At 75.0% G+C, this 57,671-nt stretch carries 41 protein-coding genes and 2 pseudogenes (1 of these 43 running past the window's edge); 22 read left to right on the forward strand and 21 right to left on the reverse strand.

What is annotated here, in order from left to right:
• The 4 genes from BS73_RS33865 to BS73_RS33880 form a co-directional block, all read left to right on the forward strand.
• Positions 1–606, forward strand: partial view of an MMPL family transporter gene (locus tag BS73_RS33865; RefSeq protein WP_084704566.1) — the 3' end only. It extends 1,626 nt beyond the left edge of the window; 606 of the gene's 2,232 nt are visible here — the last part of the coding sequence; the start codon falls outside the window, past its left edge; the stop codon is at positions 604–606.
• Between the two features lie 68 nt (positions 607–674).
• Positions 675–1,199 carry a PadR family transcriptional regulator gene (locus tag BS73_RS33870; protein ID WP_037578146.1) on the forward strand — a complete coding sequence of 175 codons (525 nt, stop codon included), beginning with the start codon at positions 675–677 and terminating at the stop codon, positions 1,197–1,199.
• A complete protein-coding gene (locus BS73_RS33875) occupies positions 1,196–1,882 on the forward strand; it encodes an ABC transporter ATP-binding protein (RefSeq protein ID WP_037578148.1) in 687 nt (228 codons plus the stop codon). The genes BS73_RS33870 and BS73_RS33875 overlap by 4 nt, the downstream gene beginning before the upstream one ends.
• Positions 1,879–4,134 carry an ABC transporter permease gene (locus BS73_RS33880; RefSeq protein ID WP_200886759.1) on the forward strand — a complete coding sequence of 752 codons (2,256 nt, stop codon included), beginning with the start codon at positions 1,879–1,881 and terminating at the stop codon, positions 4,132–4,134. Before BS73_RS33875 ends, BS73_RS33880 begins: the two co-directional genes overlap by 4 nt.
• Before the next feature lie 20 nt (positions 4,135–4,154).
• Here BS73_RS33880 and BS73_RS33885 read toward each other — a convergent pair whose 3' ends face one another.
• Together BS73_RS33885 and BS73_RS33890 are read right to left on the reverse strand one after the other, a co-directional pair.
• Complete coding sequence (locus tag BS73_RS33885; RefSeq protein WP_037578149.1) at positions 4,155–4,676, reverse strand: DinB family protein; 522 nt, start codon at positions 4,674–4,676, stop codon at positions 4,155–4,157.
• 72 nt (positions 4,677–4,748) lie between these two features.
• Positions 4,749–6,398 carry an acyl-CoA synthetase gene (locus tag BS73_RS33890; protein ID WP_037578151.1) on the reverse strand — a complete coding sequence of 550 codons (1,650 nt, stop codon included), beginning with the start codon at positions 6,396–6,398 and terminating at the stop codon, positions 4,749–4,751.
• 93 nt (positions 6,399–6,491) lie between these two features.
• Between BS73_RS33890 and BS73_RS33895 the strand changes: the two genes are divergently transcribed.
• The 7 genes from BS73_RS33895 to BS73_RS33925 all read left to right on the forward strand — a co-directional run bounded on the left by BS73_RS33895 (position 6,492) and on the right by BS73_RS33925 (position 13,619).
• On the forward strand, positions 6,492–7,328 hold the full coding sequence (locus BS73_RS33895; RefSeq protein WP_051941315.1) for a crotonase/enoyl-CoA hydratase family protein: 837 nt from the start codon (positions 6,492–6,494) through the stop codon (positions 7,326–7,328).
• Between the two features lie 17 nt (positions 7,329–7,345).
• Positions 7,346–8,404 carry a Zn-ribbon domain-containing OB-fold protein gene (locus tag BS73_RS33900; RefSeq protein ID WP_051941316.1) on the forward strand — a complete coding sequence of 353 codons (1,059 nt, stop codon included), beginning with the start codon at positions 7,346–7,348 and terminating at the stop codon, positions 8,402–8,404.
• Positions 8,404–9,516, forward strand: a complete 1,113-nt coding sequence (locus BS73_RS33905) for a thiolase domain-containing protein (RefSeq protein ID WP_037578155.1) — start codon at positions 8,404–8,406, stop codon at positions 9,514–9,516. Before BS73_RS33900 ends, BS73_RS33905 begins: the two co-directional genes overlap by 1 nt.
• Positions 9,513–10,700 (forward strand): thiolase domain-containing protein, encoded by a 1,188-nt coding sequence (locus tag BS73_RS33910; protein WP_037578157.1) that lies wholly within the window; start codon positions 9,513–9,515, stop codon positions 10,698–10,700. The genes BS73_RS33905 and BS73_RS33910 overlap by 4 nt, the downstream gene beginning before the upstream one ends.
• Before the next feature lie 155 nt (positions 10,701–10,855).
• Positions 10,856–11,089 (forward strand): DUF397 domain-containing protein, encoded by a 234-nt coding sequence (locus tag BS73_RS33915; protein ID WP_051941317.1) that lies wholly within the window; start codon positions 10,856–10,858, stop codon positions 11,087–11,089.
• Between the two features lie 612 nt (positions 11,090–11,701).
• The gene (locus BS73_RS33920) at positions 11,702–12,199 is read left to right on the forward strand and encodes a hypothetical protein (protein ID WP_037578158.1); all 498 of its coding nucleotides are present in this window, start codon (positions 11,702–11,704) and stop codon (positions 12,197–12,199) included.
• A gap of 49 nt (positions 12,200–12,248) precedes the next feature.
• Complete coding sequence (locus BS73_RS33925; protein WP_037578160.1) at positions 12,249–13,619, forward strand: acyl-CoA dehydrogenase family protein; 1,371 nt, start codon at positions 12,249–12,251, stop codon at positions 13,617–13,619.
• A gap of 88 nt (positions 13,620–13,707) precedes the next feature.
• Here the strand turns inward: BS73_RS33925 and BS73_RS33930 are convergent, their stop codons facing one another.
• Entirely contained in the window at positions 13,708–14,541 is an 834-nt protein-coding gene (locus BS73_RS33930; protein WP_037578162.1) for an alpha/beta fold hydrolase, read from the reverse strand.
• 96 nt (positions 14,542–14,637) lie between these two features.
• Between BS73_RS33930 and BS73_RS33935 the strand changes: the two genes are divergently transcribed.
• On the forward strand, positions 14,638–15,564 hold the full coding sequence (locus BS73_RS33935; RefSeq protein ID WP_037578164.1) for an AraC family transcriptional regulator: 927 nt from the start codon (positions 14,638–14,640) through the stop codon (positions 15,562–15,564).
• 163 nt (positions 15,565–15,727) lie between these two features.
• Here the strand turns inward: BS73_RS33935 and BS73_RS41070 are convergent, their stop codons facing one another.
• On the reverse strand, positions 15,728–17,119 hold the full coding sequence (locus BS73_RS41070) for an aminoglycoside phosphotransferase family protein (protein WP_200886760.1): 1,392 nt from the start codon (positions 17,117–17,119) through the stop codon (positions 15,728–15,730).
• 603 nt (positions 17,120–17,722) lie between these two features.
• Between BS73_RS41070 and BS73_RS33945 the strand changes: the two genes are divergently transcribed.
• Complete coding sequence (locus BS73_RS33945; RefSeq protein ID WP_037578166.1) at positions 17,723–19,306, forward strand: hypothetical protein; 1,584 nt, start codon at positions 17,723–17,725, stop codon at positions 19,304–19,306.
• 24 nt (positions 19,307–19,330) lie between these two features.
• Here BS73_RS33945 and BS73_RS33950 read toward each other — a convergent pair whose 3' ends face one another.
• The 8 genes from BS73_RS33950 to aroA all read right to left on the reverse strand — a co-directional run bounded on the left by BS73_RS33950 (position 19,331) and on the right by aroA (position 31,489).
• Positions 19,331–21,001 (reverse strand): PP2C family protein-serine/threonine phosphatase, encoded by a 1,671-nt coding sequence (locus tag BS73_RS33950; protein ID WP_152617823.1) that lies wholly within the window; start codon positions 20,999–21,001, stop codon positions 19,331–19,333.
• 129 nt (positions 21,002–21,130) lie between these two features.
• A complete protein-coding gene (locus BS73_RS33955) occupies positions 21,131–22,804 on the reverse strand; it encodes a class I adenylate-forming enzyme family protein (RefSeq protein WP_037578167.1) in 1,674 nt (557 codons plus the stop codon).
• A 46-nt stretch (positions 22,805–22,850) separates the two neighbouring features.
• Entirely contained in the window at positions 22,851–24,077 is a 1,227-nt protein-coding gene (gene fabF, locus BS73_RS33960) for a beta-ketoacyl-ACP synthase II (RefSeq protein WP_037582465.1), read from the reverse strand.
• Positions 24,078–24,220: 143 nt separating this feature from the next.
• The gene (locus BS73_RS36900; RefSeq protein ID WP_037578168.1) at positions 24,221–25,054 is read right to left on the reverse strand and encodes an FAD-dependent oxidoreductase; all 834 of its coding nucleotides are present in this window, start codon (positions 25,052–25,054) and stop codon (positions 24,221–24,223) included.
• Between the two features lie 85 nt (positions 25,055–25,139).
• Positions 25,140–26,372, reverse strand: a complete 1,233-nt coding sequence (locus BS73_RS36905) for an oxidoreductase (RefSeq protein ID WP_084704570.1) — start codon at positions 26,370–26,372, stop codon at positions 25,140–25,142.
• Between the two features lie 41 nt (positions 26,373–26,413).
• Positions 26,414–27,244, reverse strand: a complete 831-nt coding sequence (gene chcA / locus BS73_RS33975; RefSeq protein ID WP_037578169.1) for a 1-cyclohexenylcarbonyl-CoA reductase — start codon at positions 27,242–27,244, stop codon at positions 26,414–26,416.
• The gene (locus BS73_RS33980; RefSeq protein ID WP_037578170.1) at positions 27,241–28,404 is read right to left on the reverse strand and encodes an acyl-CoA dehydrogenase family protein; all 1,164 of its coding nucleotides are present in this window, start codon (positions 28,402–28,404) and stop codon (positions 27,241–27,243) included. Before BS73_RS33980 ends, chcA begins: the two co-directional genes overlap by 4 nt.
• Before the next feature lie 52 nt (positions 28,405–28,456).
• On the reverse strand, positions 28,457–31,489 hold the full coding sequence (aroA, locus tag BS73_RS33985) for a 3-phosphoshikimate 1-carboxyvinyltransferase (RefSeq protein WP_037578171.1): 3,033 nt from the start codon (positions 31,487–31,489) through the stop codon (positions 28,457–28,459).
• Between the two features lie 772 nt (positions 31,490–32,261).
• Between aroA and BS73_RS33990 the strand changes: the two genes are divergently transcribed.
• From BS73_RS33990 to BS73_RS34030, 7 genes and pseudogenes are all read left to right on the forward strand, one after another.
• Positions 32,262–33,701, forward strand: coding sequence for a hypothetical protein (locus BS73_RS33990; RefSeq protein WP_037578172.1), 1,440 nt, complete (start codon positions 32,262–32,264; stop codon positions 33,699–33,701).
• Positions 33,702–33,939: 238 nt separating this feature from the next.
• Positions 33,940–35,078 (forward strand): annotated as a pseudogene (locus BS73_RS36910) (glycosyltransferase family 4 protein).
• A pseudogene (locus BS73_RS36915) lies at positions 35,075–36,265 on the forward strand (glycosyltransferase); the annotation flags it as partial. The pseudogenes BS73_RS36910 and BS73_RS36915, both read left to right, overlap by 4 nt.
• A 121-nt stretch (positions 36,266–36,386) precedes the next feature.
• Positions 36,387–37,904, forward strand: coding sequence for a GDSL-type esterase/lipase family protein (locus BS73_RS34015; RefSeq protein WP_235215622.1), 1,518 nt, complete (start codon positions 36,387–36,389; stop codon positions 37,902–37,904).
• Between the two features lie 212 nt (positions 37,905–38,116).
• A complete protein-coding gene (locus tag BS73_RS34020; protein ID WP_051941648.1) occupies positions 38,117–39,628 on the forward strand; it encodes an ATP synthase subunit B family protein in 1,512 nt (503 codons plus the stop codon).
• Positions 39,625–40,575 (forward strand): hypothetical protein, encoded by a 951-nt coding sequence (locus BS73_RS34025; protein ID WP_235215623.1) that lies wholly within the window; start codon positions 39,625–39,627, stop codon positions 40,573–40,575. Before BS73_RS34020 ends, BS73_RS34025 begins: the two co-directional genes overlap by 4 nt.
• A 273-nt stretch (positions 40,576–40,848) precedes the next feature.
• A complete protein-coding gene (locus tag BS73_RS34030) occupies positions 40,849–45,711 on the forward strand; it encodes a hypothetical protein (RefSeq protein ID WP_037578176.1) in 4,863 nt (1,620 codons plus the stop codon).
• Positions 45,712–45,878: 167 nt separating this feature from the next.
• On the opposite strand, the gene bioD is transcribed toward BS73_RS34030, so the two are convergent.
• The 3 genes from bioD to bioB are packed head-to-tail and all read right to left on the reverse strand — an operon-like array spanning position 45,879 to position 49,038.
• Positions 45,879–46,583: a dethiobiotin synthase gene (bioD, locus tag BS73_RS34035; RefSeq protein ID WP_037578177.1), complete on the reverse strand. Its 705-nt coding sequence runs from the start codon at positions 46,581–46,583 to the stop codon at positions 45,879–45,881.
• A gap of 51 nt (positions 46,584–46,634) precedes the next feature.
• Complete coding sequence (locus BS73_RS34040) at positions 46,635–47,969, reverse strand: adenosylmethionine--8-amino-7-oxononanoate transaminase (protein ID WP_037578178.1); 1,335 nt, start codon at positions 47,967–47,969, stop codon at positions 46,635–46,637.
• A complete protein-coding gene (gene bioB / locus BS73_RS34045) occupies positions 47,962–49,038 on the reverse strand; it encodes a biotin synthase BioB (RefSeq protein WP_235215624.1) in 1,077 nt (358 codons plus the stop codon). The genes BS73_RS34040 and bioB overlap by 8 nt, the downstream gene beginning before the upstream one ends.
• A 122-nt stretch (positions 49,039–49,160) precedes the next feature.
• On the opposite strand from bioB, the gene BS73_RS34050 reads away from it, so the two are divergent.
• The gene (locus BS73_RS34050; RefSeq protein ID WP_037578180.1) at positions 49,161–50,342 is read left to right on the forward strand and encodes an aminotransferase class I/II-fold pyridoxal phosphate-dependent enzyme; all 1,182 of its coding nucleotides are present in this window, start codon (positions 49,161–49,163) and stop codon (positions 50,340–50,342) included.
• A gap of 48 nt (positions 50,343–50,390) precedes the next feature.
• Here the strand turns inward: BS73_RS34050 and BS73_RS34055 are convergent, their stop codons facing one another.
• Complete coding sequence (locus BS73_RS34055; RefSeq protein ID WP_037578181.1) at positions 50,391–51,116, reverse strand: SDR family oxidoreductase; 726 nt, start codon at positions 51,114–51,116, stop codon at positions 50,391–50,393.
• A 108-nt stretch (positions 51,117–51,224) separates the two neighbouring features.
• On the opposite strand from BS73_RS34055, the gene BS73_RS34060 reads away from it, so the two are divergent.
• Positions 51,225–51,815 (forward strand): TetR/AcrR family transcriptional regulator, encoded by a 591-nt coding sequence (locus tag BS73_RS34060; protein ID WP_037578182.1) that lies wholly within the window; start codon positions 51,225–51,227, stop codon positions 51,813–51,815.
• A 68-nt stretch (positions 51,816–51,883) separates the two neighbouring features.
• Here BS73_RS34060 and BS73_RS34065 read toward each other — a convergent pair whose 3' ends face one another.
• From BS73_RS34065 to BS73_RS34085, 5 genes are all read right to left on the reverse strand, one after another.
• Positions 51,884–52,249: a hypothetical protein gene (locus BS73_RS34065; protein WP_051941320.1), complete on the reverse strand. Its 366-nt coding sequence runs from the start codon at positions 52,247–52,249 to the stop codon at positions 51,884–51,886.
• Positions 52,250–52,463: 214 nt separating this feature from the next.
• Positions 52,464–54,095 (reverse strand): glycerol-3-phosphate dehydrogenase/oxidase, encoded by a 1,632-nt coding sequence (locus BS73_RS34070; protein WP_037578183.1) that lies wholly within the window; start codon positions 54,093–54,095, stop codon positions 52,464–52,466.
• 140 nt (positions 54,096–54,235) lie between these two features.
• On the reverse strand, positions 54,236–55,768 hold the full coding sequence (gene glpK / locus BS73_RS34075; RefSeq protein WP_037578184.1) for a glycerol kinase GlpK: 1,533 nt from the start codon (positions 55,766–55,768) through the stop codon (positions 54,236–54,238).
• A 66-nt stretch (positions 55,769–55,834) separates the two neighbouring features.
• The gene (locus BS73_RS34080; protein WP_037582472.1) at positions 55,835–56,545 is read right to left on the reverse strand and encodes an MIP/aquaporin family protein; all 711 of its coding nucleotides are present in this window, start codon (positions 56,543–56,545) and stop codon (positions 55,835–55,837) included.
• A 313-nt stretch (positions 56,546–56,858) separates the two neighbouring features.
• A complete protein-coding gene (locus tag BS73_RS34085) occupies positions 56,859–57,629 on the reverse strand; it encodes an IclR family transcriptional regulator (protein WP_037578185.1) in 771 nt (256 codons plus the stop codon).
• Positions 57,630–57,671: the final 42 nt, after the last annotated feature.

The following is a 57,671-nucleotide window of genomic DNA, read 5'->3' on the forward strand; positions in this document are numbered from 1 at the left end:
ACGGGCGGCAACACCGCCATCCAGCTCGACCTCCAACGCGCCAACCGGCACGACGAGTTGCTGGTGCTGCCGCTCATCCTGGGGACGGTGCTGCTGATCCTCGCCGGACTGCTGCGGGCGGTGGTGGCGCCGCTGGTGCTCACCGCCACCGTGGTGCTCTCCTACTTCTCCGCGCTCGGCCTGAGCTCGCTCGCCTTCGACCACCTCTTCCACTGGCATGCGGAGGACGGCGGCTATCCGCTCTACGTCTTCGTCTTCCTGGTCGCCCTCGGGGTGGACTACAACATCTTCCTGATGACCCGGGTGCGCGAGGAGTCCCGCGGCCCCGGCGGCACCCGCGCCGGGGCGCGGGCCGGGCTCGCCGCCACGGGGGGCGTCATCACCTCCGCCGGCCTCATCCTGGCCGGCACCTTCGGCCTGCTGGGAACGCTGCCGCTGGTCGCCTTCGCCGAGGTGGGCTTCGCGGTCGCGGTCGGGGTGCTGATCGACTCGCTGGTCGTCCGCTCGGTCCTGGTGGTCGCCCTCACCACGGACCTCGGCCGGCGCATCTGGTGGCCCTCCCGGCTCTCCCGGCCACCCGCCCTGCCGCCCGGGCCCGGTGGGTGAGCTGGGCCGGGGAGAGAAAACCTCCTCGCGGGTATACACCGGGTGTATACCCGTGGTGTACTCATGCCATGAGCGTTCCCCTGACCCTTCTGGGACTGCTTGAGCGGGAGCCGCGGCACGGCTACGACCTCAAGCGCGACTACGACGCCTTCTTCGCCAGGGGCAAGCCCCTGCCGTACGGACAGGTCTATTCCACGCTGGGTCGGCTGGCCCGGGACGGGAAGATCGTGGCCGGGGAGGCCGAGCCCGGCGACGGGCCCGAGCGCAAGCGCTACGTCATCACCGAGACCGGCGCGACCGAGTTCGAGACCTGGCTTGGCGAACCGGTCGCCCCCGAGCCCAACCTCCAGACGGTGCTCTTCACCAAGGTGGTGCTGGCCCTGATGCTCGGCCGGGACGCCCAGCACTACCTGGACGCCCAGCGCCGCGCCCACCTCCAGCGGATGCGCGAGCTCACCGAACTCCGGCGCAGCGGACCACTGGTGGACGCGCTCCTCGCCGACCACGGCCTCTTCCACCTGGAGGCGGACCTGCGCTGGATCGAGCTGACCACCGGCCGTCTGGACTCCCTCGCCGCGGAGGTGAACGCATGACCGCACTGCTGTCCGCGCGGGACCTCGCCCTCTCCTTCGGCGAGACCCCGGCCCTCCGCGGAGCCACCGTCGAGGTCGAGGCCGGCGAGGTGCTCGCGGTGATGGGCCCGAGCGGGTCGGGCAAGTCCACCCTGCTGCACTGCCTGGCCGGCATCCTCACCCCGGACTCCGGCGAGGTGGTCTTCGACGGCCGGCGGCTGGACACCATGAACGAGAACGAGCGCAGCGCGCTGCGCCGGGACACCTTCGGCTTCGTCTTCCAGTTCGGCCAGCTGGTACCGGAGTTGACCGCGGAGGAGAACGTGGCACTGCCCCTGCTCCTCTCCGGCGCCCGCCGGGCCGCCGCCCTCGCCGAGGCCCGGCCGTGGTTCGGCCGGCTCGGCCTGGACGGCCTGGAGCGCCGCCGCTCCGGCGAGCTGTCCGGCGGCCAGGCCCAGCGGGTGGCGCTGGCCCGCGGCCTGGTGGCCCGGCCCAAGGTGCTCTTCGCCGACGAGCCGACCGGGGCGCTTGACTCGCTCACCGGCGAGCAGGTGATGGAGCTGCTGGTCGGCTCGGCGCGGGCGGAGGGCAGCACCGTCGTCCTGGTCACCCACGAGCCCCGGGTCGCCGCGTACGCGGACCGCGAGGTGCTGGTCCGGGACGGCAAGGCCAGCCCGCTGACGACGGGACGGCTGGCCTCATGACCGCGGTGATCGCCTTCGCCGCCCGGCTGGCCGTCACCGGCGGCCGGGTGGCCGTGGCCCGGCTGGTCATGATCGCCGCCGCGGTGGCGATAGGCACCGGAATGCTGCTGTCCACCTTCGCCGGGATGCACGCGGTGGACAGCTCCAACCAGCGCCGGACCTGGCTGGACAGCGGAGCCGCGGCCCGCGCCCACCAGGACTCCGGCCGGACGGGCCCGGCGGACCCGCTGTGGTGGTGGGCCCACGACGACTACTACGACGGCAAGAGCCTCACCGAGGTCGACGTCGCCGCCACCGGTGCCTCCTCGCCCGTGCCGCCCGGGCTCCGCCGGGTCCCCGGCCCCGGGGAGTACTACGCCTCGCCGGCCCTCGCCCGGCTGATCCGCGACACTCCGGCGGACCAGCTCGGCGACCGGTTCCCCGGCCGCCTCGCCGGCACCCTCGGGGAGGCCGGACTGCCCTCCCCGGACTCCCTGATCGCGGTCATCGGCCGAACCCCCGCGCAGATCAAGGGCGCCCCGGGGGCCCGCACGGTGACGTCGATCGCCACCGCGGTCCCCTCCGTCTGCGCGAACGACTGCTTCGACCGGGGCGTCCGCGGGGACGCCATGACCCTCATCCTCTCCGTGGTCGCCGGCGCGCTGATCTTCCCGGTGCTCATCTTCATCGGCACCGCGACCCGGCTCTCCACCGCCGCCCGCGAGCAGCGGTACGCGGCGATGCGACTGGTCGGCGCCACACCCCGGCAGGTCGCGGTGATCTCGGCGGTGGAGTCGGCGCTCGCGGCCGCCGCCGGGACGGCGCTCGGCTTCGCGGTGTACGCCGCGCTGCGCCCGCTGGTCGCCGGCATCCCGCTCACCGGGCAGCGGTTCTTCGCCGCCGACCTGGCGATCGGGCCGCTGCAGGCGGTGGGCGTCGCCCTCGGCGTGCCGCTGGCCGCGGCGGTGGCCGCCCGGCTCGCGCTGCGCCGGGTCTCGGTCTCCCCGCTGGGGGTGAGCCGGCGGGTGACGCCGCGCCCGCCGCGGATCTGGCGGCTGCTGCCGCTGGCGGCCGGCCTGGCGGAGCTGGTCTTCTTCCTGGGGCGCCGCCCGGCGACCGGCGAGGAGCAGGCCGCCGCCTATCTGCCCGGCTTCCTGCTGGTGATGCTCGGCCTGGTGCTGGCCGGCCCGTGGCTGACCATGGCGGCCGCCCGCGCGGTGGCCCTCCGCACCCGCCGTCCGGCCGCGCTGATCGGGGTGCGCCGGCTGGCCGACGACCCCAAGGCCGGGTTCCGCGCCATCAGCGGTCTGATCGTGGCGCTGTTCGTGACGACGGCGACGGTCGGCATCATCGGCACCATCGGTCAGTACCGCAGTTCGCTCAACGGGGACGCGCAGACCAGGACCGCCGTCGAGGCCGGAGACGTCGGACGGGGCGCGCCGCTCGGCAGCGTGCCGGCGCGGCTGCTGGCCGAGATGCGGGCGATCCCCGGCGTGCGCGGCATCGCCCAGGTCCGGGCCGATCCCAGGCGGACCGGCCTGCCGGCGCTCGGGGTGCCGGAGTTGGGGCCCGCCCCGACGGTGGTCTCCTGCGCGGACCTGGCGGAGATCCGCATGATCGGCCACTGCCCGGCCGGGGCGGACTACGCGGCCGTCGACGTGTTCGCCTTCGGCAGCCTGGTCTCGCATGCGGACCGGCAGTGGCACCCGGCCTCCATCAGCGCGACGGCCGCCGCGAGACTGCCCGTGCAGCTGCTGTACGTGACCACCGACGGGTCGAGGGCCGCCATGGAGCGGGTGCGGACGCTGTTCACCACGGCCTTTCCCTTCCAGCAGGCCCGGATGGTCAGCGACGAGGGCGAGGAGCTCCAGCAGGAGATGGTCGGCTGGCGGCAGTTGGCCGACGTGGTGCTGATGACCACGCTGCCGATCGCCGGGTGCAGCCTGGCGGTCAGCGTCGTCGTGGGCCTCTCCGAGCGCCGCCGCCCGTTCGCGATGCTCCGGCTGACCGGGGCGCCGCTGCGGCTGCTGCGTCGGGTGGTGGCCTTCGAGAGCGCGCTGCCGCTGCTGGTCGTCTCCGCCCTCGCGATCGGCACCGCCTTCGCCGCCTCGGAGTTGTTCCTGAGCTCCCAGATGCACTACGACCTGAGGTCGCCCGACCTCCTCTACTACGTCCTGGTCGCCCTGGGCCTGGTGGCGGCGCTGGGCATCATCGCCTCCACCCTCCCCCTGCTGAAGCGCCTCACCGGTCCGGAGTCCGCCCGCAACGGCTGACCCCGGCGGCAGGCTCGGGGTCACACTCCGGTGACCCCGTCCAGGAGTTCGCGGAGGATGTCGAGGTGGCCGTTGTGGCGGGCGGTCTCCTCGATGAGGTGGTGGAGGATCCAGCGGAGGTTGATCGGCTCACCGTCGTCCAGGGGCCGCTTGGCCGGGGTGTCCAGGTCGTGGCCGGCCAGCAGCCGCCGGTACCGGGCGCTCTGCTCCTGGTAGGCCGCGAGGAGTTCGGGAAGCGGCGTCTCGACCGCCAGCCGCATCTCGGGGTCGGGGTCCTCGGGGGTCATCAGGGCCAGCATCCCCGTCGGCTCCCCGCCCAGGAACATCACCTCCACCCAGTGGCAGTCCACCCAGCGCAGATGGCTGATCAGTCCGCAGACGGTCATCAGGGGTGAGGCCGGAAGCGGGGCCCGGCGGGCGTCGTCCGGCGACAGCCCCTCGCACTTGGCCACCGCGGTGGCCCGGGTGTAGTCGAGGAAGGTCTCCAGGTGCGCCCGCTCGCCCCAGGTGGGCGGGACGTCCGTGCGTTCGGTCGTGGTCATCGGGTCAGGATCCCGTGCCGTACGTGCGCTGTCGACGGATTTCGGCGCGCCGGCCCGGGGTCCGTCCCGGCGTCACCCCGGCGCCGCGCCGTCCTCGGTGGCCACCCGCTTCGCCCACAGCATGTCCGGCTTGCCGGAGGGGGTGCGCTGGACCTCCTCCACCACCCGGAGCCGGCGCGGGAGCTTGTAGCCGGCGATATGCGCCCGGCAGTGCTCCTGGACCGTGTCCAGCGTCAACTCCGCGGCGCCGTCCCGGGGTTGGATCACCGCCACGACCGTCTCGCCCCAGCGCTCGTCGGGGGCGCCGACCACGACGGTGTCGTAGACGGCGGGATGCGACTTGATCGCGGTCTCCACCTCCTCCGGGAAGATCTTCTCCCCGCCGGAGTTGATGCAGGCCGAGCCGCGGCCGAGGAGGGTGATCCGGCCGTCCGCCTCGCGCCGGGCCCAGTCGCCCGGAACGGACCAGCGCACCCCCGCCGCGTCGGTGCGGAAGACCTCCGCCGTCTTCTCCGGGTCGCCGAGGTAGCCGATCGGGATGTTGCCGCGCCGGGCCAGCCGGCCCGTGACCCCGGCCGGCAGCGGACGCAGGTCGTCGTCGACAACCTCGGCGTCGCCGATCGGCTTCGTGGTGACGCCCTCCGCCTTCTCCAGGCTCTCCAGGGTGATCCCCTGGTTGATGCCGTCGGCGCCGCCCTCGGAGGAGCCCACCGCGTCGCTCAGATAGAGCTGGGGGAAGCGCTCCAGGAAGGCCCGCTTGACCGGGGTGGAGAAGAGCGCGGAGGAGCTGGCGATGCCGAAGAGCGCGGAGGTGTCGTACGGCCGGCCGGCCTCGTCCGCCGTCCGCAGTGCGTCCACCAGCGGGCGGCCCATCGCGTCCCCGGCGATCAGCAGGACATTGATCTTCTCCTCGCCGATCAGCCGCCAGATGCGGTCCGGGTCGAAGCGGTCGATCAGCACTGCCCGGTTGCCCTTGAAGGCCTGCTGCATCAGCCCCCACTGGGTGAGGCCGTGCATCAGTGGGGCCACCGGGAAGAAGGTGATGGGATTGTCGTACGCCTGCTCGACAACGTCCTCGGGGCGGGCCACCCGGGAGCCGTTGGTGACGTCGATGCCGCCGCCCAGTGCGAAGAAGACGTCCTCCTGCCGCCACACCACGCCCTTCGGCAGGCCGGTCGTGCCGCCGGTGAAGAGGAGGTAGTGGTCGTCCGGGGAGCGCGGCGGGAAGTCCCGCTCCGGGGAGCCGGAGGCCAGCGCCAGCTCGTAGGGGACGGCGGCCGGCGAGGTGGTCGGCCGGCGGTCCGGGATGGAGATCAGATGCCGCAGGGTGGGCAGCGTGGGCGCGACCTCGGCGACCCGCTCGGCGTACCGCTCCTGGTAGATCAGCGCCCTGGGCTCGGCCTTGCCCAGCAGATACGCCAACTCCTCGGTCACATAGCGGTAGTTGACGTTGACGCAGACCGCGCGCACCTTGCAGACGGCGAGCAGCGACTCCACCCACTCCGCCGAGTTGAGGGCGTACACCCCCACCCGGTCGCCGGGCCGGATCCCGGCCTCCTCGACCAGGTGGTGCGCCAACCGGTTGGCCCGGGTGTCGAGTTCGGCGAAGGTCCGGCGCTGCACACCCGGCCGATCGGCGTCGGAGGAGGCGGTGGTCAGGCACTCACGCTCGGCGAACCGGTCGACCGCGTGCTCGAAAAGGTCGGCGAGGTTGAATTCCATGCGCCGGAGAGTATGAGCGGAGATCGGAGAACTCCATAGCTGCGACTTGAAAACCCGTCGGCAAGACTGCAACCTGTTCTACCAATCGGGCCGATGGTCCGAACCGGCGGTACTGCGGAGGGAGCTCGGGTGGTCGACACGGAACATCTGCGGGTGGAGCGACACGGCGGAACCATGGTCGTCACGCTGAACCGCCCCGAGTCGAAGAACGCGTTCTCACTCCCGATGCTGGTGGGGCTGTACGACGCCTGGCTGGCCGCCGATGCCGAGGACGACATCCGGTCCATCGTGCTGACCGGGGCCGGCGGGGCGTTCTGTGCCGGGATGGACCTCAAGGCGCTGGCCGGCGGCACCTTCGGCGACTCCGCACTGCGCGGGCGCCTGGAGGCCGATCCCGACCTCCACTGGAAGGCGATGCTCCGGCACCACCGCCCGCGCAAGCCGCTGATCGCCGCCGTGGAGGGGGTGTGCGTGGCCGGCGGCACCGAGATCATCCAGGGCACCGACATCCGGGTGGCGGGGGAGTCGGCAAGCTTCGGACTCTTCGAGGTGCGCCGCGGGCTCTTCCCGCTCGGCGGCTCCACCGTCCGGCTCAGCCGGCAGATCCCCTACACCCATGCGATGGAGATGCTGCTCACCGGCCGCCGCTACACCGCCGCGGAGGCGCTCGCCATCGGGCTGATCGGCAAGGTCGTCCCGGACGGCGAGGCCCTGAAGCACGCACTGGACCTGGCCCGCCAGATCAACGAGGCCGCACCGCTCTCCGTGGAGGCGGTCAAGCGGTCCGTGCTGGAGACCCTCGACATGGACGAGGAGGCGGGCCTGGCCCGGGAGTTGGCGATCGGCCAGGAGGTCTTCAAGAGCGAGGACGCCAAGGAGGGCCCGCGCGCCTTCGCGGAGAAGCGCACCCCCGTCTACCGCCGCCGGTGAGGAGGCAGTACACCGTCATGAACCCGCCCACTGCAACGAGTTCCAGTTCTGCCGAGCCCGAACTGCTCAGCGCCCCACTGGTGGTGGAGTTCCCCTTCACCCGCTCCACCGGCCCCGTCCTCGGCGCCTTCCTCACCGGCCTGCGCGAGGGCCTCGTCCTCGGCAGCCGGGGCAGCGACGGCCGGGTGCACGTCCCGCCGGCCGAGTACGACCCGGTCACCGCCGAGGCGCTGCGCGAGCTGGTCGCCCTGCCGCCCACCGGCACCGTCACCACCTGGGCGTGGAACCCGAAGCCCAGCCGCAACCATCCGCTGCGGCAGCCGTTCGCCTGGGTGCTGGTGCGGCTGGACGGCGCGGACACCGCCCTGCTGCACGCCCTGGACGCGCCGGAGGCCGCCGCCGTCAGCACCGGGATGCGGGTCCGCGCCCGCTTCCGCCCGGAGGGGGAGCGCACGGGGGCGATCACCGACATCGAGTGCTTCGAGCCGCTCACGGCCGAGCCGCCCGGCGCGGAGTCGCCCGGCGCGGAGTCGCCCGGCGCCGAGTCGCCCGGCGCCGAGTCGCGGCAGCCTGCCGCCGCACCGGAGTTCGAGGACCCCGTCACCCAGGCCACGATCCCGGCGCGGCTGGACTACGTCTACCACCCGGGCCGGGCCCAGACCCGCTACCTCCGCGGCTTCGCCGAGGGCAGGGTGCTCGCCGAGCGCTGCCCGGAGTGCACCAGGGTCTACATCCCCCCGCGCGGCGCCTGCCCCACCTGCGGCACCGCCACCTCCGAGCCGGTCGAGCTGCCCACCAGTGGCACCATCACCACCTTCTGCATCGTCAACATCGCGGCCAAGGGCCTCGACATCGAGGTGCCCTACTGCTACGCCTACGTGCTGCTGGACGGCGCCCACGTCGGCCTCCACGCCCGGATCGGCGGTGTCCCCTACGACGAGGTGCACATCGGCCAGCGGGTGGCGGCGGTCTGGGACGACCGGTACGCCGGGCAGACCACCTCCGCCGCGATCAGCCACTTCGTCCCCAGCGGCGAACCCGACGCCGACCCCGAGACCTACCGGAGGTGGATGTGATGAGCCTGCCCGAGGTGGCGGTGGTGGCCTTCGCCCAGAGCGACCACCTGCGCGACACCGATGAGCTCTCCGAGGTGGAGATGGTCATGCCGGTGGTGCAGGAGGTGCTCGGCCAGGTCGGCCGCAAGGCCCACGAGATCGACTTCACCTGCTCCGGCTCGGCCGACTACCTGGCCGGCCGGCCGTTCTCCTTCACCATGACGCTGGACGGGGTCGGCGCCTGGCCGCCGATCTCCGAGTCGCACGTGGAGATGGACGGTGCCTGGGCGCTCTACGAGGCCTGGGTCAAGCTCCGGATGGGCGAGGCCGAGACCGCGCTGGTCTACGGCTACGGCAAGTCGTCCCCCGGCGACCTCCGCGAGGTGCTGACCCGCCAGCTCGACCCCTACCTCCTCGCCCCGCTCTGGGCCGACCCGGTCTCGCTGGCCGCCCTCCAGGCCCAGGCGCTGATCGACGCCGGCCGGGCCGACGAGAAGGCCCTCGCCGAGGTGGCCGTCCGCAGCCGGCGCGCCGCCGAGGCCGCCAATCCGCACGCCCAGCTGCGCGGCAGCCCGGACGCCTCGGAACTGCTCGGCCGGGACTACCTGATGCAGCCGCTGCGGGCGCACGACTGCCCGCCGATCGGCGACGGCGCGGCCGCCGTCGTCCTCGCCGCCGGGGACACCGCCCGCCGGCTCTGCGGGGAGGGCAGGACCCCCGCCTGGATCCGCGGCATCGACCACCGGATCGAGTCCCATCAGCCGGGCTCCCGGGACCTCACCGACTCCCCGTCCACCCGGCTCGCGGCCGAGCGGGCCGGCGCCTTCGAGGAGTCCGCGGCCGGGCCCATCGACACCGCGGAACTGCACGCGCCTTTCACCGCACAGGAGTTGATCCTCCGTCAGGCACTTGGTCTGGACGGCGGACCGGGCGGCGGTGCCGGTGGCGTGGTGGTGAACCCGTCCGGCGGGGCGCTCGCGGCCAATCCGATGATGGCCGCGGGCCTGATCCGGATCGGGGAGGCCGCCGCCCGGATCCACCGGGGCGAGTCCCGGCGGGCCCTGGCCCACGCCACCTCCGGCCCCTGCCTTCAGCAGAACCTGGTCGCCGTCCTGGAAGGGGAGCCGTCATGAGTCCGGCAGCCGGCAGCACAACGAGCAGCAAGCGACCGGTGGCCGTCGTCGGCGTCGGCCAGACCAAGCACGTCGCCGCCCGGCGCGACGTCTCGATCGCCGGACTCCTCCGCGAGGCCGCCCAGCGCGCGCTCGACGACGCCGAGTTGACCTGGGCGGAGGTCGACGCGGTGGTGATCGGCAAGGCCCCGGACTTCTTCGAGGGCGTGATGATGCCCGAGCTGTACCTGGCGGACGCGCTGGGCGCGGTCGGCAAGCCGATGTTCCGGGTGCACACGGCGGGCTCGGTGGGCGGGTCCACCACGCTGGTCGCCACCAACCTGGTCGCGGCCGGGATCCACGGCACCGTGCTCACGGTGGCCTTCGAGAAGCAGTCGGAGTCCAACGCGATGTGGGGCCTCTCGCTGCCGGTCCCGTTCCAGGCCCCGCTGACCGCCGGGGCGGGCGGCTTCTTCGCCCCGCACGTCCGGGCGTACATGCGGCGCACCGGGGCGCCGGACCACATCGGCTCGCTGGTGGCCTTCAAGGACCGGCGGAACGCGCTGAAGAACCCCAAGGCCCATGTGCAGGACCACAAGCTGACCCTGGAGCAGGTGCGGACCTCCCCGATGCTCTGGGACCCGATCCGCTACTCGGAGACCTGCCCCTCCTCGGACGGCGCCTGCGCCCTGGTCCTCACCGGGGAGGAGGGCGCGCGCCGGGCCCCCCGCCCGCCGGCGTGGGTGCTGGCCGGGGCGATGCGCAGTGAGCCGACCATCTTCGCCGGCAAGGACTACGTCTCCCCGCAGGCCGGCCGGGACTGCGCGGCCGACCTCTACCGGCAGGCCGGGATCACCGACCCGCGCCGGCAGATCGACGCGGTGGAGATGTACGTCCCCTTCTCCTGGTACGAGCCGATGTGGCTGGAGAACCTGGGCTTCTGCGAACCGGGGGAGGGCTGGAAGCTGGTCGAGGCCGGGGTCACCGCGATGGACGGCGACCTGCCGGTCAACCCCTCCGGCGGGGTGCTCTCCAGCAACCCGATCGGCGCCTCGGGGATGATCCGCTTCGCCGAGGCGGCGCTCCAGGTCCGCGGCGAGGCCGGCGAGCACCAGATCGACGGGGCCCGCACCGCGATGGGCCACGCCTACGGCGGCGGGGCGCAGTTCTTCTCGATGTGGATCGTCGGATCGGAGAAGCCCTGACGATTCGCGAGCGAACTGGGCGTGACGGCGTGTCAAGCGTTTCGGCTGATCCGGTCGGGATCCGCGCACAGGTCTCCTCCCGGCCCCGGGCCGCCGTTACGCTGGCCCGGCAAGCGGTATTCGCTAGCAGTGCGCACGGACGGGAGGAGCGGGACGTGGACCGGGCATTCGCGGATCTGGACGAGGGCCGCAAGCCGCAGCTGGACCTCAGCCGAGCGGAGTGGCTGTCCAGCAGCCAGGGGATCGGCGATGTTCAGATCGCCTTTGTGGAGGGCTATATCGCGATGCGTGACGGCAAGAACCCGGAGGGCCCCTCGCTGGTCTTCACTCCGGCCGAATGGCGCGCCTTCGTCCTGGGCGCCCGCGACGGCGAATTCGACCTCACCTGACGCGCACGGCGCGCGACGCCCGCCGCGCGACGCCCGCCGCGCGACGCCCGCCGCGCGACGCCCGCCGCGTGACGCGTGGCCCGCCACGCGACGGCCGCCGCGTGAGGCAGGACGCAGGACGCGCGATCAATGACGCGCGCCGCGTGACGCGCGAGGCAGGACGCAGGACGCGCGATGAATGACGCGCGGCGGATGACGCGCACGGCGCGAAGCCCCCGCGCACGGCAGCGGAAGCCCCAGCGGCAGGCGAATGGCGCCGCGCCACCGCCCCCACGCGGCCGGCGCGGCGCCATCGCGTACCCTCCCGGCCCTGGCAGGACACCCGCTCCCGAGAGGGTCACTCGCGCCCCGCTCGCCCCCACGCGGCGAGGTCGCGAGCCGGTCCGCGGCGGCGGGTGTGCCGGGTCGCGCGGACCGTGAGTGCCGTGAGCGCTGAGCGCTCCCACATCTTTCACGCTTCGACAGGGGTTGCGACGGTAATCGTCGGGTGGATGAAGCGTCAACCGTCTTCGGCGAAGCGGTCCGGACCGTCCCGAAACCCCCCGCCACGCCGGGCGCGCCCGGGGTGACCTGCGTCGTCCGCCCCCCGGCCGGACCCGTACGATGTCCCGCATGGCCTTTCTCCGCCGCCGCTCCAGCACGCCCGCCGGACCCGACTTCGACGTCCTCGCCATGGACCCGGGCGACTGGCCTGGCCTCTTCGGTGCCGCGCTGCTCGCCGGCCCCGACGGTTCCTGCCAGGGCGTGTTCCTGCGCTACGACCTCTTCGGCAACCGCGGGCCCGCGATGCTGATCGGCAACCTCCCGGACGGCTCCCCGGCCCGGGACCCGGAGGACGGCGTCCCCTTCGAGGTGCGCCAGCTGCTGGAGGCGGTCGGGCTCGGCGAGGAGGAGATCGAGGTCAGCGGCACCGAGGACCTTCCGGTGATGCTCGGCGACGACCTGCTGATCGTCACCCGGATCAAGCTCTCCGAGGAGCGGATGGCCTGCGTCCGCTTCGACCGCAGCGACGGGGTCCAGGTCACCATCGCCTCCTGGGAGCGCCCCATCGCCGAGGACCTCTACCAGCTCCTCAAGCCGCTGCCCAAGGACATGTTCCAGAAGGGCTGAGCCGGCGCGCGCCCCCGCAGCCGCCCGCAGAGAGAGGGAGCACCGCCGTATGACGTCCCGTCAGCAGCCGTCCCCGCCACCGCATGCGGAGTCGTATGCGCAGCCGCATGCGGAGTCGGGTTCGGAGCCGCACGCGCCCTCGCGGCCGTCCGCCGGGCGGCGCCGGCGTGCCTCCGCGGCGGCGGCCGCGGCGGCGGCGGTCCCCGGCGGCGCGGTCCGCAACGGGTTCGGGACGCTGGGCGCCGGCGCGGTGGAGCCGGCCGCGGAGTCGCTGCTCGAGTCCGGCGCCTTCGGCGGCCTCGGCGGGCTCGCCCGGGTGGTGGACCTGCTGGCGGCCCGCGCCGGCGAGCAGGACGCCGAGGCGGCCTACCCCTACCAGGGCGTCGAGGTGGTCCACGAGAGCGGACTCGCCGGCGCGACGATCGGCCGCCGCTACGACGGTCCCGGGGCCGGCCTCGCCGACACCGTGCGGGTGCTGCGCGAACTCGGCTCCGGCGACCCCTCGGTGGCGCTGATCACCGCGGGCACCCTCCTCTTCCACGCCGAGCAGGCCCGCACCGACCGCTGGGGCGACCAGCTCTACCAGGCGGTGCTGGCCGACGCCGAGCACGGCTCCGCCCCGGTCGGCCTCCTCTGCGCCAGGCCGGGCGCCGAGCCCCAGGTGACCGCCGCCGCGGACCCGGACGGCGGGCGGATGCTCAACGGCCGGCGCTCCGGAGTGGTCGGCTCCGAGGCCCTCGGCTGGCTGCTGCTGCGCGCCCTGCCGGAACCGGCGGACGCGCCGCCCGCGGACCACACCGGCCCCGTGACGGCCCGCCAACCCGCCTCCCCCGAGCCGGATCTGTTCCTCGTCCCGGCCGATTCCCCCGGGCTCTCGGTCGATCCGACCGCCGACCCGGTGGGCCTGCGCGCGGCGGCCCCGCACGATGTGCTGGTGGACCGGGTGGCCGTCCCCCCGGACGCGGCCGCCGCCCGGCTGGAGCCCGGGCAGCAGGCGCTGAGCCGGGCCTGGCGCGCGCTGGCGCTGCCCGCGATCTTCCTGGGCGCGGCCCGCTCGGCCCGCGAGGCGCTGCTCTCCGCGGTCCGCCCCACCGGCCGCCGGGAACGTGAACTCCTGGTCGCGGTAGGGGAGTTGGACGCCCGACTGGGCGCGGCCGAGGATGCCCTGGACGCCCTGGCGGCGGCCGTCGACCGCGGCCGCCCGGACGCGATCGCCCGCTGCGGCGCGGCCGGCGCCCTCGCCCTGCGCAACGCGACCGCCATCGGCTCCCTCGCCGCCCGTACCGCGGGCCCGGACGGCGTCAGCCGCACCCATCCGCTGGAACGCCACCTCCGCGACCTGCTGGCCGCCCGCCTCTACCTCCCCGACGAGTCGGCCACCCTCGCCACGGCCGGGGCGAACGCCCTGAACCTCGGCTGACGCCCCCGTCCTGCTCCCGGCCGTTGTGCCGGCCGGAGCCGGCCCGGTCCGGCGGCCACGGTCAGCCGGCCACGGTCAGCCGGCCCGGTCAGCCGGCGTGGGCGCGGAGGAACCCCGTCAGCGCCTCGGTCACCTGCCCGGGGTGGGTGAGGTTGGGGGTGTGGCCGGCGCCGGGGAGGACGACCGGCGGCAGCGCGGCGGGAAGGGTCTCGGCCAGCATCACGCCCAGGGGGAGCGGCACCGGCCGGTCCTCCTGGCCGTGGACGACCAGGGCCGGAGCGGTGATCTCCGGCAGCCGGTCCGCTATGCCGTCCACCCCCATCAGCACCCGGACCGCCTCCGCCAGCCGCTCCCTGGGCTGCTCGCGCCACCTGGCGAGCCACTCCCCGGACAGTCCCGAGAGGCGGTCCGGGGGACTGCCGGCCCCGTCGGCGGGCCGCGCGGGCGGCTGCCCGAACAGCAGTCCCAGCAGCTCCGGAGCCACCGCCTCCGGGCCGGCCTGCCGGAAGCCGTCCGCGACCCCGCCCATCTGCTTCAGCGCCTCCGGCGGCCAGGCCACCGCCGCGCTGTCGATCAGGGCCAGCGCCCGCACCCGCTCGGGCGCGAGGAGCGCCGCGCGGAGCGACAGGAAGCCGCCCTGCGAGTGGCCGACCAGGGCGGCCCGCCGCACCCCCAGATGGTCGAGGAGGCCCAGCAGGTCCCGGGCGGAGTCCCAGTAGGTGTAGCGGGCGCCGTCGTCCTCGGTCCGGCCGTGCAGTCGCGCGTCCCAGCTGATGCAGCGGAACTCCTCGGCCAGGGCCTCGAGTTGGGGCTGCCACATCCGGCCGTCCATCAGGTTGCCGTGGCTGAAGGCCACCACCGGGCCGCTGCCGCCGGTGTCCTCGAAGTACAGCCGGGCGCCGTCGACGGTTGCGTAAGGCATGGTGATTCTCGTCTCCCTCAAGGCCCGGCACCCTGCCGGACCTCTTCCAGCATCCGCTGCCAGAAGGGAGGGGACGAGGTAGAGTCGGCCCTCGCTATGGTCATTCCTGGACACGAGGCCGAGGTCGTCGAGATCCCCTACCGGAATCCGGCCCGCCCCGGAGTCGGACTGGAGGTGCTCGGCTACGGCGAGCTGGCCCGGCGGCTCCGCCCGCGGGTGCTGGCCGCGCCCAGCCGCCCGGACTTCCACCAGTTCTTCCACGTCACCCGGGGTAGGGGCACGGCGCTGATCGACTTCGTCCGCCACCCCGTCGCCCCGGGCACCCTGCTGCATCTGCGGCCGGGACAGGTGCAGCGCTTCCCCCTCGGCCCCGACGGCCGGCCGGCCGACCTGGACGGCACGCTGCTCCTCTTCACCCCGGCCTTCGCACCGCGGCCGGCGGCCGTGCGGGTGGTGCTCGACGATGCCTTCGCCCCGGCGGCCTGGTCGCTGGAGCCGCCGCACCGCGAGGGGATCGCCCGCGCCATGGCGGAGATCGCGGCCGAGTACGCCCTTCTGACCGGCCCGGCCGACCCCGAGCCCCGGAACCCGGCGGAGCCCGCTCTCACCGTCGAGCTGCTGCGGCAGCTGCTGGCGGCGCTGCTGCTGCGGGTCGCCCGGCTGCCCCGGCCGCCGGGCAGCGATCCCGCGGCCGGCGGCGACGTCTTCCGATCCTTCCAGCGGGAGCTGGAGCGCGACTTCGCGGCCACCCGCAACGCCCATGAGTACGCCGCACGCCTCGGCTACTCGCAGAAGACCCTCACCCGGGCCTGCCGGGCCGCGACCGGGCGCGGCCCCAAGGAACTGATCGACGCCCGCGTCGAGCTGGAGGCGAAGCGCCTGCTGGCGCACACCGAGCTGCCGGTCGCCGTGATCGCCCGGGGACTGGGCTTCAGCGAGCCGACCAACTTCGGGAAGTTCTTCACCCGGCGGGCCGGGCTGACTCCGGGCGCCTTCCGCGAGCGGAACGCCGCCGCCGGCTGAAGGGCGGCACGCGGGCCACAGGGTCCGGGAGGGCGTCGGACCCCGTCTCGTGCGGACTAGGACGCGGATGCGGACCGGGATCGGGACCGGGATTCGGACCCGGACTCGGACTCGGACTCGGACTCGGACTCGGACCGGGCCGGCTCGTCGCCGACCGCCGGCGTCACCGCGTCCCGACGGCGGCGCGGATCGCCTTGCGGGCGAGTGCCGCGTCCTCCTGGAGCCGGCGGAGCAGGATCCGCTGCTCCTCGCCGGCGGCCGGATCGTCGTGCATCCGGATCTCGCGCATCAGCACCAGCAGCAGGTTGACCAGGAAGGCGTCCCGCTGCACCGTGCCGCTGGCCTGCGCCAGCTGGCTGATCTGCCGACGAGCGGCGGTGTCCCCCGCGAGCACCGCCCAGAGCACGGCCAGGTCGTAGCCCGGGAGGTACCAGCCGGCCCGCTCCCAGTCCATCAGCACCGGACCCGACGGGGCCAGCAGCGCGTTGCACAGCAGTGCGTCTCCGTGGCAGAACTGCGGCTGCGACTGGGCGACCCCGTGGAGGAGCTGGCGGAGGTCCCCGGCGTCCCGGTCGGTGAGGAGACCGAGCGCATGGAACCGGGCGATCTCCGCCGGGTAGTCCAGCATCATCTCGAACTGTCCGGACGGCGGCTGCCACAGATTGAGCGCCCGCACGCTGCCGAGCACGGCCCTGACCTCGCCCGGGGTGGGCGCGTTGGCCGGGTGCCGCTCCAGCGCGGCCGGCCGGCCCGGCACCCGCTCAAGCACCAGCACGCACCGCTCGGTGTCGGCCGCCACCAGCTTGGAGAGCCGCACCGGCGGCCGCCGCCGGACGAAGGCCCGGTAGGCCGCGATCTCGTGCCGGAAGCGCTCGGCGGCCCCGTCGTCCGCCAGCCGGGCCGGCTCGGCCAGGCACTTGGCGACCACCGGGGTACGGCCGGCGCTGCCGCCGATCAGAATGTGGGTGGCGTTCTCCCGCAGCAGCTGGCGCGGCACGAACGCGGGACATATCCGCCGCACGGCCTGGACCGCCTGGCGCACCGCGGGGGAGCGCTCGGCCGCGGCCTCGAGACGCGCGGCCTCCCGGCGGGCGACCTCGGGCCGGGTGGCGGCCGGGCCGAGCGGACGGGCCCGCGCCGTGGCCACCCCGACCACCTGGCCGATCGCCGCGGTCTGCCGCCCCCGCTGCTGGAGCTGCGGCTGACCGTGCTGCTGGCCGTGCGGCTGCCCGTGCGGACGGATCTGCGGCTGGAGCCGCTGCGGCGACAGCCGCGGGGCCCCGTAAGGGTGTTGGGCGGGCGGCGGGACGGGGACCTGGGGCCCCGCGGGCGACCGAAGACCGCCGGAGGGACGCGCCGCGGGGGCGCGCAGCAGACCCCCGTGGGCGGGGGCGACCCCCTCGGCGGAGGCGGAGGCCGCGGCGGAGGCCGCGGCGGAGGCCGCGGCGCTTGCGGCGCCGGGGGCGGTGCGCCCGGTGCCGGGGCCCTGCCGGTCGTTGCGCGGACCGGGGCGGGAGGGTGAGAGGGGAGGTGTCGCGGCGTTCTTCACATACATGGGGGATTCCGGGTCCCTTTCTGGCTGTTGACGGGCTGTCGGCTCGACGAGCCGCCGACAGGTCCGGCCATGAGCCCGGCCGGAGGGCCCCGCACGGGAGTGGATGTCCCGTACGGCGCCCGCCGTCCCGGCCGGGGCGGCGCGGTCCGCGCGCTCGGTCGCCGCCGGGGGCACCCGCCCCGTACGGCCGGCCCGGGGCGGCGGCCGCCGCACCCTGGGGAATGCGGCGGACCGTCCCGAACGGCCCTACGGGGAGGGGCCCCTGACGGTTCCCCGGATGCCGCCCGGCGGGGGCCGCATCCGTAGCGCGAGTACCGCGCCACCCCTCACGCCACCCCCGTTCCGCCGGCCGCCGGAGCCCCTCGCGGAGCTCCTGCCACCGGCGGCCAGTCCCGAGCTGCCGGCCTTGAACCCGCTGGTTGTTGCCGTTCTCCAACGGTTTCTCGGCCGAAGTCCGGTGATGACCGGGAAGGCGCACTTCTACACCACACCGGACCGGCCATGGCACAACAGCTGGCGGACCCTGGCGAAGCCTGGCGAATGCTCGCTTGGCACATGACAGCCCGTTAGTCTCTAAGGTGCCGAGGAACCTGGGGGCTTGACGTGACCAAGGGACCCAACACCCGACTCGCGGACCTGTTCGCCCTGACCGGATGGTCGAAGGGCGAGCTGGCCCGGATGGTCAACCGACGCGGTGCCGCGATCGGGCAGCAGCAGCTGTCCACCGACACCTCGCGGGTAAGGCGCTGGATGGAGCGCGGGGAGATCCCGCGCGATCCCGTGCCGAGGGTGCTGGCTGCCCTGTTCACCGAGCGGCTCGGCCGTGTCGTGACCATCGAGGACCTCGGGTTCCAGCGTCGAACACGGCTGTCGGGTTCAGCAGCGCAGGCGCGAAGCGCACGCAACGCAGGAGCAGCAGCCGCTGCCGGAGACGCGACGGGCGCGGAGCCCGGCGCCGAGGGGGAGCAGGAAGGCGACCCCGAGGCGACCGAGCTGCCGCCCGAGCTGATCTGGCAGCCCGAACCGCGGCGCACCGCCGAGGTCCTCACCGAATTCACGGGAATGGACCTCATGCTCAACCGACGTGGACTGATGGGGGCGAGCGCCGGACTCGTCGCCGGCACCTCTATCGCCGCCCCCCTGCACGACTGGATGGCCGGCCGCGCCTCGGCGCGCGGCAGCGTCCCCACCGCCCGCCGGGCCGGCCGGGACGTCCAGGCCATCGCCGCCGACGACCTGTACGCCGCGGGGCCGGTCGGCTCCGACGAGGTGGACGCGCTGGAGCGCTCGGTGCTGGTCTTCCGGGCCTGGGACGCCGCCCGTGGCGGCGGCCTCCAGCGGAAGGCCGTGATCGGCCAACTCAACGAGGTCAGCGGGATGCTGACGTACAGTCACCCGCCGCACCTGGCCCGCCGGCTGTGGACGGTGGCGGCCAACCTCTCGGTGCTGGCCGGCTGGATGTCGCACGACGTCGGCATGGAACCGACCGCGCAGCACTACTTCGTGATGGCGGTGCACGCGGCCCGCCAGGCCGACGACCGCCCCCGGGCCGGCGAGGCGCTCTCCCGCGCCGCCCGCCAGATGGTCCACCTGGGCCGGGCCGACGACGCGCTGGACATCATGCGGGTCGCCGAGGCCCGCAGCGGGGACGACACCCTGCCCCGCACCCGCGCCATGCTGCGCACGGTGGAGGCCTGGGCGCACGCCTCGCTCGGCCACTCCCAGGCCACCCGCCGGACCCTCGGCGAGGCCGAGGACCTGTTCGCCGCGGACCGCGGCGAGCCCGGCCCGGACTGGCTCCAGTTCTTCAACGAGGCGGACCTCCACGGGATGGAGGCGCTGACCTACCGCACCCTCGCCGAGCACGACCCGTCGGCCGCCGCGCTCGCCCGCTTCCACGGCGAGCAGGCCATCGGGCTGCGCGAGAACAGCGAGTACGAGCGGTCCAAGCTCTTCGACTACCTGTCGGTGGCCTCCGCCTACTACCTCTCCGACGAGCCCGAGCAGGCCGGCAACTACGCCAAGCTGGCGCTCAACGCCACCCGTGAGATGTCCTCGCACCGCACCAGGGACCGGCTGCGCCAGATGTACCGGCTGACCGGCCGCTTCCAGCAGGATCCGGAGGTCCGCGAGCTCCGCGAGCAGATCCGCACGGCGATCCCGGCCGGCCGTCCGCAGGTGATCTGACGGCGGCCGGGGCGCCGGCCGGCGCTAGCGAACCCGCACCGCCAGCAGGCACAGGTCGTCGTCGGAGCCCGAGGCAGGGTGCTCCGTCGCGGCCGCTTCACCGGTCGGCGTCAGCAGCGCCGCCCGGGCCAGTTCGAGGCAGTGCCTCGCGCCGGGATCCCGGCCGAGCGCCGGCGCCAGGGCGAGCAGCCGCTCCAACCGCCAGTCGGGGTGCCGGGACCGGCCGCGCAGCAGGCCGTCGGGGTGGCAGAGCAGGAGGTCGCCCGGGCGCAGCCGGACGCGCAGCGGCGGATAGCCGCCGCCGTGCGGGAGCGCCGTGCCGAGCAGCGGCCCGTTGCTGTCCTCCTGGGCACTCCGGGCGCCCCCGGCGCGACCGCCGAGGCGGTCCAGCGGCACGGCCCGCAGGACGCCGCGCGCGCCGGGGCGGAACAGCAGCGGCGCCGGATGGCCGGCGCGAGACCAGCTCAGCATCCGGGTGCGGGGCCGGTACCGCAGGCACAGCGCCGAGGCCAGCCGGGCGTCCGGTTCCTGGGCGGTGCAGGAGTCCTGAGCGGTGGAGGTCGCGAGGAGCAGGTCCACGGCGGAGAGGACCGCGGAGGGGCGGGCCCCGCCCGCCGCCACCGCGCGCAGCGAGGCGCGTACCCCGGCCATCGCGGCGGCGGCCTCCGGGCCGTGGCCGCCGACTCCGCCGAAGGTGAGGAGGACGTCCCCGTCCGGCAGGGTGAGGGCGTCGTACCAGTCTCCGCCGACCCGGTCGAGGGCGCTGGAGGGGAGGTAGTCGCCGGCCAGTTCGAGGCCGGCCATCCGGCGGTGGGGGCGCGGCCAGGAGGGCAGCACCGCCTGCTGGAGCTCGACGGTGCGCCGGAGTTCGGCGCGGGCGCTGCGGCGCTCACGGACCAGCGCCTCCCGGGTCTCGCGCAGCGAGCGCTGGTCGCGGCGGAGTTCGGAGACGTCCCGGAGCAGCATCCAGAGCGAGCGGAAGGTGCCGTCCTCGGCGGGCACCGGCTCGCCCACGCAGTGGAGGGTGCGGACGGTGCCGTCGAGCCGAGTGACCCGCAGCTCGCCGTCCAGCGCGCGGCCGTCCACCAGCGAGGCGGTGACCATCGTGGCGAAGCGCTGCTGGTCCTCGGGGAAGAGGTGGGCCGGCAGCTGGTCGAGCGTCAGCGGGCCGTCCTCCTCCTCGCGGCCGAGCAGCCGGTAGGTCTCGGGGGACCAGACCACCCGGTCCTGGACGAGGTCCCACTCGGCGCTGCCGAGCCGGCCGAGCCGGCGCACCTCGGCGGGCGAGGGGGCGGCGGCCAGCTCCGCGGCGGTCAGCCGGGCGCGCCCGGCAGGCGCCGACGGCCCCTGCGGGAGGCGGGAGGCCTGGTGGCCGTCCCCGGCGGCCGCCTCGGCGGGCTCGGCCGGCTCGGCGTGCTCAGCCGCATCCTCATCGGACGGCCCGGAGGCCTCGGGCTCGTCCTGGGCCTCCTCCGACAGCTCGCCCAAGTAGCCGGAGAGGTCCCGTAGTTGACGGTCCGCCAGGTCGTAGACCGCGCGTCGCCAGCGGTCCAGATCGCTCCCGCCGGGAGCGGTCACCCGCCGGGCGTCGCCGAGTTCGGTGCGCAGTCGGCGCGTCTGCCGAAGCAGCGCGCGAACCGTGCCGGAGCGGTCGGGACGACCGTCTCTCGACGGCTCGCAGGTCGGCTGCTGCATACCCAGAACAATGGCACAGTCGACCCCGGGCCGTAACCGATTCCGTCCAATTCGGGCCCGACATTCCTCCGGCATATGCCAATGAGTGGCCGCCGCCGCACCCCGGCTCACTCCCGCCGCACCCCCGCCTCACCCCCGCCCGCTCGGCACCCGCTCCAGCAGCCCCTCCCGCGCCTCCCGCGCGGCGCGCTCGCGCAGCTGGTAGTGGATCTTCTTGCCGGTGGAGGTGGTCGGCAGCGCGTCCACGAACCGGTACGCCCGCGGCCGCTTGTACGCGGCCAGCATCGGGTGCGCCCGGCAGTGCTTCTCGCAGTCGGCCGCCGTCAACTCCGGGTCCCGGCGGACCACATAGGCCGTCACCAGCTGGCCCCACTCCGGGTCCGGTGCGCCCACCACCGCCGAGTCCGCCACCCCGGGCAGCTCGTTGAGCACCTCCTCGACCTGCACGGGATGGACGTTCTCGCCGCCGGAGAGGATCATGTCGTCCCGCCGCCCGACCACGGTGACGTACTCGTCCTCGTCCCAGGTGGCCAGGTCGCCGATGTACAGCCAGCCGTCCCGGAAGTTCTCCGCCTCCTCCTCCGGCCGGCCGGCGTACCCGTAACCGGACTTGGGGGAGCGGACGATCACCTCGCCGACCTCCTGCCCGTCCTTGGCCGCCAGGTCGTCGGCCGCCGCCCGCCGGCCCTCGTACACCCGGACCACCCGCACGTCGTCGTCCGTGCAGGCCCGTCCCGCGCTGCCGGCGTGCTCCGGCAGGTCGGCCGGCCGCAGGAAGGTGTTCCAGAACGCCTCGGTGGTGCCGTAGCCGTTGAAGATCCGGGGCGTCAGCAGCTCCTGGTAGCGCAGGCAGGCCGCTCGCTCCAGCGGCGCGCCCATGGTCACCACCCCGCGCAGCGAGGACAGGTCGCGCGGCCGGGCCTGCTGCGCGTCCGCCAGCCGCTCCAGGTTGGTCGGCGCGCCGATCAGGAAGGTCAGCCGGCGCTCCTCCACCAGATCCAGCACCCGGTCGGGGTCGAAGTGCCGCAGCGGCACCACCTCGCCGCCCACGTAGAAGACCGGGTTCGGCCCGCCCGAGTAGAGCCCGCCGCGGTGGAACCACGGCGTCATGTTGAGGGTGCGGTCCTCCGGCGAGAGCGGGAAGTGCATGATGACGTCGTGCGCCGAGAGCACCTCGGTGGCGTTGTTCAGCGGCACGCCCTTCGGCATCCCGGTCGTCCCCGAGGTGTACAGCCGCGTGGTCTCGGCGTAGATCCCGCCGCTCGGCTCCGCCGGCGCGGGCAGCCCGTCGCCCCGCCCCAGCAGCTCCCAGAAGTCCACCGAGCCGTCCAGCACCCGGCCGTCCGCCGGCCCGGCGTGCACCAGCAGCGCGGGCCGGCCGGCGTCCCCGGCCAGCGCCAGTGCCCGGCCCGCCTCCTCGCCGACCGAGGTGTCGTAGACGAAGACCCGGGGTTCCCCGGTGGTCAGCACATGCGCCGTCTCGCCCGGCGCCAGGCGGAAGTTGACCGGCGAGGCCACCGCGCCCATCCGCTGCGCGGCCAGCCACAGCAGCGCGAACTCGGGCCCGTTCAGCAGCTGGAAGGCGAGGAGGTCGCCCTCCCGGACCCCGGCCCCGGCCAGCGCCGCCGCCAACCGGTCGACGTCCGCGCCGAGTTCGGCGTAGGTCCAGCTGCGGCCGGTCTCCGGGTCGGACATCGCGGTCGACCGCGGGTACCGGTGGGTGTTGCGCCGGAAGCCGGCCGCGTAGGTGAAGTTCTGCTCGAACACCGACCGGAAGCCGGCCGGGTCGTAGGTGGTAGCCATCTCGTCGATCCTTCTTCGTACATCCAAGGGTGAGCGCGCCGGGCGCTCAGACTGCCCGCAGCACGGCCACGCAGTTCTGGCCGCCGAAGCCGAACGCGTTCACCGCCGCGGTCCGCACCTCGCTCTTCCGCGCCTCGTTGGGCACGTAGTCGAGGTCGCACTCCTCGCCGGGGGTCTCCAGGTTGATCGTCGGCGGGACCACGCCGTCCCGGATGGCCAGCGCGCTGACCATGGCGCTCAACGCGCCCGCGGCGCCGATCAGATGACCCACCATCGACTTCGGCGAGCTGACCAGCAGGTCGTAGGCGTCGGCGCCGTAGGCGGCGCGGATCGCCTTGGTCTCGGCGAGGTCGTTGATCCGGGTCGAGGTGCCGTGGGCGCAGATGTAGTCCACGTCCCCCGGCGCGGTGCCGGTGTTCCGCAGCGCCAGCCGCATCGCCCGGGTGGCGTGCTCGCCGGACGGGTCCGGGGCGCTGACGTGGAAGGCGTCCGAGGTCAGCGCGCCGCCGACGACCTCGGCGTAGGCCCGGGCCCCGCGCGCCCTGGCATGCTCGGCCGACTCCAGCACGGTGATCACCGCGCCCTCGCCGAAGACGAACCCGTCCCGGTCGGCGTCGAACGGCCGGGAGGCCCGGGTCGGGTCGTCGTTCCGCCGGGACAGCGCGCCCATGTTGGAGAGCCCGGTGAACATCACCGGGGTGATCGCCGAGTCCGTCCCGCCCGCGATCACCACGTCCGCCTCGCCGGACTGGATCAGCCGCTTGCCCTCAAGCAGCGCGTGGATCCCGCTGGCGCAGGCCAGCGCCGAGGCGTTGACGGGCCCGTGGGCGCCGACGTCGATCGCCACCTCGCAGGCGGGCATGTTCGGGATCACCGAGGAGACGAAGTACGGGGAGACCTGCCGCGGGTCGGCGTGCATGGTGTCCACGGCCTGCTCGACGCCGTCCATCCCGGCCACCGCGTTGTTCACGATGACGCCCAGCCGGGTGCCGTCCACGGTGCCGCCCGCCTCGACCCCGGCGTCCGCGACGGCCTCCCGGGCCGCGGCGACCGCCAGCTGGGAGAACCTGGCCGAGCGGCGCTGCCGCTTGCGGTCCAGGAACCCGGCCGGATCGAAGTCCTTGACCTCGGCGGCGATGGTGGTCGGCAGGCCGAGCCCGGCCGCGTCGAAGCGGGTGATCGGGCCGACGCCGGACCGCCCGGCGAGCAGCGCCTGCCAGGTGCTCTCCCGGTCGTTGCCCACCGGGGTGACGGCGCCGATGCCCGTCACCACCACCTGGACCTGGTTATTGCTCGACACGGGTCTGTCCTCCTGAGTCTCCGTTGGCGTTCTTCGTTCTTCGTTCTTCGCACTGGGCCGGCTCTCCGCTGTCGCCGGACGGCCGCCCGCCCGTGGGTGCGGCGGGCCGGGGCACCTCAGCCGCCGCCGGCCGTCAGGGCGTACGCCGCCTCGATCCCCTCGGTGGTGGCCCGGACCGCGTTCAGCCGCTCGGTCGAGGCCGCACCGCCGGCCACCCGGAACGGGATCCCGGCCGCCTCCAGCACCTCCGTCGCCGCGAGCTGCGGTTCCTGCCCGGCGGCGACCACCACGCTGTCCGCGGGCAGCAGCCGCTCCGTTCCGCTCGCGGCGTCCACGACCACCACCCCCTCGGCGGTGATCTCCCGGTACCCGACCCCGGTCACCGTCTCCACCCCCCGCGCCCGCAGCGCGGCCAGCTGCACCCACTTGGTACTCGCCCCGATCCCGGCGCCGACCCGCCCGGAGCGGCGCACCACCGTCACCCTGCGCGCGGCCCGGGCCGGCCGCACCGGGCCGGCCGGGGCGCCGAGCCCGGCCTCCCCGATCCCGTACTCCGCGAAGAACCGCTCGACGCCGCCCTTCTCCTGAGGGCTCGTCAGCAGATGGGCGACGTCGACCGCGATCCCGCCGCCGCCGATCACCACCACCCGCTCGCCGAGCGCGGCCGGATCCGCGAGCGCCTGCTGGTAGTCCACGACGTGGTCGAGCGCGGTGCCGGGAATCGCCGGCCGCCGCGGCAGCACCCCGCTGGCCAGCACGGCCCCGTCGAACCCCCGCAACTCGGCGAGGTCCCCCCACCCGATCCGCCGGCCGAGTCGCAGCTCGACCCCGAGCTCCGCCAACTCCCGCACCCGATGCGCCACCGCGTCCCCGTACGCCTCCTTGCCGGGCACCCGCCCGGCCATCAGGAACTGCCCGCCGGCCTCCGACCGAGCTTCGAAGACGGTCACCGCACACCCAAGCCGCGCAAACCCCCGAGCCGCCTCCAGCCCGGCGGGCCCGGCCCGATCACGGCAAACCGCCGCCGCTGGGTCCCTAGACCGGCTCGCTGGGTCCCCCGACCGGCCCCCGGGTTCCCCGACCGCCTCCCGGGCTCCCGCTCGCCGGCGGGAGGGAGCCGGCGCGGTCCGCCGGCAGCCGCCACTCCAGGGAGGGGAACTCCAACTCCCGGCCCGCGCGCGGGTTCACCAGGCAGGAGACCGGGGTCTCGCCGAAGGAGCGGTCGATGCAGGCCTGGTTGCAGGCGATGCACAGCTCCACTGAGGACTCCCGGCCCGCCCGCGTCTTGGCGACGATCGCCGGATCGGCGAGGAACGGCCGGGCCAGCGCGACGAAGTCGACCCCGCCGCCGGACAGCGCCTCCTCCACCTCGGAGAGGCGGGTGAAGCGGTTGGAGGCGACGACCGGCAGCTCCCCGTGCCCCGCCCCGCGCAGCGCGCGCTTCACCGCCTCGGCATACCGCAGCCAGGCGCCCCCCGGCACCACCGCCTGCACCGTAGGCACCGGCGACTCGTGCCAGCCGACCCCCACCGCCAGCGCGTCCGCCCCCGCACCGGCCAGCGCCACCGCGAGCGCGGCGACCTCCGCCGCCGGCGTGCCGTCCTCCACCAGGTCCGCCCCCGACATCCGGAACAGCACCGGGAAGTCCGGCCCCACCGCCGCCCGGACCGCGCGCAGCACCTCCACCGGGAAGCGCCGCCGCCGCTCGGGATCCCCGCCCCAGTCGTCCTCCCGCCGGTTGGTGGCCGGCGCGGTGAACTGGTTGATCAGGTACCCCTCGGAGCCCATCACCTCGACGCCGTCGAAGCCGAGCTCCCGGGCCAGCTCCGCGCCCCGCGCGAAGTCGCCTATCACGGCCCGGATCTGATGGTCCGTCAATTCAGTGGCGGTGTCCCGGGTGAACCGCGAGTACACCGCCGACGGCGCCACCGCGGGCCCGCCCAGCCGGTACCGCCCGGCGTGGAACAGCTGAAGGGCGACCGTTCCGCCGGCCGCGTGGACGGCCTCCACCACGGCGCGCAGCACCGGCCGCGCCCCCGCGTCGGTGAGCACCGCGTACCCCGGTCCGCCCGCCCCCTCCGGGGCGACCGCCGCCCCGCCGGTGACGATCAGCCCGGCGCCGCCGCGCACCCGCTCGGCGTAGAAGGCCGCGAGCGCCGCGCCGCCGTCGCCTGCGGCCTCCAGATTGAGGTGCATGGCGCTCATCAGCACGCGATGCGGCAGTCGCAGCGCGCCGATCGCGCCCGGTCGGAACACCTGGTCGAGCATGCGGGGGCCTCCTCCTCGTCTCGGGGTCGCTCGTCGCGCCGCTACGCGTCCCGCCGCGGCCGCGGCGGCAGCGCCAGCTCCGGCCCGGCGTCGGCGAAGTACGGCGGCGCGACCACGCTCAGCCCGCCGTCCACCACCAGCGTCTGCCCGGTGATGTACCCGGCGCCCTCGCCGAGGAGGAACGCCACCGTGTCCGCGACCTCCTGCACGCTGCCCGGCCGTCCCGCCGGGATCTTCTCCAGCACGGACTCCATCTCCGGCATCCCCGGCACGCCGTAGAAGAACTCCAGCGAGTCGGAGTCGATCAGCCCGCCGTTCACCGCGTTCACGTTGATCCGGTACGGCGCGAACTCCACCGCCATGTACCGCACCCAGGCCTCGATCGCGGCCTTCATCGCGCCCAGCGCCGCATACGTCGGATACGCCCGGATGGATCCGTAGGAGGACAGCGCGACGATCCGCCCGCCGCGGTCCATCAGCTTCACGGCCTCCTGCGCGCCCAGCACGAACGGCCGCAGGTTCATCGCGTAGGACCGGTCCAGGTGGTGCGGCTTGACGTCGACGATGTTCTTGAAGGCCGCGGCCGCCGCGTTGGAGACGAAGGCGTCCAGCCGCCCGGCCTTCTCCGCGACGGCGTCGAAGAGCGACCGCACGCCCTCCACCGTCTCCACGTCCGCCCGCACGGCGAAGCCGCGCCCGCCGAGCTCCTCGATCTCGCCGACCACCTTCTCGGCCAGCTCGGCGTTCTTCTTGTAGTTGACGACGACCGTGCCGCCGTCCCGGGCCAGGGTCAGCGCCAGTGCCCGGCCGATGCCCCGGGAGGCACCGGTGATCAGCGAGACCTTCCCGCCCTGCTGCTGACGCCCCGTCACCTGCCCGCCCCCTTCAGGCCACCGGCCGCCCGCAGCAGCTCACGGAAGACCACCGTCTTCTGGATCTCGTTGGTGCCCTCCTCGAAACGCTGGGCGCGCGCGTCCCGGTAGACCCGCTCGATCTTCTCGGACTTCCAGTAGCCGAGACCGCCGTGCACCTGCAGCGCCTTGTCGGTCACCGCGGTCAGCATGGTCACCGCGTGCATCTTGGCCATCGAGGACTGCAGCGAGGCGTCCGCCGCCCCCTCCTCGTACCGCCGGGCCGCGTGGAGCACCAGCTGCCGCGCGGCCTCGATGTCGGCCTGGTTCTCGGCCAGCATGAACTGGATCGCCTGCCGCTGCGCCAGCGCCTTCCCGAAGGTCACCCGCTCCCGCGCGTAGCCGACCGCCAGCTCCTGCGCCCGGGCGGCCAGGCCGACGCAGCTCATCGCCACCGAGATCCGGGACGGGGTGAGGAAGCCGCCGAGGAAGACCTCGAGACCCTCGCCCTCCCTCCCGAGCCGGTTGCCCACCGGCACCGGCGTCCGGTCGAAGGTCAGCCGGGCGTGGTCGGTGCCGGTGACGCCCATGGTGTTGGAGGTGTCCTCGACGGTCACCCCGGCCGCGTCCCGCGGCACCATCAGCGCGACCGTGCCCTCGCCGCCGGCGCTGCCCTCGAGCCGGGCCAGCAGCAGCCAGTAGTCGCAGCGCACCCCGAAGGTGATCAGGTGCTTGCGGCCGGAGAGGTAGTAGGTGTCGCCCTCCCGCTCGACCGAGGTGGTGATGTCCGCGCCGGTGCCGTTGCCCGGCTCGGTCAGGGTGAAGGCCACCTTGATCTCGCCGGTGATCGCCGGGATGACGAACCGCTTGCGCTGCTCCTCGTCGGCGTGGCCGTCCATGGCCCGCCAGATCCCGTTCACCACGTGGACGATCATGCGGACCGAGCCGTGCGAGCGGGAGAAGACGTCCATCAGCTCCATCCACTGGACGAAGCCGAGCCCGCGCCCGCCGTACTCGACCGGGGCGGCCATCCGCAGATAGCCGCGGTCGTTCAGCTCGGTCCACAGCTCCTCGGGGACCTCACCGGTCTCCTCGATGCGCTCGGCCCAGTCCTCGCCGGGGCCGCGCACCCACTCCTCGACCTCGGCGCGCAGCCGGGCGAACTCCTGAGGGTCGATCACGTGTCGTGTGCCTTCCGTGTGTTGGGTTCCTCGCGGTCGCCGGCCGCCTCCGTCAGGAGGCGTCCTGCGGTCGCAGATCCTTCGCCAGCTCCCGCAGAGCGAACTTCTGCACCTTCCCGATCGGGTTCCGCGGCAGCCGCTCGATCGTCTCCAGCCGCTCCGGCCAGTACTGCTTGGCCACCTGGTTGGCGTCCAGGTACTCCCGCATGGCGCCGAAGGAGAGCCGGGCGTCGGGCCGCAGGACGACGAAGGCGCAGGCCCGCTCGCCCAGCCGGGGGTCCGGCATGGCGACCACGGCCGCCTCGTCCACCGCCGGGTGGTCGTGGAGCAGCTGCTCGATCTCGGAGACCGGGATCTTCTCGCCGCCGCGGTTGATGACGTCCTTGACCCGCCCGGTGATCCGCAGGAACCCGGAGGAGTCGATGGTCGCCAGGTCCCCCGTGCGGTACCAGCCGTCCTCGGTCAAGGCCTCGCCGGTGAGGTCCGGCCGGTCCAGGTAGCCCTCGAAGACGGTGGGGGAGAGCAGTTCGAAGTTGCCCTCCTCGCCGGGCGGGAGGACCCGCCCCTGGTCGTCCGTGATCCGCAGCCGGACGCCCTCCAGCGCCCGCCCGTCGGTGCCCCAGCGCTGGGCCGGCTCGTCGCCCGGCGCGGCCAGCGCGGCCAGGCAGGTCTCGGTGGTGCCGAAGGCGCCGAGCACGGTCGCCCCCAGCACCCGGGTGGCCCGCTCGGCCAGCCCGCGCGGTACGGCGGCACCGGTGGCCACGAAGATCCGCAGGTGGCGCGGCTTGTCCACGCCATTGGTGTCCTCCACGGCCTTCACCAGGTCGGACAGGAACGGGGTGGCGGCCTGCACAAAGGTTCCGCCGTGGTCGTTGAGCGACTGCAGTGCCCGCTTGGCGTTCCACTCGCCCTGCACGATCTGCGGCACCCCGAGTACCAGGGCCAGCACCATCCCGTAGAGGAAGCCGGTCTGGTGGGCCAGCGGCGAGGGCACCCAGATCGCGTCCTGCGCGCCGAGCCCGAGGTGCCGGATCTCCATCGAGACCGCCCGCACCAGGTTCTCCGACGGCTGCCGCACGCCCTTCGGCTCGCCGGTCGTCCCGGAGGTGAAGAGCAGCTGGGCGATGGCGTCCGGGGTCGGCCGCACCGCGTCCAGCGCGGCCCGGTCCACCTCGACGGCCGCCAGCGCGGCCTGCCAGTCCTGCCAGCTCGGCCGGCCGGAGGCGGTCTCGCGCACGGCGGGCAGCTCGGCCGGGCCGCCGTCCTCGGAGAGCACCAGCACATGGTCCAGCGCGGCGGTGTCCGCCCCGCCGGCCGCGACCAACTCGGCCAGCTCCTCCGCGGGCCGGCGCGCGCGGTAGCGGTCCGCCACCACCAGCACCCTGGCCCGCGAGCGCCGCAGCACGAAGCCGACCTCGCGCTCCCGGAAGAACGGGATGATCGGCGTGCACACCGCGCCGACCCGCAGCGCGGCCAGCGACAGCGCCACGAACTCGGCCCGGTTGGGCAGCTGGTAGGCGACCCGGTCGCCCGGCCTGACGCCGAGGGCCAGCAGCAGCGAGGCGATCCGGTCGACCTCCTCGGCCAGCCCGCGCCAGGTCAGCACCTCGTCCCGGTCCGGCCGGACGTCCACCACGGCGGTGTCGTCGGGACGCGCGGCGGCCCGCCGGGCCAGCCACTCGGGCAGGGTGATCCGGGCCGCCTGGTCCGGCTTGTCGATCTCCTTGTCCGGGCGGCGGGAGGCGCCGGACCTGGCGCGGTTGTTCTCCACCGACATCGGGATGCTGAGGCTGTTCATCGCGTCCAGGAAGGTCGGATACGAGATCCGGTAGGCGTTCGGATAGGTCAGGGTGGAGTGCCCGCGTGCCCGCGACGCCGCCACTGCCAGCGACATCAGCACCCGGTGGTCGTTGAACGAGGAGAGCCGGGTGCCCACCAGCGAACCGACCCCGCGCACCCGCAGTGCGTCCCCGGTCAGCTCCAGATCGCCGCCCATGGCGTTGAGCTGCAACATCGCCGCCGCCCTGTCGGATTCCTTGAGCCGGGTGTGCGCCACATGCTCGAAGACCGTCTCGCCGTGGGCGAAGGTCGCCATCGTGGACAGGATCGGCAGCATGTCCGGGACGTCGGTGCAGTCCACCGTGACGCCCTTGAGGTCCACACCGTCGTGGGCGATCCGGATCCCGAGCGGCTCGCCGTCCGGGTCCGCGGGGTTCCGCTCCAGCTCCATCGGCACGCCCATGGCCCGCGCGATGTCCAGGAAGTGCACCTCGGGGTGGTCCGCGGGACCGCCGCTCAGCCGCCGCATCCCGCGCAGCAGCACGTTCGACGGGTGGATGGCCGCGGCGGCGACGCCGAAGGCGGCCGAGCCGATGTCCGGCGGCAGCGCCAGATCGGTGGCCCGGGCCTGCTGGCCGGGCTGCACCTCGAACCGCCGCCAGTCCTCCGACACGCTTATCCGCAGCCCGAACTGACGCATCATCGACACTGTGAGCTCAAGGTAGGTGCGCTCGTTGAGCTCGCCCTCCACCTCGATCACGGTCGGCCCGGTGGCGAACGGGGCGAGGAGGATCAGACCGGAGATCCACTGCGAAAGCGTTCCGGCGATGGTGACATGACCACCCGTCGGACGCCTCGGCCGGACCTGGACCGGCGGGCAGTCGTCGGCCGACTCCAGCTCGACGCCCATCTGGCGCAGGGCGTCGAGCAGCGGGCCGACCGGCCGCCGCCGGAAGTACTTCTGCCCCGTCACGGCGACCGGACGGTCGGAGAGCGAGGCCAGACCGATCATGAAGTAGAGGGTGGTGCCGGACGAGCCCGCGGACACGGCGGCGCGCCGGGGCCGGTAACCACCACCCAGACCGCGTACCACGAAGGTGTCGCCGTCAGTACTGATGTCCACACCGAGCCCGCGCAGCAGCTGCACGGTGTACTGCACATGCCGCGCGTCGGAGAGGCCGGTGATCCGGCTGGTGCCGTCGGCCAGCGAGGCCAGGATCAGCGCGCGGTGGGCGTGGTACTTGGAGTTGGGGACGAGGACCTCGCCGGTCAGCGGGTGCTGGATGCCTTTGACGAGAAGATGCATACGGGCGTGCTTCTCCCTGACGTGTCGTCGAACGGGCCGTCCGCGGGCATGCCGGAGCGCACGGGGAACACCGGATCCACCGGGTACGCCGGGCGCACCGGTCCGCCGCGGGCATGCGGGAACGAACGGGGGGCGAAGAAGAGTGAAGTGGAGGAGGGGTGCCGGGGGACAGGGGCGAAACGGGGGACGGCGGCGCGCCGGGGGCGCGCGGCGCCCTCCCCTCGGGCGCTCCGGTCGGGCGCTCCGGCCTATCCCGCCGGGGGGCTCAGATCCAGGAGGCAGCGGTCCGCGGGTCGGGCCATCCACTGACGCCGGTAGGAGGACGGACGGCTGTCATGGCGCAGGGGCCGCGCGGGGCGGCGGCCCTTTCGTCGTGGCAGGAGCCGAGCTGCGCTCGCGTCCGCGACGGCGCTGCCGTCGGGCGCGGGAGTGAGGTGCGTCCGGATGACGAGCCCGCGCACGGTGCTGTGAGTACACCTGTGCGTCGGATGGTGCTCGATCATGACGGTATTTATATCACTTGGCTATGCATCTACATCCCCGGCCCCCTGGTCCGCGCACCCGGCCGGCCGCCCCCGTCACCTCCGCCGCCTGCGCGGACGGGCTTTCGAGGGGCCTGAGGGAAGAACTCTGAGAACTCCACGGGAACCGCGTCCCACCCGCTCCCGAAGCTTGGCATACCGGGCCGCCCTGGCGATACGCTGCCCGGCGACCGAAGCCCGCGACGGAAATCCCGTTGCTGACCAGAACCACCGCAACGGATGCTGACGACATGTTCGAGCCGGAGATAGCGCCCAGCGCCACCCTCCTCGGCCTGCTGCAGCGCGGGCGCGGGGACGGGACCCTGCACGCCCTGGCGGCAGAGCGCTCCGTCGCCCTCGCCGCCCTGGACGTCTGCGTCACCCAGGACCCCCGCCGGGACTGGCAGGTCGAGAACCGGTCGCTCTACTACGCCCGGCTCTACATGGAGCTCGAAGGACCGCTGGCCGGCATCGAGGCCCACCTCGGCCACCCCGACGACGTACTGGACACCCACGAGTGCCGCACCGGCCTCGCCCTGTCCGTCCTCGGCCGGCTGGCCCAGTACGGCCGCCGGGACGCCCTGCTGCTGCTCCGCCGGTACGCCGCCACCGGCGCCAACTGGGCCTGGGCCCTGGACGAGCTCGCCGTCTGCGACGACGACGCCGGCCTCCTCGCCCTCGCCGAACCCGTGCTGGCCCGCTTCGAAGCCGGTCCCGCAGGCGACGCCGAACTCCGCGCCGCCGTCCGCGAGGCCTACGACCCGCGTCCCTGGCACCTGTGGGCGGCCCACCACCGGCGCGTCGCCGCCGCCACCGAGCAGGCCCCCTTCGAACTCTGGCAGCGCCAGCTGTCGGGCCCCCGTGGGGAGACCCCGGACTGGTCCACCGAGGCCGTACTGGCCTGGGCCGACGAGCCCACCGCCCTGAGCGGCGCCCCGTCGCCGGCCGACGCCGCCGGTCCGCGCGAGCGCCGCGCCGCGGCGGCGGCCCGGTGCCTCACCGCGGTCGCCGGCCCGGGGGACCGCCCGCTGCTGCTCGGTGCCGCCGCCTCCGGGCCGGTCGGCGCCCGGATCGCCGCGCTCCGCTACCTCTCCGGCCGGGACGACCCGGCCGTCCCCGACCTCCTGGAGCTGGCCGCGACCGATCCGGAGGAGGAGATCGTCACGGCCGCGCTCTCCACCCTCTGCCGGATGCGCAGCGAACGGATCATGGAACGCGCCCGCCGCTGGGCCGCCGCGCCCTTCGACGGCGCCCTCGCCGACGCCTCCGTCCGCCTGCTCGCCTGCGCGGGCGACAAGCGGGACGCCGGGCTGGTCGCGGCGGCGCTGCAACGCAGGGTCGGCCACGACGGGGTCGACGCCCCCGACCTCGACGACCTGGTCGAGGGCGCGGCCCGGCTGTCCGCGACCGCGGCGGTCCCCGTCCTCCGCCGGCTCTACGCCGACACCGCCTCCTCCACCCTCCGCGGCAAGGCCGCCCGCGCCCTGGCCGGCACCGACCCCTGCTTCGCCGCAGGCGCCGCCGTCGAGTGCCTCTGGGACTGCGAGGAGACCACCCGCGAGCTCGCCGCCCGCCACGTGGCCACCAAGGGCGACGCCCGAGTCCTGGACCGCCTCCGCCGCCTGGCGGCCGACCCGGCCGAGGAGGCCGAGGTGCACGAGGCGGTCAAGGGCCGCCTCACCGACGCCTGACCCGCGGCGCCGGACGCGGGGGCGGCCCGAGCGGCGTCCAGGGGCGCCCAGCGGTGTCCAGGGGCGTCCAGTGGCGTCCGAGGGCGCCGCCGCAGGCGCGGGCGCAGGGGCAAGCGGCGGCCCGGGGCCCGGACGGCAGCGGCTCCACCGCGGGAACGCGCGCGGGATTGGGGAAACCTTCGCCCGCGGGCCAGATCCACGTCGCCGGGTATCCGACCGCCCTCGGAACCAACCCCGTATGCGTATCGCTCTGGTGACCGAGTCCTTCCCCCCAGACATCAACGGCGTGGCCCACTCCGCCCTGCGGACCGCCGAGCACCTCATCGCCCGGGGACACCGGCCCCTGGTGGTCACCCCCCAGCCGGCGGCCCCGCCCATCGCCTCCGACGACCCCTGCGAGGTCCTCCGCCTCCCCTCCGTCCCCCTCCCCGGCTACCCCCAGGTCCGCCTCGCCGCGGGCCGCGCCCTCGCCCGGCTCCTCGCCGACCGGGCGCCCCGGCTGGTCCACCTCGCCAGCCCCTTCGTCCTCGGCGCCCGCGGCGCCACCGCGGCCCGCCGCCTCGGCCTCCCCACCGTGGCCGTCTACCAGACGGACATCGCCGGCTACGCCCGCGTCTACCGCGCCGGCGGCCTCGGCGAGGCGGCCGCCTGGCGCCGGATCCGCGCCATCCACTCCGCCGCCGACCGCACCCTCGCCCCCAGCCGCCCCGCCGCCCAGGACCTCGTCGCCCACGGGGTCCCCCGGGTGCACGTCTGGCCGCGCGGCGTCGACCCGTCCCGCTTCCACCCCGCCCGCCGCGACGCCGGGCTCCGCGCCCGCCTCGCCCCGAACGGCGAACTCCTCGTCGGCTACGTGGGGCGGCTCGCCCCCGAGAAGCGGGTGGACCTCCTCTCCGCCGCCTGCCGGCTGCCCGCCACCCGCACCGTCGTCGTCGGGGACGGCCCCAGCGCCCCCGCGCTCCGCCGGAGGCTCCCGGACGCGGTCTTCCTCGGCCGCCGCACCGGCGACGAACTCGCCGCCCTCTACGCCTCCCTCGACGTCTTCGTCCACACCGGCCCGATGGAGACCTTCTGCCAGACCATCCAGGAGGCCATGGCCAGCGGCGTACCGGTGGTCGCACCGGCCGTCGGCGGGCCGCTCGACCTGGTCGCCCACCGCCGTACCGGGCTGCTCGTCCAGCCGCGCGACGCGGACGCCGTCGCCCGCGCGGTCGCCGAACTCGCCGGAGCCCGGCCCTCCGCGCCCGCTACGGCGCGGCCGCCCGCGCCGAGGTCGCCGACCGCACCTGGGAGGCCGTCGGGGACCTCCTCCTGGACCACTACGCCCAGGTCCTCGGCAGCCACGCCGCCGCGCGGGAGACGGCGGTGGCGGCATGAGCGGCGAGGGGCGCGGGCCCGGCAGCCCCCGCCGCCGCCACCGCCACCGGATCGTCCGGCTCGCCAACTTCGTCACCGAGCGGTCCGGCGGCCTCCGCACCGCCCTTCGGGAGCTGGGCGCCGGCTACCGGGCCGCCGGCCACGACCCGGTGCTGGTGGTGCCCGGCCCCGCCCGCTCCACCGCCGAGACCGACCAGGGCCTGGTGATCACCCTTCCGGGCACCCCGATCCCCGGCAGCGGCGGCTACCGCCTCCTCTGGCGGCGCCGCGAACTCGCCGCACTGCTGGAGGAGTTGGCCCCCGACCGACTGGAGGTCTCGGACCGCGCCACCCTCCGCTGGACCGGCCGCTGGGCGGCGGACGCCGGCGTCCCCGCGCTGATGGTCTCGCACGAGAGCCTGGACGGCGTCCTGCGGCAGTGGGGCCTCCGCCCCGCGCCCGCCCGCGCGCTGGCCGACAGCCACAACTCCCGTACCGCGCGCGACTTCCGCACCGTCGTCTGCACCACCGCCTGGGCGGCCGAGGAGTTCCACCGCATCGGCGCGGAGAACATCCGCCGCGCCCCGCTCGGTGTCGACCTCGCCCGCTGGCATCCGGGCCGGCACGATCCCGAACTGCGCGCCCGTTACGCCCGCCCCCGGGAACCCCTGCTGGTGCTCTGCTCCCGGCTCCACCGCGAGAAGCGGCCCGACCTCGCGCTCTCGGCGCTGGCCGAACTCCGCGCCGGGGGAGTGCCGGCCAGGCTCCTGGTGGTGGGCGACGGCCCGCTGCGCCCGCGGCTGGAGCGGCAGGCCGCGCGGCTCGTCCCCGGCGCCGTCACCTTCACCGGCCACCTCGGCGGCGGCCTCCTTCCGGCGCTGCTCGCCAGCGCCGACGCGGTGCTGGCCCCGGGGCCGGTGGAGACCTTCGGCCTGGCCGCGCTGGAGGCGCTCGCCAGCGGCACGCCGGTGGCCGTCAACCCGCTCAGCGCCCTCCCCGAGGTGGTCGGCGCCGCGGGCGTCATCGCACCCACCCCCGACGCCGCCGGCTTCGCCGCCGCCGTCGCCGCGCTCCTCGCCACCGCCCCGGCCGCCCGCCGCCGAACCTCCCGCCGGCAGGCCGAACGCTACCCCTGGCGGGCCGCCACCACCGCCTTCCTCACCGCCCACGACCTCCCACTCCGCCCCACCCCGCACACCCCCACCCCGCACACCCCCACCCAGCCCACACCGGCCCCGACCCGGCGCCGGCCCACCCATACCTCCACCCCCGCAAGGCGCCCCCGCCCCGCCCCGCCCCGCCCCTCGGAGCCACCCCACCACCGCAGCCGTGACCTCGCCCTCCGCGCCCGGGCTCGTCGGCGGTGGCTCGGGTCTGGGGGTGTCCGTGCCCGGGCTGGCCGGCGGTGGCTCGGGTTCGGTGGCGTCCGCGCCCGCGATGGCCAATGGTGGCCCCGGCCAGGCGGTGTCCGCGCCCGGGCGGACCGGCGGTGGCCCGGGCTCGGCGGTGCCGGTGCTCGCGCACGGCGACGGTGGCTCGGGTTCGGCGGAGTCCGTGCCCGGGCTGGCCAGCGGCGGCTCGGGTTCAGCGGTGTCCGCGCCTGCGCAGCGCGGCGGTGGCCCCGGCCCGGCGGTGTCCGCGCCTGCGCTGGTCGGCGGTGGCTCGGGTGCGGGGGTGTCCGCGCCCGGGCTGGTCGGCGGTGGCTCGGGTGCGGCGGTGTCCGCCCCCGCGCAGGGCGGCGGTGGCTCGGGTGCGGCGGCGTCAGCGGCCGTGATGGCCAAAACTGGTCCTGGCTCGGCGGTGTCCGTGCCCGCGCAGGGCGGCGCCGAGTTCGGCCCGGCGGCGGCCCGTGGCTCAGGCGTCCGGGGCGCGGGCCCCCGCGGGGGCGGGGCCGGCCCCGGACGCTCGGCCGCCGGGGCGTGCGGGCTCGCGGAGGTCGCGCCTGGCGGGTACGCCGAGAGCGTCCTCCGATCCGGGGCGCTCCTCGTACCCGCTCCCCGCTTCGTCGCGCTGGGGGACTCCGTGACCGAGGGGCTCGGGGATCCGGCCCCGGGCGGCCGCGGCTGGCGCGGGTGGGCGGCGCTGCTCGCGGAGAGCCTGGGCGCGGGCGACTACCGCAACCTCGCCCTCGCCGGTGCGGTCTCCCGGGACCTGGTGGAGCGTCAGCTCCCCTCCGCCGCCGCGTTCCGCCCCCACCTCGCCGCCCTCGTCATCGGCGGCAACGACACCCTCCGGGCCGGGTTCGACATCCACCTGCTCGCCGTCCGCCTGGACCGGGCCCTCGGCGAGCTCACCGCCCTCGGCGCCGTCCCGCTCACCGCCTGCCTGCCGGACCCCGGCCGCCTGCTGCGGCTGCCGCCGGACCTCGCCTGTCCGCTCGCCCGCCGCATGGAGGCGCTCAACACCGTGGTGCACGCCCTCTCCGAGCGCTATGGCGCCGTCCACACCCACGCCGCCTGCCGCGCCGCCGCCGTCGACGACCCCGCGCTGTGGTCGGTCGACCGCCTCCACCCCTCCGAACGCGGGCACCGTATGCTGGCCCGGGCCTTCCACGCCGAGCTCGCCGCCCGCGGACTCGCGCCCGGCTTCCCGCCCGCCGCCGAGCCCACCGGCGCGGCACCCGGCCGGTCCGCCCGGGCTTGGTGGATGGCCACCCGCGGCAGCAGATGGGTCCTGGCCAGGTCCACCGACCTGCTCCCTGACCTCCTCCGGCTGGCCGCCCGCGAGCGCGCCCACCGCAGGCGCGGAGCGACGGCCGGCCTGGACGCCTGGGCGCGGGCCCGCACCGCCGCCGCCCTCGCCGCGCTCCACCCGCTGCCCGCCACGGCGGACGGCCCGGCGGCCTGAGCCGGCCCGGCCCGCGCCTGCCCATACCCCCGCAAAACCGGTCCACCTGTGGCGAATTGGGTCGCTGTCGGTGGTTGCCCTTAGTCTGGACCACCGTGACGACCGCGACCGGGAGGGACGACCTGACCAGCGCCCCGCACAGCAGCACCGAGAGCACACCGCCCGGCCCCGGCGCGCCCCGCCCCAGCGCCCCCCGCGCCGGCTTCGGCGGCGTGGCCCGGGCCCCGGGCCTGGGCCTGCCCGCCTTCGGCGCGCTCCCCGGCGCCCGCACCGCGCCGGGCCCGGCCGGCGACGAGGGCCTCGCCCGCCGCCTCCGCGCCCTCGCCTGCACCGCCCCGCTGCACGACCTGGACACCCGCAAGGCCAACCTGGCCGGCGAGTACGCGGTCTACGGCATGGCGGAGATCGGCCTGGCCGCGATCGACCTGGTCACCCTCAACATGGACTTCGACGCCGGCGCCGACCGGGACCAGATACTGTCCCGCCTGCTGCCCCGCGTCGCTGCCCAGGCCCCCCGGCGCCCGGCAGCGGAACACGAGCGGGTCGCCCGCTGGGTGCTGGAGTCGCTGATCAACGTCGGCAGCGTGGACCGCGGCTTCCGCGCCGTCTACGGCACCTTCGGCCCGGAGGGCGAGTACGTCCGCCGGGACTACGACTTCAAGCTGGTCGAGGAGGTCCCCGGCCCGGACGGCGGGGTCTACCTCCGCACCACGGACGAGGCGGTCAACGTCCTGGTCGGCGCCCTGGACACGGATGTGACCTCGGCTCAGATCGCCGCCGAGGTCAAGCTGGAGGTGCTGATCAGGCGCGGCCGGCTGGCCGACGCCCAACTCGCCGCCGAGCAGGCCAGATACCGCACCGTCCAGTACGCCGAGACGCTGCGCCGGGCCCTGGACGCCACCCGCCGCAACGTCCGCGCCGTGGACTGGCTGAACGCCGTCCCCGACATGATCGCCGAAGCGCTGGACCACGTCGCCGACCGCTACCGCCACGAGACCGCGATCCTCACCAACATCCGCCGCGCCCGCGACGAGGCCGAGGACGCCGAGCACAAGCGGCGGGCGGCCGAGCTGGTGGACATCGTCAAGGACTGCATCCGCCGGCACACCCAGCTGCAGACCCGCCTGCTGGAGGCCGGCCCGCTGTTCCGCGCCGAGCAGGACCGCCAGGCCTTCGCTGCCCCCGCCGCCCACGCCGGGGTGGACCTCTACGGCCAACTGCTCTGCTCCGTACTGCCCCTCCCGCTGGAGCGGGCGGTCCTGGTCACCGACGCCTTCTTCGGCCGCGGCACCGGCTTCCGCACGCCCGGTTCGGTCCGGCTCACCGATCTGGTCGACGGCCTGCTCACGCCGCCGGTCGAGCGCGAGCACCTCGGCGCCGAGCTCCCCGAACCCGACCTGGTGGCCACCCCGGACGACAGCCGCTTCTCCGAGGAGCAGCTGGAGGCGGCCCTCCAACTGCTGGACATCCCGGCCGAGGCCCCCCGCCGGCTCTCCGGCCTGCTCGCCGAGGCCCGCCGTCAGGACCCCGAACTCCCGTACCTGGTGGCCCTGTTGTCCATTCACGCGGCCAGCCCGCCGGTGGGCGTCGCGCATCGGCAGGGCGAGCCCGGTGTCCTCTTCGCCGTGGACGACGGCACCCCGCTGGACGACCCCGACTTCGGCGGCGCCGACTTCATCCTCGGCACCGCGACCCTCACCCCGGACCCGGAGGCCGCCCGATGACCCCCGCCGAGCAGACCCACGCCACCATCGACGAGGACGCCGCCGACGCCCCGCACGCCGCCGCCGAGGCCCCGCACGCCGCCGCCCCCGTTCCGGAGGCCGGCGCCCACGCGGCCGCCGCCGCGATCACCCCCGCCGACACCACCGAGGCCGCCCGCCTGGTCGCCCACGGCCTCCAGCCCAAGCAGCTCCCGGCCCGGGACGCCGACTACGCGGCCCTGGTCCGCCGCTACCGCGAGGACCCGCCCTTCGCCCGGCTCGCCGACGCCGTGGCCACAGGACTGGGGCTGATCGTCCTCGAGGTCTCCCCGCGCACCGGGATGGCCCTCTCCGCCTACGAGGACTCGGTCTTCTCGGTGCGCCTCGGCGAGTACTCCCGGCGCGCGGTCTCCGACACCGGCGACCGCTTCCTCCACGGACTGGCCCACCTGTCGGTGGCCGCCCTCGCCTTCCCCCGTCCCGAGGACGTGGTCGACGACGGCTACATCGGCCGGATCACCGTGAACGGCGTGGACGCCTTCGTCCGCCAGGCCTGCCGCCGCCTCGCCGAACGCGCCGACGAGGAGGGCGCGAACACCGACCCCACCACCGACGCCCCCGAACTGGAGGCCGCCTGGCGGGTGTACGCCCGGCGCAGCGCGACCGGCGCCACCAAGGACGCCCGCCGCCTGGCCGGCTCCACCACCGGCATCATCAGCAAGGCGGTCGGCTTCCTGGTGGACTCCGGCTTCCTGCAGAAGACCTCGGACGACGCCGGCGGCACCTACCGCACCACCGCGCGGTACCAGCTCCAGGTCCGCGAACTCGCGGCCACCGCCGCGATGTCCGAGCTCCTCGACCTCGGCATCACCCCCATCAGCGACGGCACCGCCACGCTGGCCCCGGCGGCCGACCCGGAGACCGAGGAACTGGCCGCCGACGCGGGCCTCCCGTTCCACGCGCTCTGACCCGCCGCCCCGAGAAGTCGCGCGGCGACTTCAGGGGCGCGGGGAACCGCGCGGCCGGCCCTCTACGGCGCCGCACCCGGCAACGGCCACCGGGCCGCAACCCCAACTCCGTCGCCGAGCGCGCCAGGGCCCGGGGCCCGGGGTCCGGGGCAGCAGCCCCCCGCGGAAACCCGCCGCGCGCAGCGCCGTTTGCCCAGGTCCGCACGGTTCTGTCAGCGTCGTCCGGTAGCGTTGGCCCCCGCTGAGCAGAGATCCAAGCCCCCTCGGAGAGACATGTACGAGCTGAACCGCGTGCGGTTGTACTCGATCGGCCCGGCCGGCGCCCGCTACGCCGACACCGTGCTCGATCTGCGCGGTGTCGGCGACCCCGTCCCCGAGCCCGGCCCCCAGCAGCCCGGACTCTTCGGCGAGGAGCCGGCCGGCCCGCCCCGCCGCCCGGCCCCCGCCGGCGTCCTCTTCCTGGAGAACGGCGGCGGCAAGTCCGTCCTCCTCAAGCTGATCTTCTCGGTGATGCTGCCGGGCCACCGCAACACCCTCGGCGGCGCCAGCTCCGGCGTGCTGCGGAAGTTCCTCCTCGCCGACGACTGCGGCCACGTCGCCCTGGAGTGGCAGCACACGGTGACCGGCGAGCTGGTCGTGGTGGGCAAGGTCAGCGAGTGGCGGGGCCGTCAGGTCTCCTCCGACCCGCGGAAGTTCGCCGAGGCCTGGTACTCGTTCCGCCCCGGCCCCGGGATGACCCTGGAGTCGCTGCCGGTCGCCGAGCGCGTCGTCCTCCCCCCGCATCCGGCCGTCCCCTCGCCCGCCCAGGCGCCCGACGACTCCCCGGCCGGCTCCGACGGGCAGCCCGGGGCCGACGCGGCCGCCCCGGCCGCCGCGCTCGCCCCCGCCCGCCCCACCGCGACCGGCCGCCGCCGCACCATGAAGGGCTTCCGGGATGCCCTCACCGAGGCCGGCAAGGCCTACCCGGACATCGAGGCGGTCTGGGAGGAGACCCACGAGCGCTGGCTCGAGCACCTCGGCGAGCTCGGCCTGGATCCCGAACTCTTCCGCTACCAGCGGGAGATGAACGCCGACGAGGGCGAGGCCGCCGGCCTCTTCGCGGTCCGCAACGACACCGACTTCTCCGACCTCCTCCTCCGCGCGGTCACCGACACCCGGGACACCGACGGCCTCGCCGACCTGGTGCACGGCTTCGCGGCCAAGCTCGGCCGGCGTGCCGAGCTCACCGCCGAGCGGGACTTCACCGCCGGCTCGCTCGACCTGCTGCGCCGGATCGCCGAGGCCTCCGAGGCCCGCGAGTCCGTCCGGGAGCACCACCGCCAGGCCGACCGCCGCACCCGCCGCCTGGTCCGCTCGCTCGCCGCCCGCGCGGAGGAGGAGCGGGCCCGCGCCGGCGAGCTGGCCACCGGCGTGGCGGACGCCGCCTCCGCCGTCCGCGAGGCCGAGGCGACCCGTACCGGGCACTCCCTCACCACCGCAGAACTCGCCCACCGCCACGCCTCGTTGAGCCTGGCCGCGGCCACCTCCGAGGCCGGCGCGCTGCGCCGCGAGCTGCTGGACGCCCGTACCCTCCACTCGGCCTGGCAGGCCACCGAGACGGTGCTCCGGCGGCGGGCCGCCGCGGACCGCTCGGCCCGGGTGACCGCCGCGATCCGGGAGGCCGAGCGGGACGCCGCCCCGGCGCTCGCCGCCCGCGCCCGCGCCGCGGCCGCGCTGGTCCGCGCACTGGAGCGGGCGGCCGGCGAGGCCGAGACCCAGGCCGAGGAGCTGGAGCAGCGCGCCTCCGCCCTCCAGGAGGACGGCGAGGCCGCGCACCGCGACGCCACCGCGGCGGCCACCGCCGCGCAGAAGGCCCGCAGCGAGGCCGACCACCTCCGCCAGCGGCTCGCCGAGGTCGAGCGGGAGACCCAGGCCGCCGTCGAGGCCGGCTGGATCGAGGCCGCCGCCCCCGCCGGCGGCGGTACCGGCGGCGAGGGCGCCGGGTCGGGCTCCGCCCCCGCCCCGGCCGTCGACCCGGCCCGCGCCGCGCTGGACGCCTCCGGCGCCGAGCAGTCCGCGGCCAGGGCCTGGGAGCAGGCCCGGGCCCACTCCGACCAGGCGGCCGCCCGCGCCCGCGAGGCCGCGGCCGCCGAGAACCGCGCCGAGCTCGCCGCCGCCCGCGCGGACGACGCCCTCCGGGCCGCCCAGCGCGCGATGGCCGCCGACCGCGGCGCCGCGGTCCAACTCGCCGCCGAGCCCCGCCTCGCCGAACTCCTCGGCCTGAGCCCGTACGACGCGGACCGCGCGGCCTACCCGACCGCGGACGCGGACCAGGCGGCCGGCGGCCGGCCCGACCCGTCCGATCCGCCGGGCCCGTCCGGCCTCCCGGCGATGCTCACCCCCGAGGCCCTGGACGGCCAGGCGGACGCCCTCCGCGAGCTGCTGGAGGAGTCCGTCGCCGGCGCCGAGCGCTCGCTCTTCGACCTGCGGACGGCCGCCGCCGACGACGCCCGGATCCTCGGCGCCCTCGGGGACGGCGGGCTGCTGCCGCCCGGCCCCGACGTCCTGGCCACCGTCGAGCACCTCGGCGAGCACGGGGTGCCGGCCCTCCCCGGCTGGCGCTACCTCGCCCAGTCCGTGGACCCGGCCGACCACGACCGCATCCTGGCCGCCCGCCCCGAGCTGGTGGACGGCGTCGTCGTCACCGACCCCCAGTCGCTGGAGCGCGCCCGCGAGGCGCTCTCCGCGGCCGCCCTGCTGCCCCGCTCGACGGTGGCCGTCGGCACGGCCGCGGCGCTGATCGCCCCCATCACCGACGCCGCCGACGGACCCTCGGCCCAGGGCTCCTACTTCGTCGTCCCGCCCAACCCGGCGATGCACGACGAGCACGCCGCCGACGACGAACGCCGCAGGCTCCGCGAACGCGCCGGCGAGCGGGACGAGCGGATCCGCGACCTCGCCGCCCGCCTCGGCCACGACCGCGGTCTCCTCTCCCGCCTGGAGTCCTGGCGGGAGACCTGCCCCGAGGGCTCCCTCGCCGAGCTCGCCGAGGCGGTCGACGCCGCCCGCGAGGCCGCCACCGAGGCCGGCGCCGAGCTGGTCGCCGCCCGCGCCGCCCACGGCGAGGCCGAGGCCGAACGCTCCACCGCGGCAAGCCTCCTGGAGGAGCGGCTGGAGGCGTACCAGACGGCCCGCCGGCGCGCCGACGCGCTGGCCGGCCTGGCCTCCCGGCTGCGCGAGGTGCCCGCCTGGCAGCGCCGGCTGCGCGAACTGGCCGAGGAGGTCGCCGAGGCCGAGCAGCGCCAGGAGCTCTGCGCGGAACGCGCCCGCCTCGGCGACCAGGACCGCCGCGGTGTCCAGCGCGCCGCCGACGACGCCCGCCGCACCGCCCGCACGCTGCGCGCCGAACGCGCCGAGGTGGCCGGCAACGACACCAGCTGGCTGGACGAGACGGACCCGGGCGCCGAGGACGACACCCCGCTGGCCACCCTCCGCGACGCCTACCGGGTCGCCTCCCAGCTCTACGAGAAGGTCGGCGTCGGCGCCGACCTCCGCGCCGAGCAGGCCCGCGCGGAGAGCGACGAGGCCGCGGCCGGCGCCGAGCTGGAACGCCTCACCAACAAGGTCCGCACCCGCGCGGAATCCCTGCTGAGCTCCACCGACGCCGCCGACGGCCCGGGCCGGCTGGCCGCCGTCGCCCGCGCCGAGGAGCTGGTGCAGAACATCGAGGCCCGCTCGGCCGCCGCCAGCGAGCAGCTGGGCCGGCTCCGTGCCGAGGTCGAGCGCAGCGCCCCCGCCGAGGGCGAGCACCACACCGAGCTCCCGGACGACCTGGTCCCGCAGGACCCCGAGCACGCCCAGACCCTGCTGCGGGCCGCCACCGCCCGGCTGGCCGAGGCCGGCGACGCCCTGGACGCCGCCCGGGCCGCCCACGCGGACCTGGTCCGCGGCTACGAGTCCACCCGCGCGGCCGCCGCCGAGTTCGAGGAGCTGGCCGGCCAGCTCCGGGACAACCTCCGCGATCCGCGCGGCGACCACGGGCGTGACGCGGAGGGCGAGGAGGCCGCCGAGTCCGCCCCCGCCGAGCCGGCCCCCTACGAGGGCAGCACGGCGGAGGCCCGCACGGCCGCGGCCGAGTCCCGCCGCGCCCTCCGGGCCGCCGCGGGCGAGCTCTCCGCCGCCGAGATGGCCGTCCGCGACGCCTCCGACGTCCTGGTCCGGCACGCCAACGCGGCCCGCTACGAGGCCGTTCGGACGCCGGCCCGCCAGCAGATCCGGGAGCTCCCGGCGGCGGCGCTGCCCGAGCACGCGTCCCGCTGGGCGGACGCCTTCGAGCCCCGGCTCCGCGTCCTCACCGACGAGTTGACCCAGCTCGAACGGAACCGCGACAGCATCGTCGACCGCCTCCGCGGCCTGGTCGAGTCCTCCCTCGCGACCCTCCGCTCGGCGCAGCGCCTCTCCCGCCTCCCCGACGGCCTGGGGGAGTGGTCCGGGCAGGAGTTCCTCCGGATCCGCTTCACCGACCCCGACCACTCGCTCCTCACCGAGCGCCTGGGCGAGGTGATCGACGAGGCGACGCGGGCGGCCGTCCGCAAGAACTCCGACCTCCGCCGGGACGGGATGACCCTCCTCCTCCGCGGTGTCCACGCGGCCCTGGAGCCCAACGGCATCACCGTCGAGATCCTCAAGCCGGACGCCGTCCTCCGGGCCGAACGGGTCCCGGTGAGCCAGATGGCCGACGTCTTCTCCGGCGGCCAGCTGCTCACCGCCGCCATCGCCCTCTACTGCACGATGGCCGCCCTCCGCTCCAACGACCGGGGCCAGGCCAAGCTCCGCCACGCCGGGACGCTCTTCCTGGACAACCCCATCGGCCGGGCGAACGCCACCTACCTCCTCGAACTCCAGCGGGCGGTGGCCCGCGCCCTCGGGGTCCAGCTCATCTACACCACGGGCCTCTTCGACACCACCGCCCTCGCGGAGTTCCCCCTCGTCATCCGCCTCCGCAACGACGCCGACCTCCGAGCCGGCCTCAAGTACATCTCGGTGGAGGAGCACCTCCGCCCCGGTCTCCCCGACCACGACCCCCAGGGCCCCGCCATCCACGGCGAGGTCACCGCCACACGGCTCTACCGCCGCCCAGCCGAATCCGAGACATAACCCGCGCGCCTTTCCCGCACGCCTTTCCCGCGCGGCTTTCCCGCGTTCCTTTCCCGCCCCTTGCCGCGCGCCTTCGCCGCGCCCCGAAGCCCGTGCCGAAGGCGCGCACAAGGGGCGCGGGGATCTGCACGCCCAGCCGTCAGCGCCGCCCCACCCGGTCGACGGTGTTAACCGAACGCGCCCGCCGCCCCGCCCAGCCCCCGTACGAACCACCCCGGCGCGGCGCGCCGAAACGCCCCGGACGCCAGTCCGCCGACCCCGCTCGGCACCACCCCGCCCAGCGGCGCGCCCGCCACCACCCCCAGCTCGGCGACATTGCAGCGCTCCGCCAACCCCGGCTCCGACGGCCAGCATCCGATCACCACCCCCGCACAGGCCAGCCCCCGCCCGCGCAGCGCCTCCGCCGTCAGCGCGGTGGCATTCAGCGTCCCCAGCCCCGCCTCGGCGACCACCACCACCGGCGCCGCCAGCATCCCCGCCGCGTCGGCCAGCGTCCCCCCGTCCCCGTCGAACCGCACCAGCAGCCCGCCGGCCCCCTCCACCAGCACGAGATCGTGCCCGGCCGCCAACTTCCCGGCGGCCTCGGCCACCTGACGCGGGGTCACATACGGCAGCCCGGCCCGCCGCGCCGCCGTCGCCGGCGCCAGCGGATCCGGGAACCGCCCCAGCTCGACCCCCGTCACCTCCGAACCCGCCAGCCGCCGCACCTCCGCGACGTCCCCCGGCTCGCCCTCCCGCACCCCCGTCTGCGCCGGCTTCAGCACGGCCACCCGCAGCCCCGCCCGCAGGGCGCAGGCCGCCAGTCCCGCGGTGACGACGGTCTTCCCGACTTCCGTCCCCGTCCCGCTCACCACGACGACCCCACGCACCATCGCACCCGCCTCTCCCTCAGCCCTCGCCCCACAGCCCTCAGCCCTTAGCCCTCAGCCCTTGGCCGCCGCCGCGCACATCCCCGCGCAGATCCGCTCCAGCTCCTCCCCGCTCACCACATACGGCGGCATCGCATACACCAGATTCCGGAACGGCCGCAGCCACACCCCCTGCTCCACCGCCGCCCGGGTCGCCGCCGCCATGTCCACCTCGTGGTCCAGCTGCACGACCCCGACCGCCCCTAGCACCCGCACGTCGACCACCCCCGGCAGCCCGCGCGCCTCCGCCAGCCCCTCCCGGAGCCCGCGCTCGAGCCCGTGGACCTCGCCCCGCCAGTCCCGCGAGAGGAGCAGCTCCACCGAGGCCCGCGCGACCGCCGCCGCCAGCGGATTCCCCATGAAGGTCGGCCCGTGGGCCAGCACCGGCACCTCCCCCCGGGAGATCCCCTCCGCGACCCGGGGCCCGCACAGCGTGGCCGCCATCGTGAGGTAACCGCCCGTCAGCGCCTTGCCCAGGCACAGCACATCAGGCAGGACCCCCTCCTCGCCCGCCCCCGCGTGCCGATGCGCGAACAACTCCCCGGTCCGCCCGAACCCGGTGGCGATCTCGTCGAAGACCAGCAGCACACCGGACTCGTCGCAGGCCTCCCGCAGCACCCGCAGCAGCCCGGGGGAGTGGAACCGCATCCCGCCCGCCCCCTGCACCACCGGCTCCACGATCACCGCCGCCAGCTCGTCGGCGTGCCGCCGGACCGCCTCCCGCAGCGAGGCCGCGTACGCCGGGTCGACCTCGCTCTCCAGCCCGCCCGCCGGCGGCTCCGGCACGAAGACCTGCTCCGGCAGCACCCCCTCCCACAGCCGGTGCATCCCCCCGTCCGGATCGCACACCGACATCGGCTGCCAGGTGTCCCCGTGGTATCCGCCGCGCCAGGTCAGCAGCCGCCGCTTGGCGGGCCGCCCCAGCGAACGCCAGTACTGGAGGCACATCTTGACCGCGACCTCCACCGCCACCGAGCCGGAGTCGGCCAGGAAGACGTGCTCCAGGCCGGTCAGCCCGGCCAACAGCCGGGCCAGCCGAACCGCCGGCTCATGCGTCAGCCCGCCGAACATGACATGGCTCATCCGCCCCAGCTGCCGCTCCGCGGCGGCGTTGAGCACCGGATGGTTGTAGCCGTGGACGGCGGCCCACCAGGAGGCCATCCCGTCCACCAACTCCCGCCGCCCGTAAGCCGGTCGGGCCAGCCGCAGGCGCGCGCCGGAGGCCGACTCGACGATCAGCGGCTGCTGCCGCCCCGGCATCGGCCCGTACGGATGCCACACATGCCGGCGGTCCCAGGCCAACAGCTCCGCCGGCTCCAGCGGCGCGGGCCCGGGCACGGACTCAGGCATTCGGCGGCAACTCCGTCCCGACCCCGCGCCGCCGCACCGCGACCCGCTCCTCCGACTCCGTGTCCCCTTCGGTGGAGAGCGCCTCCGCGCCCACCACCTCGAACCCCGCGTCCGCGATCATCGCCAGGTCGGCCTTCCCCGCCTGCCCCTCGCTGGTCAGGTAGTCGCCCAGGAAGATCGAGTCGGCCACATGCAGCGCCAGCGGCTGCAACGTCCGCAGATGGATCTCCCGCCCGCCGGCGATCCGCACCTCCGCCGCCGGGCAGACGAACCGCACCATCGCCAGGATCCGCAGGCAGCGCTGTGGGGTGAGCTCCCACCGCCCCTCCAGCGGCGTCCCGTCGAACGGGATCAGGAAGTTCACCGGCACCGAGTCCGGATCCGACTCCCGCAGGGCGAAGGCGACCTCGACCAGGTCCTCGTCGCTCTCGCCCATCCCGGCGATCAGCCCGGAGCATGGCGAGAGCCCGGCCGCCCGGGCCCTCTCCACCGTCTCCCGCCGGTCCTGGTAGGTGTGGGTGGAGCAGATCTCCCCGTACATCCCCTCCGAGGTGTTGAGGTTGTGGTTGTAGGCGAAGGCCCCGGCCTCGCGGAGCCGCTCCGCCTGACCGTCCTTCAGCAGCCCCAGGCAGACGCAGACCTCCACCTCCGGATGCTCGGCGTGCACCGCCTCGACGGTGGACGCCACCCGCTCCACGTCCCGGTCGGTCGGCCCCCGCCCGCTGGCCACCAGGCAGACCCGGCGCGCCCCGCCGGCGATCCCTGCCCCGGCCGCCGCGGCCGCCTGCTCGGCGCGCAGCCAGCTGTACGTCAGCACGCCGGCCTCCGAGCCCAGCCGCTGGGAGCAGTAGGAGCAGTCCTCCGGGCACAGCCCGGACTTGAGGTTCACCAGGTAGTTGAGCTTCACCCGCCGCCCGCGGTGGTGCCGCCGCACGCGCCCGGCCGCGGCCACGACGTCGAGCAGTTCGTCCTCCCGCGAGCGCAGCACCGCCAGTGCCTGCGCGCGCGTCGGCGCCTCGCCCTTGAGGGCCCTGTCCACCAGCTCATCGAGCTCATCGCGAAGATCCACGACCAGCATCCTGGTGCCCGGGGACGAACGGCCGATAGGGCGAATCCCCACAAAGCCGACCCCTGGCACTCTGTGCAGGTCGACCCTATGGGATGGCACTGGGTGCCACTAGGGTCCCCGCCATGATCGCCCCCACCCCACCCGGCGCCTTCGACTGGCTGCACGCCTCCCACGCCCGCCGCCGCGCGGCCGGCCTGGAACGCACCCTCCGCCCCCGCGCGGCCGACGTGCAGCTGATCGACCTGGCCGGCAACGACTACCTCGGCCTGGCCCGGCATCCCGAGGTCACCTCGGCCGCGGCCGAGGCCGCCGCCCGCTGGGGGGCCGGCGCCACCGGCTCCCGCCTGGTCACCGGCAGTACCGGCCTCCATGCCCGCCTGGAGGTCGAACTCGCGGAGTTCTGCGGCTTCCAGAGCGCCCTGGTGTTCTCCTCCGGCTACACCGCCAACCTGGCCGCGGTGACCGCGCTGACGGCCGCGCCCGGCGCACTGATCGTCTCGGACGCCCACAACCACGCCTCCCTGATCGACGGCTGCCGCCTCTCCCGGGCCCGCGTCGAGATCGCCGCCCACGCCGACCCGTCCGCATTCGCCAAGGCCCTCGACACCGCCCGGCACGAGCCCGCCCCCGCCGCCGCTCCCGCCCTCGCCGTCACCGACGCCGTCTTCTCGGTCGACGGCGACGCAGCCCCGCTCACCCCCCTGGCCGAACTCTGCCGCGCCCGCCCGCACACCGGCCTCCTCATCGACGACGCCCACGGCCTCGGCGTCCTCGGCGAGGGTGGCCGCGGAACCGCCCACGCCTTCGGACTCGCCGGCGCCCCCGGCCTCGTCGCCACCGTCACCCTCTCCAAGTCCCTCGGCAGCCAGGGCGGAGCCGTCCTCGGCCCGGCCGCGGTGATCCGCGAACTCACCAGCGCGGCACGGACGTTCGTCTTCGACACCGCCCTCGCCCCGCCCGCCGCGGCGGCCGCGCTGGCCGCCCTGCGGCTGCTGCGCCGCGAGCCCGGCCGCCCCGCCCGCGTCCGCGACCACGCCCGCGCGCTGTACGAGGCACTGTCCGCGGCCGGCCTCGGGCCGGTCCGGCGCCCGGAGGCCGCGGTGGTCTCCGTGCCCGCGCCCACCCCGGACGCCGCCGTCGCCTGGGCGGCCGCCTGCCGCCGAGCGGGCCTGTCGGTGGGCTGCTTCCGCCCCCCGTCCGTCCCCGACGGCATCCCCCGCCTCCGGCTGACCGCCCGTGCCGACCTAAGCCCCACCGAACTCGCCGGCGCGGTCAAGGTCATCACCTCGACAGCCCCGCACTGACGGGCCGGCGCCACGGACGGATGACCGGCGGCCGGGGCGGTCCCGGAGCTAGCCCCCCGCGAGGACGGCGCCCCCGTCGACGGTGAGCACGGTTCCGGTGACGAAGCGGTTCTCCATCAGATAGAGGTGTGCCGCGGCGATCTCGTCCGGCTCGCCGATCGACTTGGTGAGTGTCCGCTCGGCCAGTGCCGAGAACAGCGCGGCACGCTGAGGCTCCGGCACCGGGTCCCACAGCGGTGTCCGCACCGCACCCGGGCGGACCGCATTGACCCGGACGGGGGCGAGCTCCGCCGCCAGCCCCCGGGTCAGTCCCTCCACCGCGGAGGCACTGGCGGCCGCGAGCGCCGTGCCGGGTGCGGGGCGCACCGCGACCGTCCCGGACGTCAGCACGATCGATCCCCCCGGCCGGAGCCGCGGGGCCGCGTGCTTGACCGCGGCGACCGCGCCCCAGAACCGGACCTCGGACAGCTCCCGGGCGCTGTCCAGGGGCAGGTCCGCCAGCGGTTGCGGGCGGACCGAGTCGCCGGCCGTGTACACCAGGTGGTCGAGCTCGCCGACACGGGCGAACAGGGCGGCGACGTCGCCCTCGTCGCGGGTGTTGACGACCACCCCCTCGCAGCTGTCCGGCAACCCCGCGAGTGCGGCCTTCAGCCGGCCCTGGTCGCTCGACGCGATCGTGACCGCCGCCCCGGCCGCGGCCGCGGCGCCGGCCGCCGCCAATCCCATCCCCGAACTGCCGCCGATGACGACGACGCGCTGACCTGCAAGAGCCATGGTGGCGCTCCTCTGCCTCGAATACCCCGCAAGGGGCTGATGACTCACTGAGTCGTCAGCATAGCACCGGCGATGACTCACTGAGTCATCGCTGATAGAGTGGCGGGCATGCCACGATGGGACCCCAATGCCGAAGACCGGCTCCGCGAGGCGGCGGTGGAGCTGTTCCTCGAGCGTGGGTACGAGAACGTCACCGTCGCGGAGATCACCGAGCGGGCCGGGCTGACCCGGCGCTCGTTCTCCCGCTACTTCGCGGACAAGCGGGACGTGCTGTTCGCCGGATCCGAACGGCTTCCTGCCGTCCTCGCCGACTCCGTCCGGCAGGCCGACCCCGCACTCCCGCCCTTCGAGGCGCTGCTGGCCGCGCTCATCGAGACCGCCGGCCCGCTGACCGACCAGGCCGCCCTCGTCGCGCAACGGCAGGCGGTCGTCCGGACCAGCCCCGAACTGCAGGAACGCGGGCGTACCAAGCTGGCCGCCGCGACCGAAGCGGTGGCGGAGGCGCTGCGGGAGCGGGGCACCGCCGCATCGCAGGCGGCGCTACTCGCGGAGGCCGGGATCGCGGTCTTCCGGACCGCCTTCCAGCGCTGGACCGACCGCCCGGACGAAGCCGGCCTGCCGGCCCGCATCCGGGAGGCGGCCGCCGACCTCGCCGCCGGCCTGGCCGCGGTGGACTTCACCGCGCTGCCCCGCCCATGACCCGGACGCCGCCGACGCCGACGCCGTAAGGCTTAGGCGTACCAGGCCCCGACCCGGCCCGCCCATTGCTACCCCGCTACGCCCCCGGCCCCGCGCCCCGGCCCGCTACGCCCCGCCCGCTCCCGCAGCCGCGCCTCCCGAAGCGCCGTCTGCCGCGCCTGGGCCGCCCGGCGGGCGCGCCGGGACGGCCGCCCGGTCCCGGCGGCGTTGGCCCAGGCGGTATGCGTCCCGGAGCCCCAGTCGCGCTGAGCGGCGATCTGATGCGCCACCCAGATGTCCAGCCACCCCCACACCGTGCCCAGCACCCCCGCACCGCTGACCGCGATCGCCGGCAGGAAGAACCACGCGTGGGTCAATGCCGCCAGCACCGTGACCATCAGCGACAGCACGGTGAAACTCAGGATGAGGAACGCCCGTACCGACGCCCTCCGCACATCGTCCGGCGTATACCGGCGCCGCCCCGTCCTTCGCACTCCACCGACCTCCCAGGCAGACACTGCCCGACAGGTCCCCCGGCACACGCCGTTCGGGGCACATTCTCATCACAACCGGCCATAACCCTTACCGGCGCGGTCGAACCCCGAACACAGCGGCGGGCCGGGATCCGCCATGCGAACCCCGGCCCCACCGCGGAGGACTGACGGAGCGTCAGCCCTCCCGCCCGCGCAGGAACGCGTCCACCTCGGCGCGCACCTCCTCGGTGTCCAGCCCGCGCACGGTCACCGTGGTCCGCCGCCGCAGCACGTCGTCCACCGTGTACGCCCACTCCTGCTCGGCGGCGAAGGCCACCTGCGCCCAGATGTCCGGGCCGTCCTCGTGGATCGGCCGGCCCAGCTCGGGCCGCTCGGCGACCAGCCGCGCGATGTCGAAGGAGAAGGTCCCGTAGTGCCGGGCGAGGTGGGCGGCCACCGCCGGGTCCATCCGGGTGCCCGGCGCCCGGTCGACCAGCAGCCGGTGGGCCACCGCGTTCGGCGAGCCGACGCCCGGCAGCGGCACGGACCGGGGGATCGGGGCCATGTCCTCGGCCAGCCCGGCCCCCGGCACCTGCGCCAGCTTGGCCAGCACCGTCCGCCCGATGTGCCGGTAGGTGGTCCACTTGCCGCCGGCCACCGAGAGCATCCCGCCCTTGCCCTCGGTCACCACGGTCTCCCGCTTGGCCGACGCGGTGTCACCGGGCCCGCCCGGCAGCACCCGCAGACCCGCGAACCGATAGGTGATCAGGTCCTTGTCCAGGTGCTCGCCGAGCACCGCGTGCCCCGCCTCGCCCAGGATCTGGTCCACGTCGGCGTCGGTCGGACGCACCTCCGCCGGGTCCCCGGTGAACTCCTCGTCCGTGGTGCCCAGCAGGACGTGGTCCTCCCAGGGGATCGCGAAGGACACCCGGTACTTGTCGATCGGGATGGTCAGCGCGGCCTTCCACGGCGCCTTCCGCTTGACCACCACGTGGGCGCCCTTGGAGAGCCGGATGGACGGGGCCGCGCCCGCGTCCTCCATCTTCCGCAGGTGGTCCACCCACGGACCGGTGGCGTTGAGCACCAGCCGGGCGTCGACGCCGAACTCCTCGCCGCTCATCCGGTCCCGCACCTCGGCGCCGGAGACCCGGCCCCGGGTGAACCGCAGCCCGGTCACCTCGGCGTGGTTGAGCACCACGGCGCCGGACTCCACGGCCGCCCGCACGGTCATCACGGCGACCCGCGAGTCGTTCATCTGGTGGTCGCCGTAGACGGCCACCGAACGCAGCCCCTCGGTGCGCAGCGCCGGCACCTGCTCGCGGGCGTGCGCCGGGGTGGTGACCCGGCCCATTCCGTCCCGGAACATCGACAGCGCCGAGTAGAGGAAGACGCCGGCGCCCAGCACCGGGGCCGAGTGCGGGCCGCCCTTGTAGACCGGGACGAAGAAGTTGAGCGGGTTCACCAGGTGCGGGGCCACGTCGGTGGCCAGCGCACGGCGCTCCTTGTGGTTCTCCGCGACCAGCTTCACCGCGCCGGTCTGCAGGTACCGCAGCCCGCCGTGGACCAGCTTCGAGGACGCGCTGGAGGTGGCGCCGGCGAAGTCGCCGGCGTCCACCATGGCGACCTTGAGGCCGGACTGGGCGGCCGTCCACGCCACCGCGGTGCCGAGGATGCCGCCGCCGATGACCAGCAGGTCGTAGGTGGTGCTGCTGAGGAGGTTCCGGGACTCCGCCCGGGTGGCGGTGCGGCCGGGGGTGTGGCCCGCGCCGAGAGTGGGGAGTCCGCCGGATTCGGCAGGGCTTCCGGGGGAGGTGGGGGTGATGGTCATGATGCGGTCCGGCGGGTTCTCCGCCGTACTCCTCTCACTTCGGCAGGCAGGTGGAACTCGGACGGCCGCCGCCGCGGGCCGGCGCGGGGGAGGCGCGGTGCCGATCGACACCGCGTCCCCGCGCGCCGGCGGCGCGGAGGTCAGCTGTCCGCGGGCTCGTCCTCCTCGACCCAGCCCATGGTCCGCTCCACCGACTTGCGCCAGTTGCGGTACTCGCTTTCGCGGACGTCCTTCTCCATCCGGGGCGTCCACTCCGCCGCCACGTGCCAGTTGGCCCGCAGCGTCTCCAGGTCCGGCCAGAAGCCGACGGCCAGGCCCGCGGCGTACGCGGCGCCCAGCGCGGTGGTCTCCGCGATGTACGGCCGCACCACCGGGGCGTCCAGCACATCGGCGATGTGCTGCATCAGCAGGTTGTTGGAGGTCATGCCGCCGTCGACCTTGAGGGCGGTGAGCTCCACGCCGGAGTCCTTCTGCATCGCGTCCACCACCTCGCGGGTCTGCCAGCTGGTGGCCTCCAGCACGGCCCGCGCGAGGTGGCCCTTGGTCACGTACCGGGTCAGCCCGGTGATCACGCCGCGCGCGTCGGACCGCCAGTACGGGGCGAAGAGGCCGGAGAACGCCGGGACGATGTACGCCCCGCCGTTGTCCTCGACCGTCGAGGCGAGGGTCTCGATCTCGGCGGCGGTGGAGATGATGCCCAGCTGATCGCGGAACCACTGCACCAGCGAACCGGTGACCGCGATCGAGCCTTCCAGGGCGTAGACCGGCTTCTGCTCGCCGATCCGGTAGCCGACCGTGGTCAGCAGTCCCTGGTACGAATTGACCAGCCGCTCACCGGTGTTGAGCAGCAGGAAGGTGCCGGTGCCGTAGGTGGACTTGGCCTCGCCCTCGCTGAAGCAGGTCTGGCCGAAGAGCGCCGCCTGCTGGTCGCCCAGCGCGGAGGCGACCGGCACGCCCTCCAGGTCCCCGACGGCGGTCCCGTACACCTCGGCGGAGGAGCGGATCTCCGGCAGCACGGTGGCCGGCACCTTCATCGACTCCAGGATCTTCGGATCCCACTGCAGGGTGTGGAGGTTCATCAGCATCGTCCGCGAGGCGTTGGTCACGTCGGTCACGTGCCTCCCTCCGTTCACACCCCCCGTCAGATTCCAGATGACCCAGGTGTCCATGGTGCCGAAGAGGATCTCGCCCCGCTCGGCGCGCTCCCGCAGGCCCTCGACGTTGTCCAGCAGCCAGCGGATCTTCGGCCCGGCGAAGTAGCTGGACAGCGGCAGTCCGGTCTCCCGCCGGAACCGGTCCTGGCCGACGTTCCGGCCGAGCTCCTTGCACAGTCCCTCGGTGCGGGTGTCCTGCCACACGATGGCGTTGTGCACCGGCTCGCCGGTGTTCTTGTCCCACAGCAGGGTCGTCTCGCGCTGGTTGGTGATGCCGATGGCGCGGATGTCGTCCTTGCTCAGCCCGGCCTTCTGGAGGGCCCCGCGGATCACGGACTGCACCCGGGTCCAGATCTCCGTCGCGTCGTGCTCGACCCAGCCCGGCTGCGGGAAGATCTGCCGGTGCTCCTGCTGGTCGACGGAGACGATGCGGCCGTCGGCGCCGAAGATGATGCAGCGGCTGGAGGTGGTGCCCTGGTCGATGGCGGCGATGTACTGACCGTTGCTGCTGGTGGTCATGGCGGTTGTCCTTCGGGCGAGTTGACGAATGGTGGGACGGGGGCGACGCGAAGCGGTCCGTGCGGCCTAGAACGCCAGGTGGTAGAGGCCGCCGGCGGCCAGCCCGCCGACGATCGGCCCGACCACCGGGATCCAGGCGTAGCCCCAGTCTGAGCCGCCCTTGTGCGGGATGGGGAGAAGCGAGTGGACGATCCTCGGGCCGAGGTCGCGGACCGGGTTGATGGCGTACCCGGTCGGCCCGCCGAGCGAGAGGCCGATGCCGACCACCGTGAAGGCGGTGATCAGCACGCCCATCCCGGAGAGGCCGAGGCCCTTGGTCAGCCCCTCGGTGAGGATCAGGATGCAGAGGACGACGGTGGCGATGATCTCGGTCATCAGGTTCTGCACCGGGTTCCGGATCTCCGGGCCGGTGGAGAAGATCCCGAGGGTCGGCTCCTCGTTCTCGCGGAACTGGCCGTAGTAGACCAGCCAGACCAGGACCGCGCCGAGGATGGCGCCGACGATCTGCCCGGCGAAGTACAGCGGCACGTGGCTCCACTGCCCCGACTGGACGGCGATCGCCACCGTCACCGCGGGGTTGAGATGGGCCCCGGAGAGCGGGCTCGACACATAGGCGCCGACCATCACGGCGAATCCCCAGCCGAGGGTGATCGCCACCCAGCCGGCGCCTATCGCCTTGGACTTCTTCAGGCTTACGGCGGCGACGACACCGTCACCGAGCAGCACGAGCAGCGCGGTGCCGATGACCTCGCCGAAGAATATGTGGCCGTTGGACACAAAGACTCCCTTGTCCTTGCCCGGTTCGGTGTCCAGGTAGGTGGTCGAGCCGAACAGTTCGTGGATCGGTACATCGATCAGGCGGGCCGAGCCCGCCAACCGGAGGTGATCCGTCCGGTGTTCGACATTGTCGACCCTGATCCGGCAGTTTTCACCTCCCGTTACCGCCGCGTCAAGGCCGGGTGTCGTAAATGTGTGCGGCATCTCTGTGGTGATCGGTGAAACGCCAGGTGAGCATGGGTTTCCGAAGGCGTGCCAGGGGCCCCGGCGGCCCGGCCGGGGTGTCACGAAGTCCATCTCCGTCACAAACCGCTCAGAACCTGGGCGCGCCCAGATCGCGCGAGATCGACCGGGAGGCCTCCCGGACCGACGCGACCAGCTCCGGTCGCACGGTCCCGAGCGCCGGATCGCAGACCCGCTCGACCGGTCCGCTCACGCAGACCGCGCCCACCGGGTTCCGCCGCCGGTCCTGGATCAGCGCCCCGATCGAGGCCACCCCGGGCCAGGTCTCCTCCACGGCGGCCGCCCAGCCGCGCTCCCGCACCAGCGCCGACTCCTCGTCGATCGCCACCGGGTCGGTCAGCGTCCGCACGGTGTAGGCCTCGGGTTCGCCCTCGGCCAGCTCCCCGCGCGCCACCGGGTCGTACGCCAGCAGCACCTTGCCCAGCGCGGTGGAGTGCAGCGGCTGCATCGACCCCACCTCCAGCACCTGCCGGGTGTCGTCCGGGCGGAAGACGTGATGGACGATCAGCACGCCGCCGTGGTGGAGCACTCCGATGTAGACCTGCTCCCCGGACGAGCGCGCCAGGTCATCGGCCCACACCAGGGCCCGCGCCCGCAGCTCGTGGACGTCCAGATAGCTCTGCCCGAGCCGCAGCAGCTCGGCCCCCAGCTGGTACTTCCCGCTCTCCGGGTCCTGCTCGACGAAGCCCTCCTGCTGCAGCGTCCGCAGGATCCCGTGCGCGGTCCCCTTGGCCAGGTCCAGCGAGGCGGCCACCTCCGACAGCCCGAGCCGCCGCTCCCCGCCGGCCAGCAGCCGCAGAATCGCCGCGGCCCGCTCCAGCGACTGAATCGGCCCAGGCATCCCGCCGCACCTCCACCGTCCCGTTCGACAATGCAGACCAGC

Origin of the sequence: Phaeacidiphilus oryzae TH49 (assembly GCF_000744815.1) — a bacterium.
Taxonomy (GTDB): domain Bacteria; phylum Actinomycetota; class Actinomycetes; order Streptomycetales; family Streptomycetaceae; genus Phaeacidiphilus; species Phaeacidiphilus oryzae.

Excerpts from the sequence above, each read along its gene's own strand:
- BS73_RS33870 (WP_037578146.1), top strand. The coding sequence starts at position 675 with ATGAGCGTTCCCCTGACCCTTCTGGGACTGCTTGAGCGGGAGCCGCGG.
- BS73_RS33875 (WP_037578148.1), top strand. The coding sequence starts at position 1,196 with ATGACCGCACTGCTGTCCGCGCGGGACCTCGCCCTCTCCTTCGGCGAG.
- BS73_RS33880 (WP_200886759.1), top strand. The coding sequence starts at position 1,879 with ATGACCGCGGTGATCGCCTTCGCCGCCCGGCTGGCCGTCACCGGCGGC.
- BS73_RS33885 (WP_037578149.1), bottom strand. The coding sequence starts at position 4,676 with ATGACCACGACCGAACGCACGGACGTCCCGCCCACCTGGGGCGAGCGG.
- BS73_RS33890 (WP_037578151.1), bottom strand. The coding sequence starts at position 6,398 with ATGGAATTCAACCTCGCCGACCTTTTCGAGCACGCGGTCGACCGGTTC.
- BS73_RS33895 (WP_051941315.1), top strand. The coding sequence starts at position 6,492 with ATGGTCCGAACCGGCGGTACTGCGGAGGGAGCTCGGGTGGTCGACACG.
- BS73_RS33900 (WP_051941316.1), top strand. The coding sequence starts at position 7,346 with ATGAACCCGCCCACTGCAACGAGTTCCAGTTCTGCCGAGCCCGAACTG.
- BS73_RS33905 (WP_037578155.1), top strand. The coding sequence starts at position 8,404 with ATGAGCCTGCCCGAGGTGGCGGTGGTGGCCTTCGCCCAGAGCGACCAC.
- BS73_RS33910 (WP_037578157.1), top strand. The coding sequence starts at position 9,513 with ATGAGTCCGGCAGCCGGCAGCACAACGAGCAGCAAGCGACCGGTGGCC.
- BS73_RS33920 (WP_037578158.1), top strand. The coding sequence starts at position 11,702 with ATGGCCTTTCTCCGCCGCCGCTCCAGCACGCCCGCCGGACCCGACTTC.
- BS73_RS33925 (WP_037578160.1), top strand. The coding sequence starts at position 12,249 with ATGACGTCCCGTCAGCAGCCGTCCCCGCCACCGCATGCGGAGTCGTAT.
- BS73_RS33930 (WP_037578162.1), bottom strand. The coding sequence starts at position 14,541 with ATGCCTTACGCAACCGTCGACGGCGCCCGGCTGTACTTCGAGGACACC.
- BS73_RS33935 (WP_037578164.1), top strand. The coding sequence starts at position 14,638 with ATGGTCATTCCTGGACACGAGGCCGAGGTCGTCGAGATCCCCTACCGG.
- BS73_RS41070 (WP_200886760.1), bottom strand. The coding sequence starts at position 17,119 with ATGTATGTGAAGAACGCCGCGACACCTCCCCTCTCACCCTCCCGCCCC.
- BS73_RS33950 (WP_152617823.1), bottom strand. The coding sequence starts at position 21,001 with ATGCAGCAGCCGACCTGCGAGCCGTCGAGAGACGGTCGTCCCGACCGC.
- BS73_RS33955 (WP_037578167.1), bottom strand. The coding sequence starts at position 22,804 with ATGGCTACCACCTACGACCCGGCCGGCTTCCGGTCGGTGTTCGAGCAG.
- BS73_RS36905 (WP_084704570.1), bottom strand. The coding sequence starts at position 26,372 with ATGCTCGACCAGGTGTTCCGACCGGGCGCGATCGGCGCGCTGCGACTG.
- aroA (WP_037578171.1), bottom strand. The coding sequence starts at position 31,489 with ATGCATCTTCTCGTCAAAGGCATCCAGCACCCGCTGACCGGCGAGGTC.
- BS73_RS33990 (WP_037578172.1), top strand. The coding sequence starts at position 32,262 with ATGTTCGAGCCGGAGATAGCGCCCAGCGCCACCCTCCTCGGCCTGCTG.
- BS73_RS34025 (WP_235215623.1), top strand. The coding sequence starts at position 39,625 with ATGACCCCCGCCGAGCAGACCCACGCCACCATCGACGAGGACGCCGCC.
- BS73_RS34030 (WP_037578176.1), top strand. The coding sequence starts at position 40,849 with ATGTACGAGCTGAACCGCGTGCGGTTGTACTCGATCGGCCCGGCCGGC.
- bioD (WP_037578177.1), bottom strand. The coding sequence starts at position 46,583 with ATGGTGCGTGGGGTCGTCGTGGTGAGCGGGACGGGGACGGAAGTCGGG.
- BS73_RS34040 (WP_037578178.1), bottom strand. The coding sequence starts at position 47,969 with ATGCCTGAGTCCGTGCCCGGGCCCGCGCCGCTGGAGCCGGCGGAGCTG.
- BS73_RS34050 (WP_037578180.1), top strand. The coding sequence starts at position 49,161 with ATGATCGCCCCCACCCCACCCGGCGCCTTCGACTGGCTGCACGCCTCC.
- BS73_RS34055 (WP_037578181.1), bottom strand. The coding sequence starts at position 51,116 with ATGGCTCTTGCAGGTCAGCGCGTCGTCGTCATCGGCGGCAGTTCGGGG.
- BS73_RS34060 (WP_037578182.1), top strand. The coding sequence starts at position 51,225 with ATGCCACGATGGGACCCCAATGCCGAAGACCGGCTCCGCGAGGCGGCG.
- BS73_RS34070 (WP_037578183.1), bottom strand. The coding sequence starts at position 54,095 with ATGACCATCACCCCCACCTCCCCCGGAAGCCCTGCCGAATCCGGCGGA.
- glpK (WP_037578184.1), bottom strand. The coding sequence starts at position 55,768 with ATGACCACCAGCAGCAACGGTCAGTACATCGCCGCCATCGACCAGGGC.
- BS73_RS34085 (WP_037578185.1), bottom strand. The coding sequence starts at position 57,629 with ATGCCTGGGCCGATTCAGTCGCTGGAGCGGGCCGCGGCGATTCTGCGG.